Source organism: Methylocystis sp., assembly GCF_021731785.1.
Lineage (GTDB): Bacteria > Pseudomonadota > Alphaproteobacteria > Rhizobiales > Beijerinckiaceae > Methylocystis.
Window position 1 is genome coordinate 1 of record NZ_JAKFWS010000043.1, and the last position, 54,313, is coordinate 54,313.

The following is a 54,313-nucleotide window of genomic DNA, read 5'->3' on the forward strand; positions in this document are numbered from 1 at the left end:
GAACTCAACCCGGTCGAGAACCTCTGGCAGTTCATGCGCGACAACTGGCTCTCCAATCGCGTGTTCAAATCATACGACGACATCGTCGACCATTGCTGCGACGCCTGGAACAAACTCATCGAACAACCCTGGCGCATCATGTCCATCGGTTTGCGCGACTGGGCGCATCGGTTCTGATCAGCACAGGTTGGTATTACCTACTGTTCGGTCGCTCAGCGTTAGCCTCGGGCGCAAACGGCGCACACAGTGTAAACTCGGAGGCCCGATACCCGGGACACTCTTCAATTTCGGTTTTGGCGAAAACTGGCCATCCCGCCCGCCAGCTAAAACTTGCGCTTCCCGCCAAAGGCGGAATTCAAACAGGGAAGCCGCGCCGAAAAGTCGCCCCCTACCCCGCCCCTTCCAGCAGCCTGGCCGCGGCGGCGCGGGCTTCTTCGGTGATCGCGGCGCCCGACAGCATGCGGGCGATCTCTTCGCGCCGCTCGCCTTCCGCCAGCACGGCGACGCTGGTAGCGACGCGCTTCTCCTTGCCCGCCTTAGCCGGCGCGCCCTTGCTGATCCGTAGATGCTGGCCGGCGCGCGCGGCGACCTGCGGCGCATGGGTGACGGCGAGCACCTGAGCGCGTTTGGCGAGACGCCCCAATCTCTGGCCGATGGCGTCGGCGACGGCGCCGCCGACGCCGGTGTCGATTTCGTCGAAAACCAGCGTCGGGGCCGAGCCGCGATCGGCGAGCACGACCTTTAAGGCCAGCATGAAGCGCGCGAGTTCGCCGCCCGACGCAACCTTCGTCAGCGGCCCCGGACGCGAGCCCGGATTGGTTTGCACCCAGAATTCGACGCGGTCGATTCCTTCCGGCCCGGCGGATTCCGGATCGCTCGTCACCTGCGTCGAAAAATGCGCGCCCTCCAACCGCAGCGGTTTCAATTCGGCGTCGACGAGCGCGTCGAGCCCTTGCGCCGCCGCCTTGCGCGCGGCGGAGAGCGCCAAGGCTGCTTCGTCAAAAGACCGCTTCGCGTCGGAAAGCGCCCGCCCCAGCGCGACAAGTCGCGCTTCGGAGGCGTCAAGCGCCGCAAGAGCGTCGGCGAATTTCTCGGCGAGCTTTGCTAGGTCCGCCACCGCGACCTGATGCTTGCGGGCGACGCCGCGCAGCGCGAACAGCCGCTCCTCGACGCGCTCTAATTCCGCAGGATCGAATTTCGTCTCAGTGAGCGCGCGCTCTAGCGCCTCTTCGGCAAGGCCCAGCGCATCGACCGCTTGCGTCAGCGCGCGGGCAGGCGCGTCCAAGAGTTGCGGCGCCTGAGTCAGACGCCGCTCCAGCCGCCGCGCCGCCTGAGCGATTTCGCGCGCCGGCGACCCGTCGTTCGAAAATGCCGAGAGCGCGTCGGAAATATCCGCGGCGACCTTTTCGGCGCGCTGCATGAAGAGGCGCCGCTCGGCGAGCGCGTCTTCTTCGCCGTCCTGCGGCGCGAGTTCCGAAAGCTCGGCATGGGCGTGGCGCAGATAGTCGGCGTCGGCGCGCGCCTTGGCGATGCGCGCTTCTTCTTCGACAAGCGCGCGGCGCGCCGCCTGCCAGGCGCCGTAGCGCGCGCGAACGTCACTCGCTTGCGCGACAAGGCCGCCATGCGCGTCGACGAGCGCGCGATGCGCGCTTGGATCGACGAGCGCGCGCTCGTCATGCTGACAGTGAAATTCGACGAGTTCGCGCCCGATGGCGCGCAGCGCCTGCGCCGTCGCCGGCTGATCGTTCACAAAGGCGCGGGTGCGGCCGTCCGCCGACTGCACACGGCGCAGCACCAATTCGTCCTCGCTCGCCAGTCCAAATTCGCGGGCCGCAAGATGCGCGGGATGGTCTGAGGGCGTATCGAAGACCGCCGTCACCTGTCCCTGTTCGCAGCCGGCGCGCACGAGCGACGCGTCGCCGCGGCCGCCCAGCGCCAGAACGAAAGCGTCGAGCAGGATCGACTTTCCCGCGCCGGTCTCGCCGGTGAGCGTGGTCAGACCCTGCGCGAACTCGAGGTCGAGCGCGTCGATCAGCACGATGTCGCGGATGGAGAGACGAACCAGCATAAGGCCTTGCTCGAGCGTCCCCGGCGCGAGACGCGACGAATCCGCCGCCGCGACGCAGGAACGCGCCGGGATTATAGTCGCGAGCGACCTTTTCCAAACGGAGATTTTCGTGGCCGATCTCGGCATTGACGACATCCGCGCTTTATTGAGCGCAAAGCCGAGACCGGTCGGCTGGCCGGCGCGACGCGCCCGCATCGAGGAAGTCGGCGCGGCCTGGCCGGCGGCACCCGATATCGCGCTCGAATCGATTTCGATCGACGGCATGCCGGCCGAATGGTCCTGCGCGCCGACGAGCGACTCCTCGCGCGCGCTCCTCTTCTTTCACGGCGGCGGCTATTGCTCAGGTTCGATCGTCAGCCACCGCCGAATGGCGACCGAAGCCGGACGCGCCGCCCGCGCCCGCGCGCTCGCCGTCGCATTCAGATTGGCGCCAGAACATCCCTTTCCCGCCGCCTATGACGATGCGCTCAAGGCGTGGCGATTCCTTCGCGAAGAGGGCTTTTCCGCTGATCAGATTGCTATCGGCGGCGACAGCGCCGGCGGTGGGCTGACGCTCGCGCTCATCATGCGCCTGCGCGATCTTGGCGAGGCGCTTCCCGCCTGCGCCTGGCTCGCTTCGCCATGGACCGATCTGACGCTGTCGGGCGAAACGCTGGCGACCAAGGATGGCGTCGATCCGCTGCTGCACAAGCCCTATCTCGAAGAGCTTGCCCAAGCCTACGCGCCGGCTGGAGTCGATCGCCGCGACCCGCGCCTTTCCCCGCTGTTCGGCGATCTCGCCGGCCTGCCGCCGCTCCTGATCCAGGTTGGCTCCAGCGAAACGCTGCTCGCCGATTCGACGCGCCTCGCCGCGGCGGCCGGCGCCGCCGACGTCTCCGTCACATTGGAGATTTGGCCGCACATGATTCACGCGTGGCTCTTATGGAACGCGCGGCTTGAAGAGGGCCGGCGCGCCCTCACGCATGCCGGCGCCTTTATGCAGTCGTGTTTTGCAAAGGACAGCTAAATCGCGTGCAGCGTCTTGCCGATCTTGGAGAGCCAGGAATCAGTGTATTCGTGCGGCTCCAGACCGTCGCTCTTGAGCAAGGCGTGGGCGTCCTTATACCACTGCGAATCGGGGTAATTATGCCCCAGGATGGCGGCGGCCGTTTGCGCCTCATTCGTCACGCCCATGGCGAGATAGGCTTCGGTGAGGCGATAGAGCGCCTCTTCCGTGTGACGCGTCATTTGATATTTGCCGAGAACGTCGTGAAAGCGATTGATCGCCGCAGGGTAATTCTTGCGCAGAAGATAAAACCGCCCGACATTCATCTCCTTGGCGGCAAGCTGGTCTCGCGTCACTTGAATTTTGTATTTCGCGTCGTTCACATATTCGGACTTCGGGAATTTCTGTATGAGCTGCGTGAAAATTTCCAACGCCTTCTCAGCCGACTGCTGGTCGCGCATCACGTCGGGCACCTGGCTATAGAAGGACATGCCGGCGAGATAATAGACGTAGGGCGTGTCGGGCGAATTCGGATAAAGGCCGATATAGCGCTGCGCCGATTGCACGGCGTCGTCGTATTTGGGCTGCTCAAACTGAGCGAACGTCGTCATCAGAAGGCCCTTGCGCGCCCAATCCGATGACGGATGTTGCTTCTCCAGCTCGCCGAACTTTTTGGCTGCGCCCTCGAAATCCTTCAGCTTAAGCCGCGCCAAACCAGCGTTATAGAGATCTTCAGCCGGAACGTCCGGCACGATCTCCGTTTGATATTTTGTGCCGCCGCCGCCAAAAAGGCCGAAACCGCTGGTGATCGAGTCCATGAGGTCGGCGCGCGCCGGCGCAGCGCCTATCGACAAGGCCGACGCCAAAGCCAACACACTGAATGAACGTTCGAAAACCGACATTTTTTGCCCCGTTGCGGCGCCCCGAGACGCCCGCGCGTCCCAACGCCTTCCCAGCTCAATCAACCAAATCGGCCGCAGGACGCCCCTGCCCTGCGCCAAAAGGCGCGGCGGCGCGCGGCGCCTTTGCGGTCGGCTGAAAAAAGAACCTTCATCTGGCGAGATTATGGCGAAAGGCTTCGGCTGGCGTCCGTCGCGTCTTCGTTGGGCGCGTTCACGAACTCCGGCGCCAGGGCGCCGTCGCGCGCCGCAGCTTCGAGCAGGGCGATATTTAGGCCATGTCCGCCGCGATAGGAGCGGAAGGCGCCGATGATGGGCTCGCCCGCGAGCGCCAGATCGCCAACGACATCGAGCATTTTGTGACGCACGCATTCGTCCGCGAAGCGCAGACCCTGCGGATTGATCGCGCCGCGCTCATCGAAAACGAGCGTATTGTCGAGATTGGCGCCGAGCGCGAGGCCCTCGCGCCAAAGCCGCTCCGCGTCGCGCAAAAAGCCAAAACTGCGGGCGTCGGCCAATTCGCACCGGAACGTTTCCGGCGTGAGATCGAGCGACAGCCGCTGCCGGCCGACCGGGCTCAGGAAAGCGATTTCCACATCGAGATGAAGGCCGGTTTTCGCGGGACGCAACTCCGCCCAGCCGGCGCCGTCCGATATCCGCGTCGATTTCATGACGCGCCAACAGCGTCGCGGCGCAGATAGCGCGGCGACGCCGGCCTCGTCGATCGCCGAGACGAAGTCTCGGGACGAGCCGTCCATCGCCGGAACCTCATCGCCGTCGAGCAAAATCAGCGCATTGTCGATGCGCAGCGCCGCCAGCGCGGCCATCAGATGTTCCACCGTGGACGCGCTGACGCCCGACCCGGCGAGCCGCGTGCGCAATTTCGATGCGTCGACGCGTGACCAATGCGCCTCGATCTCTACGCCGCCGACATTGAAGACAATGCCGGCGTCAGCGCCGGCCGGGGCGAGCGTCAGGCTGGCGCGACGACCGCCATGCGCCCCTTTGCCGACGAGCGTCACGCTGCGGGCGATGGTCTGCTGGTTCGCTGGCGCCGCGGCGCTCACAGCAAGCGCGGCGCGGCGCGCGCGCGACGCAGGTCGGCGTAAATCCGAGCGAATGGCGCAACCCTCCCTAAAGCCCGGACAAAGGATAGCAAATCAGAGCGCCGACGCTCCAGTCACGGTTTCTTACAGTTTGTTACAAGGCGAGAAGTCCAAAAGAAAAGGCCCGCGCACGGCGGGCCTTTTTTTAGATCTGCTGCCTTTGGCGCAATCGCCCCAATGCCGATAAATTTATCGATTCCAAGGGCCTGGCGCGCGCAAGCGCGCCAGAAGTGTCGCAATGCTCAGTGGTTGGCCTGTCGGCGCAGGAAGGCCGGGATCTCGAGATGATCCTCCTCCGCCGGGCGCAGCTGCAGGGCGCGGCGACCGTGCGAATCGAGCGCCGCATGTCCGCCGGGACCCGCCGGAGCAGCCGGACGCTTGCCATATTCGGCATGAGTCGCGGAAGGCTGGCCGCCCGCCGGAGCCATGTGCGGGCGAGGCGCGGACGCCGCAGGGGCGCCATGGACGGCGTCTTCCTGACGGCTCGCGCCAAAGGAGGCGAGACGCTCAAAGAGCGATTTCCGGCGATGGTCGCCGCCGCCCATCTGCTGGCGCAGCTGATCCTGCATTGGCTGGGGAAAATCCTCGATTTGAGGCATGCGGGGCGCACGCGGCTGCTCCGGCGCGGGCGGCACATAGGCCCCCGCCGGCGCTTGGTGGCGCTCGGCGTCAAACTGCGGCTCGCCGTAGGCGAGGCGCGGCGGCGCCGACTCGAAGTAGACGCCATGCGCGGGCTGCTCAGCGTAATAGTTCGCTGCGGACTGCGACTCCTCCGTATGCCGTCCGCCCGTCGCGGCCTGAACCGCCGGCGCGGACTGATGAGCGCGCGCCTGATGCAATTGAGCGCGCAGCCGCTCGGCGGCCTCGGCGAGACGCAATTCGCTCGTCGGATCTTCTGCCGTGATCGCGGCGAGATCGATGCCGGTCGCGACGACGGAGACGCGCACCACGCCTTCGAGTGTCGAGTCAAATGTCGCGCCGAGAATGATGTTGGCGTCCTCGTCGACCTCCTGGCGAATGCGGCTTGCCGCCTCGTCGACTTCGTAAAGCGTCAGATCGTGGCCGCCGGTGATAGAGATCAGCAGGCCGCGCGCGCCCTTCATCGACACCTCGTCAAGCAACGGGTTCGCGATCGCCGCTTCCGCTGCAAGATTGGCGCGATTCTCGCCCGTGGCTTCGCCGGTGCCCATCATCGCCTTGCCCATGCCGCGCATGATCGAGCGGACATCGGCGAAATCGAGGTTGATGAGCCCTTCCTTGACCATCAGGTCGGTGACCGACGCGACTCCCGAATACAGAACCTGATCGGCCATAGCGAAAGCGTCGGCGAAAGTCGTCTTTTCGGTCGCGATACGGAACAGATTTTGATTAGGGATGACGATCAGCGTATCGACGCACTTTTGCAGTTCGGAGATGCCCGATTCGGCGATGCGCAGGCGACGCTGGCCTTCGAAGTGGAACGGCTTGGTGACGACGCCGACGGTGAGAATGCCCATTTCGCGCGCGATCTGCGCAATCACCGGCGCGGCGCCCGTGCCGGTGCCGCCGCCCATGCCGGCGGTGACGAAGCACATATGCGCGCCTGAAAGATACTCGCGAATCTCTTCGCGCGCTTCCTCCGCGGCTGCGCGGCCGACCTCGGGCTGAGCGCCGGCGCCCAGTCCTTCCGTCACCTGCAGTCCCATCTGAATGATTCGCTCGGCCTGCGACGACGCAAGCGCCTGGGCGTCGGTATTGGCGACAAGGAAATCGACGCCCGACAAACCAGAGGAGATCATGTTGTTGACGGCGTTGCAGCCGCCCCCACCGACGCCGCAGACCATGATGCGGGGCTTCAATTCCCGAAGTTCGGGAGCCTTAAGATTGATCGTCATTTGCCAGGCCTCTCACCATTGCCTTCACGACTCGGCGCCCGTTGTCCTTCGCCATTGGACGCCCGGTCGCCGAACGCGTCGTCCTCGGCAATCATTCTCGGCGATTCGCTGTCCAACGGCGCCGGGATGAAAGAATCAGTTCCACGCGATACTAGAAGCTTTCTCTTAACCATCTGCCTACGCGCGACATGTATCCGTCCGTTCCCGTCGCCGCGCGCTCGATCCGGCGCGGCTCGAAATATTCATGGCCTGCGACCTGCGGATAGACGAGCAATCCGGCGGCGGCCGCGAAGGCGGGACTGTTAGCGGACTCAGGCAAGCCTTCGACGCCGAGCGGGCGTCCGACCCTAACCTGTCCGCCGAGAATGCGGCGCGCCGCTTCGGCGACGCCCGTGAGCTGGCTGGCGCCGCCCGTCAGCACGATGCGGCGGCCAGGACCGCTCGGATGGCCGGCCTTGGCCAGCCGGTCGCGCAGAAACTCGAGCGTTTCCTCAACCCGCGGGCGGATGATGCGCACAAGATGCGATTTTGGCGCATGCGCCTTGTGATCCCTCTCGCCGACGTGATCGAAGGAGATGGTTTCGTGCTCGTCTGACGTCGAAGCGATCGCCGATCCGTGAAAGGTCTTGAGCCGTTCGGCGTCGGAGAGCCGCGCGTCGAGCCCGCGCGCGATGTCCATCGTGACGTGACTGCCGCCCAGCGTAACGGCGTCGAGATGAATCATCTCGCCCCTTGCGAAGACGGCGACGGACGTGGATCCGGCGCCCATGTCGATCACGACGACGCCCATCTCGGCCTCGTCCGGTTCGAGCGTGGAGAGACCGGCGACATAGGGCGCAGCCGCCATGGCCTCGACGTTGAGGTGAGCGCGCTCCACCGCGAGAATCAGATTGCGCGCCGCCGCCTGATCGCAGGTCGCGACATGGAGGTCGACCCCCAGTTCCTCGCCGATCATGCTTTTGGGTTCGCGGATTCCAGACATCCCGTCGAGCGAAAAGCCCATAGGCAGCGAGTGCACGGCGATGCGGCCGCGCTGGAGATGATGCGCTGCTGAAGCTTCGAGAACGCGATGGACGTCGTGTTCGGCGACCTCGCGCCCGCCGATCGCCCGCTTCGCCTGAAAATGCTGCGACGACAATCGTCCGCCCGACGCGGTGACGATAACCCGCTCCGCCTGCATGCCGGCCATGCGCTCAGCGGCGTCGACGGTCTGACGGATCGCCGCGTCGGCGGCGTCCATGTCCACGACGAGGCCGTTCTTGACGCCGAGAGAACGCTGGTGGCCGATGCCGACAACGCGAACGCGATGCGTGCGCCAGTCGCCGGGCGCAACCGCGCCAAGCGGCGTGAGTCGCGCGACGAGGCAGGCGATCTTCGAAGTGCCGACATCAAGCGCAACGAAAGTCGCCGAGCGACGCGGCGAGAGCGGCTTCATTCGCGGCGGGACGAGGGGCGAGATCATGCTGCTAACCACCACTCTTGGACGACTTGCGCGGGGCAAGCTGCGCTTCGCGGGCCGAAGCGGCCTCTTCCGTCAGCCGAACGGCGATCCGATCGGGAATGCGCAAGTCGATACACATCACGTCCTTGTCTAAAATTCGCGCCTCTCGCTGCAGGCGCGCAAGCGTCTCCAGGGCGCCGAATGAATCGATCTCCGGCAACTTCACGGTGACGCCATTTGTCATCTCGAAGTTCCAGCGGCGGCCGGCGACGAGCACGCCAGCCTTGATCCGATGCGCGAGATCGCCGGCCTTCGCCGTCAGCATGTGAAATTCGAGCAAGCGCTTCTGGGCGCCCTCGCCGACGACGAAAGGCAGGCCGAGATAACGCTGATCGCGCAATTCATCGATCGGCACGCCGTCTTCGGAGATGACGGCCACGCGTCCATCACGTTGCCATAGAGCGCTTGGCTGCCGCTCTTCGATCGCAATCACCAGACGATCGGGATAAAGCTTCATGACCCGCGCGGACTTGACGAGCGGGACCAGCGTCAGGCGCTCCCGCACCGCTGTCGCATCGAGAAAGGGCAAGGAGTTTCGCGGCCCGACGCGCGCCGCGTCGAGCAACTCGCGCTCGCTCAGACGCGACTGGCCGGTGATGGTGACGGCCGAAATCGGAAAGCCCGCGGCCCGCGCCGCGATGTCGTAGAGTTCTCCCTCGCTTGCGACGAGAGCGGCATAGCCCCCGTTCTCGACAAAGCCTGCCGCGCCGACAAGGCCAAAGAGCGCGAGAGCCGCCAGCGTGCCGACGCCGGGACGACCTAACAGCGCCACGCGCGAAAAGCGGCGTTCGCTCAGGCTTTTGCGCCGCGGCGTGCGCGGCGCGACTGGCGTGGCGGCTCCCGCCGCCGGGACGGACGCGATGGCGTCCGCCGTCGCGACGACGTAGCGGACGTCTCCGGGGATGATAGGGACGAGCGAATGCCGAGCCGCAAATGACTCCTTCAACGATCGCAGGATGCGTCTTCCACCATCCATTTGACCAGCTCGCCGAATGAAAAACCTGCGTATGCCGCCATTTCTGGCACGAGCGAGGTCTCCGTCATTCCCGGCTGCGTGTTCACCTCCAATACGACGAGCTCGCCCGTACCTCCGGGGCGGTCGTCGTATCGGAAGTCGGCGCGACTTACGCCGCGACAGCCGAGAGCTCGATGAGCCTCAAGCGCCAAATGTTGGACCTCTTGGTAAATATTCAGTTTAAGATTCGCCGGAAGTACGTGTTTCGAACCCCCCTTGGCGTATTTGGCGTGATAGTCGTACCATCCGCCGTCGGCGGCGAGAATTTCGATCACGTCCAGCGCCTTGTCGTTCATGACAGCGCAGGTGAGTTCGCGCCCTGCGATGAACTGCTCCGCCAGCATCATGTCGCCGTGCGTCCAGTCCGGTCGCCACAATTCCTGCGGTGGATGTTCTTGGCCCTCGTGGACGATGAAAACCCCGAAGGAAGAGCCTTCCGACACTGGCTTGAGCACATAGGGCGGGGTCAGCGCATGCGCCTTCGCGGCGTCGAGCCTGTGCAGTACGCGTCCTTTCGGCACGGGAACGCCAGCCGCCGACATCACCGTCTTGGCGACGTCCTTTTTCATCGCCACTGAAGAGGCCAGCACGCCGGAATGCGTGTAGGGGACGCCGAGAAGCTCCAGCACGCCCTGAATGCAGCCATCCTCGCCGAATTTGCCGTGCAGCGCGTTGAAGGCGACATCCGGTTTGAGCGCCGCGACGACATTCGCCACGTCATGGCCGGCGTCGACGCGCGTCACCTTAAATCCCTGCTCTTCGAGCGCCTTCGCGCAAGCCTCGCCCGATCGCAGGGAAATTTCGCGTTCGGCGGAGAGTCCGCCCATCAGAACGGCGACATGTTTGGTCATGCTCGGCCTTTGCTAAAAAAGCGTTAGCGCCCGATGAAGGATTTCACCATGTCGAAGACAATGTCGGCTTGTTCGGGCTTCAACTGGCCGGCGCGCCTTATAATGCGGGATGGTTCGATGTTGGTGATTTTGGCGGGTCTGACGATCGATGGCGACGACAAGCCGGCGCGAGCGAGGTCGTTAATCTCAAGATCATTCGAACGGCGCGAATGCAACGCGCTGGTGATCATCACGACCCAAACACAGTCTTGCGAATGAACCTTGGCGTTGGAGACCACGAGCGCAGGGCGTCGCTTCTCGGCGAATTGGTCGGCATAGGGAAAGGGGACGACAATCACCTCTCCCGGCGCATACCGAGCTTTGTCAGAGGTCGCCATAGGCCTCATCGTCAATCTCGCTCGACCACTCGCCGAATGTCGCGAAAGGATCGTCGCTCTCGGTGGGCGCGCCTCTCTCGATGCGCACGCCGGCTTCATCAAACACGTAACGAAGCCTGTCGCCCGGCTTTATCTGCAAGCGCTCGCGCACTTCTCGCGGCAGCACTGTCTGGCTCTTGACAGAGACTTTTGAGTAAACCGGTTTTTGCTTCGCTGACGCCAAGGACGAGTTCTCAGATTGTCTTACCAACTTACCGACTTACGCCAATCGGCGCAAGCGCTGCCGGGGCCCCTCACCCGCGCAGCCATTCAAGCGACGCCGATGCGCTTGATCTCCCAATGCAGCTCGACTCCGCTCGTCTCACGCACGCGCCGGCGCACCTCTTCGCCAAGCGACTCAATGTCGGCGGCGGTCGCGCGCCCGCGGTTGATCAGAAAATTGCAATGCATCTCGCTCACCTGGGCGTCGCCGACGACGAGGCCGCGACAGCCGGCCGCGTCGATCAATTGCCACGCCTTGCGGCCTTCCGGATTCTTGAAGGTCGAGCCGCCGGTTTTTTCCCTGATCGGCTGCGAGGCTTCGCGCGCCGCGGTGATGCGCTCCATCTCGGCGAGGATCGTCGCCGGATCGCCGGGACGGCCCTGAAAGAGCGCCTGGGTGAAGATCACATCGTCGGGCGCCGAACAATGGCGATAGGAATAGCCGAGATCGGCGTTGGAAAAGACGCGGATGTGGCCGGCGCTATCGACGCCACGGGCTTCGATCAGCGCGTCTTTCGTCTCGCCGCCATGGGCGCCGGCGTTCATCCGCAACGCGCCGCCGATGGCGCCGGGAATGCCGCGATAAAAGGCAAGACCGTCGATCCCGGCTTCGGCGGCGGCGCGCGCCGCTTTCACGTCGGGAACGGCGGCGCCGACGCGCAGCCTGCAACCGTCTTCGACGACCGTCTCGCCAAAGCCCTTCGCCGAAAGCCGAATGACCACGCCTTCGACGCCGCCGTCGCGCACGATGAGATTGGAGCCGAGCCCAACGACGGTCACCGGAATTTCGCGGGGCGCTTGCGCGAGGAAGTAGGAAAGGTCGGCTTCGTCGGCCGGCATGAAGAGAATCTGCGCCGGCCCGCCGACGCGAAACCAGGTCAAAGGCGCGAGCGGCTCATTCGCGGCAATGCGTCCGCGCAATTGCGGCATGGCCGCGGCGATGTCGGCGGAAATGTCAGGAAAGGTCATGCCGCGCCCAGAAACTTGGTTGAGGCCATGCGCGATCTCCGCCGCTTGGCGTCGCCTCGCGCGTGCTCATCTTCCCAAAAGCAGGTGAGAATGGAAACGTCGCTCGCGCGTTCTTTAGACCTGAAAGCCTTAAGAATTATGCCAAGTCCGTTGAACGCGTCGTGGAATCTCATGCATAAGCAGACAAAAGCGGCAAGGCGACGTCGTTTTCAATCCGGTCAGCGCGTGCGGGCGCGAACGCAGCTAGGATCGTCGCGCAAGCGGCCGGCGCTAGATGAACATTAACAGCAGAAGTTGGGAGACGCTTTATGCCCCAAGGCATTCGATTCACCGCCGTTTTTAATGTCTCTGCGCTGCCGGCGCTGATCCCGGGAGGCTGGTATATCGGGTTTGCATGCAAACAGTGCCGCCAGCACTTCGCCATTCTGCACGAACCGACCGGCACAGGAACTCTCGAGATATCCGGACCAGCCTCGTTCAGCGCCACTTGCCCGAACTGCGACGCACGCGGCGACTATTCAGCAACCGAACTTGTCCAGTTTCAGGCCGCCCAGGGAGGTCCTTCGTCAACTGCGTAGAAACCGCTCGCAACCATCGGCCGGTTCGTAGTGCGCGGTGAAATGTCTGAGAAACGGCGCTTGTTCGGTGATCCGGTAAGCCTTGATCGAGGCGCGCTGACGCCAAACGACATCCAGCGTTTCGATCAGATAGTCGAAGTGACTTTGCGTATAGACTCGGCGAGGGAAAGCCAATCGCACCAACTCATGCGGCGCGGCGATTTCCCCGCCGCCGTCTGGCGCAGGCTTGCCGAACATCACGCTGCCGAGTTCGACGGCGCGAATCCCGCCTTCAAGATAGAGCGCGTTGACCAGCCCGATGCCGGGATAGTCGCTGGCGTGGAGATGCGGGCAGAAGGCGGCCGCGTCGATAAAGATGGCGTGGCCGCCGGCCGGGCGGACGATCGGTATGCCGCGCGCGATCGCCGCCGACGCCAGATATTCGACGGTGGCATGACGATAGCGCTGATAGTCATATTCCAGCGCTTCCATCAGGCCGACCGAGATCGCTTCGAGATCGCGACCGGCGAGACCGCCGTAGGTGGGAAATCCTTCGGTCAGGATGAGCAGGTTGCGGAAGTCGTCGGCCCAATCATCATTGTTGCAGGCGAGAAAGCCGCCGATATTGGCCAGCCCGTCTTTCTTTGCGCTCATCGTCGCCCCATCGGCGAACGAAAACATCTCTCTTGCAATATCGAGCAGGCTTCGGTCCGCGAAGCCCTGCTCGCGCTCTTTTATGAAGAAGGCGTTTTCGGCAAAACGGCAAGCGTCGAGGATCAGCGGGATGTTATGCCTGTCCAGCAATTCCTTGACGCGCCGGATATTCTCCATGGAAACCGGCTGACCGCCTCCGCTGTTGTTGGTCACGGTGATCATGCAGAAGGGAATATTCGCGGCGCCCTCGGCCTCGATCGCTTGCGCGAGTCTGTCGAGGTCCATGTTCCCCTTGAACAGCTTCTCGGACTGGAGATCGCGCGCTGCGGCCGACGGCAAATCCGTCGCGATGGCGCCGACATATTCGATATTCGCCCGCGTCGTGTCGAAATGGCCGTTATTGGGAACGACGTTCCCGGCTTTCAGACGAGTCGCAGCGAGAATGCGCTCCGCGGCGCGCCCCTGATGCGTCGGAAAAATATGCCTGAAACCGGTAATTTCGCGCACGGTTTGCTCGAACCGCCGCCAGGAGCGGCTGCCCGCATAGCTTTCGTCGCCGAGCATCAGCGCCGACCACTGGCGGTCGGACATCGCGCCCGTGCCGCTATCGGTCAACAAGTCGATGGTGACGCACTCGGCGTCCAAGAGGAAGACATTGTTGAAGGCCTTGGCCAGAAGGCCTTCGCGCGCGCCACGCGTCGTGATCGGCAGCGCTTCGGTCATCTTGATGCGAAACGGCTCGATAATCGTTCTCACGGGATTGCTCGCGTCTCATTGAAAGCAGAGACCGACACGGCTCTTTCGACCTGGGTGTCGCGTGATATTCAAATGGGCATCGTCGCGGGCCAGGTCCAATGAACCTTTTGCGCGGCCCACGCCGCTGGCGCTGCGCCGCTCATGGGCGAAAACTACTGCGCTCCAAGCCGCCCGAAAAATCTGCGAACCGAATTTGCGGTGCGCTTTAGAAAGCCCGAAAAGCCGCCGGGCTTCCCTGTCGAATGACGGACGCCGTTTTTTTCGTTCGCCTGCTGTTTCGGTTTGGCGTCGACATTGGCGTTTGGCGCATGTCGCTTCGGCTCGGAAGCGTTTTGCCCTGGTCCTGGCCCGCCCCCCTCAGGCGATCTTTCAGACTCGACGGACGCCGGCTTGCCAGTTGAATCCTTTTCGGGCTTTGCCGGCGACACGGCTGCTTTGGGCCCCTCCGGAACGGGCGCAGGCGCAGATGCGGCAGGCGCAGCCGCATCGCCATGCCCAGCGGAGGAAGAAGGAGCCTCGGGTGCCGGCTGAGGACGCGGCGCAGCAGTCGGATTCTGCATTGAATTTGGCGGCGCTTCGGCTGGGGGCGCAGGAATTGCGGCGGCGTCGCCAGGCTTTGCGGGCGCGGCGTCGGCCGGACGAGCCGTCGAATCGCTTGGCGGCGTGCCGCGATTGGCGCCAGGGCGATCCGGCGGCGGCTTCGCAGTCTCCACGCCTTGCGACGGAGCTGCTTGGCTCGGATGAGCGTTTTCTTTTCCCGCAGGCCGCGCCGCCTTTTTGGTCGGCGCGGCGCTTGGCGCGCCGCGATCAAAGCCGCGCGGAGAGTCGACGGAACTCCAGAGCGCGGTTTTGAGGCCAATGACGGAAACCAAGCCAACGACGGCCACGCCGGCGATTGCGACTATTCGAGCGGCGCCGCGCGGGCCCCGCTTGCTGACAGTCGCCGCTTCGCCAAGGCTGACGAGAGGGCCAACGGCTCCAGGCGAAACATCGTCACTGGCGCCGGCCTGGCGGTCCGCAGATGCGCCTTGCATCGACAGGCTGATGTCGTCTGTGGCGACAAGAGCGCGCATGGACGCGGGTTTGGCCTCGGCGCTCGAAGGGTCGCCTCCAACAGCCAAAATTTCGGCTTCTTCCGATCTGGCGCCAATCTCTCGTCGCCGCTCTTCCTTCTGATGACGCTGAAAGCCCTCGACGAGCCAATTGTCGACGAGAACTTCCCTGCCTGCCGCATCCTTGCGATCGCCGGCGGGGGACTGATGACGCGCCGCTTTTGCGAGCTCTTCCGCTTGCCGGCGCCTGAATGCTTCGGCGACCCAATTATCGCCCGACATGTCCGACGCGGGACGCGCTTCGATCGTTTCGGCGTCGCCCTGACGCGAGGCGCGCTGGCTCAGTAGCCGCGCCTCTTCGCGACGTTTAACGGCGCCGAGAGTCCAATCACTTTCGAGAATTTCTTCCAAAACGCATCCCCACTTAGCGGCTCCTCTCCTGCGCCCATGGCTGCAGTGAATTCATCCGGGAGCGCATGAGGCTTACAGAATGGCGATGCTAGCCGACTGACGTCGTTCGTCAATGATGGTTGTCCTGCTGCGGCCGATCGCCGATCGTGTCGAGACGCGCGCGGCGCCAGCCGAACGCCGCGTCGCTCGGTGGATGGCTGGGACTCGGCCGGGACGTCGGACGCCAAGCTTACGATGGGTCAGGTATCTGTGGCGCGAAAATGTCCATTCAGGGTAAGCTCTCGCTGAAAGCGGGTGAATCAACAGAGAGAAACGGATAGGCTGCGGCGACCGGAGCGGACGCGACCGCTCGACATTGAAGCCAGAGAAAAGCTCGTTCAAAGGTTTTGGGACAAAGGGGAAAACAGCTATGCGGACTGTCCTCAAAATTGCGACTGCGTTCGCGTTTAGTGCGATTATTCATCCGGCGGCGGCGGCCCAATGCGGACATTCGGCGGCGGGCTTCGAAAATTGGAAGCAGGAATTCGCTCAGGAGGCGCGCGGCCAAGGCATCGGTCAGGCCGGCATCAGCGCTTTGATGGGGACCCATTACAACGCGGCGACGATTTCCGCCGATCGCGGCCAAAAGAGCTTCCGCCTGTCGCTCGACCAATTCTTAGCGAAACGCGGCGGCCCGGCGATTGTGGCGCGCGGGCGCGCGCTCAAGCACTCCTACGGCGGGCTCTTCTCCCAAATCGAGCAGCGCTATGGCGTGCCGCCGGGACCGCTTCTCGCCATTTGGGGGATGGAGACGGGGTTTGGCGCCGTGCATGGCAATCAGCATGCGCTTTCGGCGGTGGCGACGCTCGCCTATGACTGCCGCCGTTCCGACTATTTCACCGATCAGCTATACGCCGCGCTGACATTGGTCGATCGCGGCGCGTTGGCGCCCAACGCTCGAGGTTCGATGCATGGCGAGATCGGCCATACGCAGTTCCTCCCGAAAAATATTCTGAACTACGGCGGCGGGGGAAATCTGGACAACGCCGCCGCGGCGCTTAACGCCACCGCGAACTTCCTTCACGCCCATGGCTGGCGCGCCGGCGGCGGCTATCAGCCGGGCGAAAGCAATTTCGAGGCGATTCAGGCGTGGAACGCCGCCACTGTCTATCAGCGCGCGATTGCGCAGATCGGCCGACAGATCGATGGCGGAGGGGCCTCGCCGCAGTAGCGAAAGCCGACCGCGGCGCTATTCCAAAAAAAAGCCGGCGCATCTGCGCCGGCGGCATGATCCAGCGCCGAGGCGAATGCGCTTTTACTCCGCCGGAGTCGCTTCCGGACCGTGATCCTCATCCGGCGTCGTCGGCGGTGGCGCCGGCGGCGGTTTGTGCGCTTTGCTTGCGGTCGTTTCGCGACGGCGATGGACGAGATAGATCATGAAGGCAGCCAGCGTGCCAAGACCGAGGGTAAGATAGACGGGGAGGTCACGCATGAAGCTCTTCCCCACCGAGAAGGGAAAGCGCGACACCCATCGCTCGCCGTGATCGCCCGTGACCGTGACGATGCCGACGAAATAGCCCGGATCGTCGAATGTATGCTCGAAATTGATCGTGCCGGTCGGATAGCTCTTTGGTTCGCGATAAGCGACGGTGACGGCTTGGAGATCCTCGTTTTCCTTCGCCTCGCCGCCGACGTCCTTAACGATGCGCAATTCGATTTTCATATCGCGCAGTTCGTCCTGCTCCGCGTCCAACACCATGATCATTGGTCCGGTCGCGGGAATGTCCTCGCAGAACTCGTTCTTGGACGCTTCTGGCAGATAGCCCGTGAAATTCATGATGTCGGGGCCGATGAACAGACGGCACCGGCCCTCCGCGGCGCCTAGGCGCCCATGCGCCGAGGCCGGATCGGCCCACCCGGCGACGGCCGCGAGGACGACTGGCAGCAGAGCGAGGCGAACGCCTTGCGCAAAACGGCATACGCCCCGCGGGGCGAAGCGCGCTTCGCCCCTCTGCGGCGCTGGATGCGCGTCCGGATTTCCACCTTCACGCATGATGACCTCCTGGGTCTTCGTGTGACAAGAACACGCGACTCTCAGAAAATGCTGCTTTGCGCCGCACAAAGCAGTCCCGTCAAGCTTACGCTTGAAAAAACGTCCTAGTGACGCCTGATGTTTGATGTTAGCGGATTCCCGGCTATCAGCAAGGGTGCGACGATCGGCCGCCATCCCGCGCTGCGCCATGCGCGCGCCGATTGGGCGGGCGCATGTCTCGGGATCGCCCGGCCGCCAAGGGAACGTTTCGCGGAGGGCTGGCTTGTGCACCGCGCAAAAATTTGATCAAAATCAGAAAGCTTCGAGGACAAGGCGACGTTCGTGAAGCCGCCTTAATTCGCAGCCACCTTAACAAGAGTTCATTCGCCGCCAGCTTGCCTCCCAATTAAGGCGGAGCCATATTCACCGCGAGGCTGGGAGCGCTGTTGAAAAGCGCGGGCCGGCCAGCCAGACCAAGAGGATCACATGTCCAACTTCGACCGCAACACCAGCTTCGGCTACGGGCGCGGCGTCGCACGGCCGACAACGGCTGAAATCGACCAAGGCCTGCGCGCCTATATGCTTGGCGTCTATAATTATATGACGCTCGGCCTGGGCGTGACGGGGCTCGTCGCGCTCGGCACCTACATGCTGGCCGTGGCCAAGACGGCGCCGGGCGCGCTCGCGCTGACGCCCTTCGGCCAGATGCTTTACACGACGCCTTTGCGCTGGGTGGTGATTCTGTCGCCGCTCGCGTTCGTCTTCTTCATCGGCGCCCGCGCCAACAAGATTTCGGCGGCGACGGCCCGCAATCTCTTCCTCGCCTTTGCGGCGGTGATGGGATTGTCGATGTCGTCGCTTCTGCTGGTCTTTACCGGCGCGTCGGTCGCGCGCATCTTCTTTATCACCGCGGCGGCGTTCGGCGGGCTGAGCCTCTATGGCTACATGACTCAACGCGATCTGTCGGGTTTCGGCTCGTTCCTGGTGATGGGCGTCTGGGGTCTCGTGGTCGCCGGCCTGGTCAATCTGTTCCTTCAGTCGACCGGCCTGCAATTCGCCCTGTCGATCGTCGCGGTTCTGGTGTTCGCCGGGCTGACCGCCTGGGACACGCAGAACATCAAGGACATGTATTACGCCAGCGACAGCTATGAAGTCGCCCAGAAGAAAAGCGTATTTGGCGCGCTCTCGCTCTATCTGGACTTCATCAACATGTTCCAGTCGCTGCTATTCCTGTTCGGGCAGCGCAACGACTGACGGTTTGGTCACGCCAGACGGTGAGCGTGTCCGATAAAGGCCCCGCTTCGGCGGGGCTTTTTCTTGCCCGCGAACCTTTGCGCGCCGGCGCGCCTGTGGCAGAACGCTTAAGGCGATCGAGCTGAGGACACTGAATGACGAATGTCACATTCCCGGCGGCAGCGGCGGCGGGACTACTGTCTTTCCTTTCTCCCTGCGTGTTGCCTCTGGTGCCGCCCTACCTGACCTATCTCGCCGGCGTCAGCATGGAAGATCTCGAAATCGAAACGCGCTCCGCCGCGCGGCGCGACATTCTATTGTCCTCGATCCTGTTCGTTCTCGGTTTCACGACGGTTTTTGTCGCGCTCGGCGCAACGGCCAGCGCCTTCGGCGGCGTGCTGCGCGCCAATCTGCATATCCTATCCTGGGTCGCCGGCGCGATTATCATTCTGATGGGCCTGCACTTTCTAGGCCTGTTGAAAGTCGGCCTGCTTTATCGCGAGAAGCGCGCCGAGATCACAAAGCCGATGGGACTATTCGGCTCCTATGTGATGGGCCTCGCATTCGCCTTCGGCTGGACGCCCTGCATCGGGCCGATCCTCGCCGCCATCCTCGCAGTCGCCGGAACGCAGGAGACGGTGGCGCTCGGCGCCGCCTTGCTTGCGACCTATTCGCTGGGACTAGGCCTGCCCTTCATCGGCGCCGGGCTGGCGCTCGGCCGGTTCCTCGCCTTCGTTGCGCGTTTCCGGCGCCATTTCGGCAAGGTCGAAAAAATCGTCGGCGCCATGCTTGTCTTCACCGGCATCGCCTTCCTGACGGGCGGCGTGCAGGAGATGTCCTATTGGTTACTGGAGCTGTTTCCGAGCCTCGCCAGCCTCGGATAAGCGAAGCGCAAAATCAGCTTTATGACGAGCATCGTCTGCCGGAGATCGACCGGCTGCGCGGCTTCGTCATGGTGCTCATGGCGCTCGATCATATGCGCGACTTCTTCGACGCAGACGCGATGCGCTTCTCGCCGACGGATCTGGATCACACCTATCCTTTTCTGTTCTTCACCCGCTTCATCACGCATTTCTGCGCGCCGACCTTCACCGTGCTCGCCGGCGTCAGCGCATTTCTCTATGGCGTCAAGGTCAAAGACCCCACGGCGCTTTCGAGATTTCTCGCGGCGCGCGGCCTGTGGCTCATTTTTCTTGACGGCGCCGTCATCAGTCCGATCTGGAGCATGGGCTCAGGGCGCATCGAACTCGGGACGCTCTGGGCGATCGGTTGCGGCCTGCTGGCGCTCGCCGCGCTCTCGCGACTCTCGCCGCGCATCGTGCTTCTCCTGGGGTTCTCAATCATCTTCGGCCATAACCTCCTCGACGGCATTCACGCCGCCGACCTCGGCGCGTTCGGACCGTGGTGGAGTCTGCTGCATGAGCAGGGCAAGCTGCCGCTCGACGCCCCCGGCGGCGTCATCTATCCCGCGCTTCCCTGGATCGGCGTCGCCGCGCTCGGTTACGGACTGGGCCCGCTGTTTCTTAAGCCCGCAAAACAGCGCGACCGCGCGTTATATGTCATCGGCGGCATGGCGCTGGCGCTTTTCGTCGCGCTGCGCTTCTCAAATCTCTATGGCGATCCACGTCCCTGGAGCGTGCAGCGCGACTCTGTTTTCACCCTGCTCTCCTTTCTCAACGTCACGAAATATCCGCCCTCGCTTCTCTATCTTCTGGCGACGCTCGGCGGCGCCGCGTTGGCGCTGCCCGCGCTGGCGCGCGCAGGTGGACGCATCGGCGCGGCGCTGACCGTCTTTGGCCGCACGCCGCTCTTTTTTTACGTCCTGCATCTTTACGTTGGGGTCGCTGCGGCGCTGGCCTTCGTCCTTGCGCAAGGCTATTCGCTGACAGAAATCGCCGGCTGGGCGAAAGCCAGAGGCCCTCCGCCGGAATTGGGCGCGGGCCTCGCGGGCGCTTACCTCGCATGGATGCTGGTTGTTTTGGCGCTTTACCCACTCTGCCGATGGTTTGCGCAAGTGAAGCGCCGACGCCGCGATCTATGGTGGCTAACCTATTTGTGACCTGGTCGCGTCATATTGCCGCATGGCGCCGCAATTAATCTTTTGGCGCAAGTCGCCTTGGTGGTCGCGCTGCGCGCTTGTATAGAGGGGCGCGACCGAAGAGCGCCGACTCCCGCGCCTATGAGGTCTTGTCGCCAAAAGGCGGGAAAAAACGGAATGCTCGAAAAGCTGGTCGCCTTTTGCCTCCGCTGGCCGTGGACAGTGGTTCTGCTCACTCTCGGTCTGACGGCGGGCGGCGTATATGTCACCGTCGAGCGATTTGCGATCGACACCGAGACCGCCAATCTTTTTTCGCCGGACATCGCCTGGCGCAAGAACGAAGCGGCGCTTTACAAAGCCTTTCCCGATCTTCTCGACGTCATCGTCGTCGTTATCGACGCCAAGACGGGCGAAGAGGCTGACGACGCGGCGAAGCGCCTCAACGACACCCTGCAGGGGCAGCCGCTCTTCTCGCGGGTATGGCGTCCTGACGAGCACGAATACTTTCACAAGAATGGCCTGCTGTTCCTGCCTGTCGCCGACATCGAAAAAACTGTCGGCGTCATGATCGGCCAGCGCGAGGTTCTGCAGCCGCTTGCCGAGGACCCGAGTCTACGCGGTCTGTCGAACGTGCTGGTCGGCAATTTCAAATCCGCTTCCGGCAGCGAACGCGCCTTGAAACTGTATGTCGGCGGCGTCGAGGAGTTTTCCGCCGCCCTGGAATCGGCGCTCGCAGGAAAACAGGCGGAGGTCGACTGGGGCAAGCTGTTGTCGTCTGGCGCAAGCGCGCCAGCCCTGCCGGAACTGGACAAGCGACGGATCGTCATCGCCAAGCCGATCGTCGACTATACCGACCTGGAGCCGGGAGGCGACGCGATCAAGCTCGTGCGAAAGACGGCCGCTGATCTGCATCTCGACGAAGCGCATGGAATCAAGCTTCGTCTGACAGGTCAAATCCCGCTCGCCGCCGATGAATTCGCCACCATCTCGGAGAACATGGCCTTAAACACCGCCGGCACGCTCGCCGTGGTGACGCTGATTCTCTTCGCGGCGCTGCGCTCGCCAAAGCTCATCCTAGCGGTGCTCATCACCCTGCTCGCCGGTCTCGCCATGACGTCGGGGCTTGGCATTTTGATGATCGGCCGATTCAATCTCATCTCGGTGGCCTTCGCTGCGCTGTTCATCGGATTGGGCGTGGACTTCGGCATCCAGTTCGCGACCCGCTATCGCGAAGAACGGCACAATGACGACGATCTCGAACGCTCGCTGCTGTCGGCGACCCGCGGCATCGGAAGCTCGCTCACCCTTGCCGCCGTGTCGCTGCTTGCCGGTTTCTTCTGCTTTCTGCCGACCTCGTTCAGCGGAGTGTCTGAACTCGGACTCATCGCCGGCGTCGGCATGATCGTCGCCTATGTCGCGACTCTCACGTTCCTGCCGGCGGCGATCAAATTGCTGCACCCGCGCGCGGAACATGTGCCGATCGCGACAACGTCGCTCGCCGCCGTCGACCATTGGATCGCACATCACCGCCCCGTCGTGCTCATCGGCACGGCGATTGTCGTGCTCGCCGGCATGCCTGCCCTGATGCATCTGACCTTCGACTCCAATCCGATGAATCTGCGCGATCAAAAGGTCGAATCGGTCGCAACTTTCCTCGATCTTTCCAAAGACCCGAAAACCGCGCCGAATAAGATCGAGGTGCTGGCGCCGTCTCTTGAAGCGGCGCGCGAAGTGGCAAAGAAGATCGCCGCGCTGCCGGAAGTCGATCACGTCGACTCGATCGAGTCCCTGATCCCCAAGGAACAGGACGACAAGCTCGCCCTCGTCGACATGGCGGCGTCGCAATTGCGCGGCGTGCTGAACTCCAAAATGAAATCGCCGCCAAGCGACGCCGAGACCGTCAAGGCGCTGGTCAACGCCGCCAAGGCGCTGCGCCGGGCGACCGCAAAGAAACCCTTGCCGGCGGTGACGCGCTTCGCCGACGACCTCGACGCTCTCGCGAAAGCGAGCCCCGAGACGCGCGCAAAGGCGCGCCAGGCGGTGTTTGGCGGCTTTGACAAGATGCTTGGCGAAATTCGACAGGCGCTGCAAGCGCAACGCGTTACGATTGACACGCTGCCCGCGGATTTGCGTCGCGACTGGATTTCCGACGCGGGCGTCGTGCGGGTCGAGGCGACGCCGAAAGGCGACAGCAACGACCGCGTCGTCATGACCACATTCGCCCAGGCGATCCAAGCGATCGTGCCGGACGCGAGCGGGCCGCCGGTAATCGTGTCGGAAGCGCAAAAAACCATTACCCGCGCTTTTCTTGAAGCTGGTCTTTACGCCTTCATCGCCATCTTCATCATCTTAGCGGTCGCGCTGCGCAATCCGATCGACGTCGCCTTGACGTTGGGCCCGCTGGTGCTCGCAGGCATCATGAGTCTCCAGGCCGCAGATCTGCTCGGAATGTCGCTGAATTTCGCCAATATCATCGCGCTGCCGCTGATGTTCGGCGTCGGCGTCGCATTTCATATTTATTATGTCATCGCCTGGCGAAAGGGCGTCGTCGACATGTTGGCGTCAAGCCTCACACGCGCGATTTTCTTCAGTTCGTTGACGACGGGCACCGCCTTTGGCAGCCTGATTTTATCAAGCCATCCCGGGACGGCGAGCATGGGCCAACTTCTCGCCATATCGCTGTTCTTCACATTGCTCGCCGCGTTTATTATCGTGCCGGCGTTTCTTGGTCCGCCGCGCGAGCCGATAAAGGACGCAGCCGACGCGGCTTGACCGAGTCGGCGTTCCAGCGTTCGCTAGCCTGAGCGAATCGCATTCATCGCAACAAACAGAGGTCCGGCGTCATGAGAAAAGCTTTGCTACGCGTCGCGATGGCGACAGCCCTCTGCGCCCCGACGGCCGCGCATGCAGTCGACGCCATCTACGGGGTATGGGTTCGCGAAGGCCATCCGGACGACAAGCTGGAATTCTACGATTGCGCGGGCAAGCTTTGCGCCAAGGGGATCGAGCCGATGCCCGACGGTTCGCCGCCGCCGCAAGTCTTGAAGAACGCCGCCAAAACGACCCCCAATCATTGGGAGGGCCAATTAGATGATCCCGAAAGCGGCAAGACCTATATCGGCAAGATCGCACTCGATTCGCCGACCGCGCTGACGATGACGGGCTGCCTCGTCGCCTTCCTATGCCAAAGCGAGACCTGGACGAAGGTTTCCGGCCCCACCAAGCCGGCGGCCGAGGCCAAGCCCTCCGGACAGGAGCCTGCCTCAAAAACGGCCGCGCCCGCGCCGGAGGCTAAGGAGCCCGTCGCGCATGAACCGGCGGCCAAAGAGACGCCAAAGCCGGCGGCAAAGGCGGCGAAGCCGGCCAAGGGCAAGACCGCCGCCCCGCCCGCCGAAGCACAGTAGCGACGCAGTTTGGCGCGCCGCCGCGGCGGGCCTTACCGATACGTAACTTGACCCTCGCACCGCCGCGCGCGAGCTTGGAATTCACAGTTTTTCGCGCGTTGACGGCCAGCGCGCGCCTCCTCGCCGCCGCTCGAGAAGGCTTGCGATCCGGCGCTTGCCAGACTTTTGGCGAGCGAAAAGGGCCCGCAGGACCGAGGGCGCGGGCCTTCCCCACGCCTCCACTGGCGCTTAAGGAAGGGACGCTCAGGCCGTTCCCGCCGTCCCTTCCGGAGACGTCAGCTACTTGACCGCGCCCGCTCTGACTCGCTCAACTCACCCGGCGCTGGCGGCCGCGCTGCTCGCTGCGGCGCTTGCCGGCTGCGATCTGGAGTGGAACAAGCCTGATCTGTCGGCGCCGCCGCCGGCGCGTTTCCTCGAAGCGAAGCCGCATCCGGCGCCGCCGATCTCCGGAGCGCGGGATTTCGCCGGCAAATTTGGCTCCAAGGAGCTGACCGGGCTTGTCGAGCGCGCGCTCGACGATAACCTCGACCTCGCGGCGGCGATCGCCCGCATCACCCAAGCCGACGCTCAGGCGCGCGTTTCAAGCGCCGCGCAATGGCCGTCGGTCTCCATGACGGATATCGTCCGCACGACGCGGACTCCCGGCACGACGATCAATGTCGGCTCCGCCGGCTCTGGATTTAACCCCGCGACATCCACCACCACCACCAGCACTCAGTCGACGTCGCGCGCGCGCAATTTCGGCTTTTTCCAGCTTGGCCTGACCGCGAGCTATGAATTGGACTTCTGGGGCAAGAACGAGGACGCCTCGATGGCCGCGCGCATCCTCGCCAACGCCTCGCGCTTCGATCGCGACGTGGTTGAAATCTCGACGGTCGCCGCGGTGCTGAACGCTTATTTCCAGGTGCTCACCGCTCAGGACCGTCTGCGCATCGCCCGGCAGAACGTCGTGATCGCGCAGCAGGTCATGGACGCGATCAACGCGCGGCTAGAGGTGGGAACGGCGACCGTGCTCGACACCTCGCAGCAGGAAACGATCCTTGCTCAACAGCAAGCGTCCATTCCGCCGCTCGAACAGACCCTGCGCCAGACGCGCAACAACCTTGCGGTGCTGCTGGGACAGACGCCGGAAAGCATGACCATCAAGGGCGGCTCGCTGACTCGCCTGAACTTTCCGCGCATTGCGCCGGGTCTGCCGTCGGAGGTGCTCCTGCGGCGTCCGGACGTTGCCGAGGCGGAAGCGCGGCTCGCATCGCAGGAATTTTCGGTACTACAGGCGCGGGCAGCCTTTTTCCCGTCGGTAACCTTGACCAGCCTCTATGGCTTTCAGAGCGCGCTGCTGAGGACGCTGCTGTTGCGGCCGGACGCCATCGCCTTGCAGCTCGCCGGCACGCTTACCCAGCCGATATTCGACGGGTGGAGCCTGCAGGGCCAATATGATCTGCAGAAAGGCCGCTATTCGGAACTGGCGGCGCTTTATCGCAAGCAGATCCTAACCGCTCTGGCCGATACTGAGAACGCGTTGATTGCAATACGCGAGACGGACCGCCAGATGAAGTTCCTGGGCGTCGCGGTCTCTGCGGCTCGGCGCGCCTTGGACGCCGCAGAGATGATCCTGCGGGAGGGGACGATCGACATCGTGACGCTGGCGCAAACGCAAAACAATTATTTTCTGACGCAAGACCAGCTCGCCGTCGCGCGACTCTCCTATTACCAGGCGGCGACGAGCCTTTATCAGGCGCTCGGCGGCGGCTGGTCGCCCACCACTCGGGAAATCGAGCTCGCCCGCTCCAACGCGGCTTACGAAGCCGATAGAGGACCTTGGCCATGATCCGCGTCAGCCGAAGGGCGCTGCTTGCGGTCGGCGCGCTGGCGCTCGTCGGCGCCTTGGCCTGGGCCTATCAGGAGGGAAAGCTCCCTGGTTTCGCCGCCAAGGACCAAGGCAGCGCGACGCGTTCCGGCGGCTCGCGCGGCGACCGTATCGTTACGGTGACGGCTGCGAAGGCGCGTCTCGAGGACGTGCCCGTGACCATCGATGCGGTCGGCACGGTGCAGGCGCTCAACACGGTGACGATCCGCACGCAGGTCGACGGGCGGCTGCTGCGCCTCACCTTCACCGAGGGACAGGACGTCCGCAAGGGCGACATATTGGCCGAAATCGATCCGGCGCTCTATCAGGCGCAATATGATCAGGCGCTCGCCAAAAAAGCGCAGGACGAGGCAAATCTCGCCAACGCCCGCGTCGATCTCGCACGTTATGAAAGACTCGTCGTCGGCAACTACGCCTCGAAGCAGCAGCACGCCACCCAGCGGGCGACCGTCGCGCAGCTTGAGGCGCTGGTGCGCGCCGACAAGGCGGCGATCGACAACACCAAAACGACGCTCGATTACGCAACGATACGCTCGCCGCTCGACGGCCGGGCGGGCATCCGCCTGGTCGACGTCGGCAATATTCTGCATGCCTCCGATCCGACCGGCATTGTCGTCATCACGCAACTGAAGCCGATCTATGTAGTGTTCACCCTGCCTCAGCAGGCGCTGCCCGCGGTGCAGAAGGCGCAGGCTCAGGGAAGAGCCAGGGTCTCGGCGCTCGGTCCGGACAACGCGACGCCGATCGAAATCGGAGAGCTAAGCGTCATCGATAACCAGATCGACCAGCAGACGGGAACGGTGCGTATCAAAGCGACCTTTGCGAACCAAACGCTGTCGCTCTGGCCTGGCCAATTCGTCAATGTGCGTCTGATGCTCGACACGCTGAAGAATGTGATCGTGGCCCCCAGTCCGGCGGTGCAGCGTGGGCCGAACGGGGCTTTCGTCTATGTGGTGGGCCCTAACGATATCGCGACAATGCGCGAGGTGACGACGGGCCGACAAGATGAGAAAGTGGCAGTGATCACTTCGGGGCTTCAGCCCGGCGAGGTCATCATTACAAGCGGCTTCTCTCGGCTGTCGGACGGCGCAAAAATTCAGATCATGAATGCGCCTTCGGCTGCAAACGCCGACGATGTCGGCGCCAGCGGCGAAGACGAGCGCTCAAACGCGGCGCGCGAAGCGCCAACCCGACGCGCGCGAGGCAATCGAACGCAAGAATGAACGTATCTGCGCTATTCATCCGCCGGCCGGTCGCGACGTCGCTCTTGGCGTTCGCCGTGCTGCTGTTCGGCATGATGGGGTATCTGCGGCTTCCCGTCTCGCCGCTTCCGCAAGTCGATTTTCCGACCATTCAAGTGACGACGCAGCTCCCCGGCGGCAATCCCGATACGATCGCATCGCTGGTCACGGCGTCGCTCGAACGGCAGTTCGGCCAAATCCCGTCGCTGACCAGCATGTCGTCGCAAAGCTCTTTCGGGCTTTCGCAGATCACGCTGCAATTCGATCTCGACCGCAACATCGACGCGGCTGCGCAAGACGTTCAGGCGGCGATCAACGCCGCCGCCTCGACGCTGCCGCGCAATCTCCCCTATCCGCCTGTTTACGCCAAGGTTAATCCCGCCGACACGCCAATCCTGACGCTGACGCTACGCTCAAAGACCGCCAACCTGCGCGATTTGAGCGATCGCGCCGATACGCTGATCGCGCCGCAGCTCTCGCAGGTCTCCGGCGTCGGCCGCGTGTCGGTGCAGGGCGGCGTCCGGCCGGCGGTGCGCATTCAGGCCGATCTTGCGCGCCTGGCGGCCAATCGCATCGGCATGGAGGATTTGCGCCTCGCCATCGCCTCGGCAAACATCGCCGGCGCCAAGGGCTCGCTTGACGGCAGCCGGCAGTCATACATGCTGGACGCCAACGACCAGATTCTGCACGCGCGTCAATACAACGACATCATCGTCGCCTGGCGCAACGGCGCGCCGGTGATGCTTCGCGACGTGGCGCAGGTCGTCGACGGACTGGAGAACGCGCGCGTCGGCGGCTGGCACAATGGCGAGCAAACGGTCGTTCTCGACGTGTTGCGCCAGCCCGGCGCCAACATCATCAACACGGTCGATCTGGTGAAGAGCGAACTGCCGCAGATTCAGCGGGCGCTTCCCGCCGGCATGTCGCTAGAGATCGTCAACGACCGCACCGTAACGATCCGCGCCTCAATTTTCGAGGTGCAGCTAACGCTTGTCATCGCCTCGGCGCTCGTCGTGCTTGTCGTGCTGATGTTCCTACGGAGTTGGCGGGCGACGATCATCGCTGGCGTCAGCCTGCCGCTCTCGATCATCGCCACATTCGCGATCATGTGGGCTGCGGGGTTCTCGCTCGACAATCTGTCGTTAATGGCGCTGACCATCGGCACCGGCTTCATCGTCGACGATGCGATCGTGATGATCGAAAACATCGTGCGCAACATCGAAGAGGGAAAAGCGCCACATCAAGCTGCGCTCGACGGCGCGCGCCAAATCGGCTTCACCGTCGTATCTCTCACCGTCTCGCTTATCGCGGTGTTCATACCGCTGCTGTTCATGACCGGCATCGTCGGACGGATGTTCCGCGAGTTCGCACTGACGCTGACAATCGCCGTCGTGATCTCGGCGGCGATTTCGCTAACGCTGACGCCAATGCTTTGCGCGACGTTGCTGAGGATGGCGCCGCCGCAAGGACAATCGCGATGGGAGACGCTTTCGCTGGCGCTTGATCGCGCTTATCACGTATCGCTCGATTGGGCGCTTAAGCGCGAGACATTCATGCTGGCACTCACCGTCGCGACGCTGGCGCTCACCATCGCGCTCTACGCCGTCATTCCCAAAGGCTTCCTGCCGCGGCAGGACACCGGCGTGCTGACGGCGGTCATGGAAGCTTCGTCGGACGCGTCGTTCGAAAAGATGACGGCGCTGCAAGCGAAGATCGCAGAAGAGTTTCGCCGCGACCCGGACGTGACCGCCGTGACGTCGGTGCTGGGCGTCGGTCCCCTCAACGCGACGTCCAATGTGGCGCGGCTTACCGTGATGCTGCGTCCGCATGGCGAGCGCCGGGAGAATGCCGAAAAGATCGCCGACCGTCTGAAGGCGGCAGGCGAAAAAACGCCGGGCGTCACGCTTTACGTCCAGCCGGTTCAAGACATCCAGATTACGACGCGGCCGAGCCGGTCCCAATTTCAATATACGCTGACCTCCGTTGATGGCGGCGAATTGCTGACATGGTCCGACCGATTGCTCGACCGGCTGCGCATGACTCCAGGCTTGCGTAACGTCGCCGCCGAAACGCAGGAGGGCGGGTTGCGCACGCTCATGCGAATCGACCGCGAGAAAATGGGGCGGCTCGGCATCACGGCGCAAAATGTCGACGACGCGCTGAACGACGCCTTTGGGCAGCGGCAGATTTCGATGATTTACACGCAGTCGAATCAATATCGCGTCATTCTTGAAGCCGCGCCGCAATATCTGCGCGACCCGTCGGCTTTGGAGAAACTTTATGTCGCGCCGCCTGGCGGCGGACCGCAGACGCCGCTTGCGACTTTTGTGCGCTTGGAAAATCTCTCGGCGCCGCTTTCCGTCGCGCATCAGGATCAGTTTCCAGCCTCGACGATTAGTTTCGATCTTGCCGAGGGCTATTCGCTTGGCGACGCGGTGAAAATGATCGCCGAAGCAGAAGCCGCAGTCGGCATGCCGTCGTCAATCGTCGGCGTATTCAGCGCCGACGCCGCCGAATTCAACAAGTCGCTGGCGAGCGAACCCTGGCTCATTCTTGCGGCGATCGTGTCAATCTATATCGTACTCGGCGTTCTTTACGAAAGCTTCGCCCATCCCTTCACCGTGCTGACGACTCTGCCGTCGGCAGGCGTTGGGGCGCTGCTCGCGCTGCTCGCCTTCCACATCGAAATGTCCATTGTCGCGCTGATCGGCGTCGTTCTGCTGATGGGCATCGTCAAGAAGAATGCGATCATGATGATCGACTTCGCTTTGGACGCCGAGCGCGATGACGGACTCTCGGCGCATGATGCGATCGTGCGCGCCTGCCATCTGCGCTTCCGTCCCATCATGATGACGACGCTAGCGGCGCTTTTCGGCGCTCTGCCGCTTGCGCTCTCGCATGGGCCGGGCAGCGAACTGCGCATTCCGCTCGGCGTTGCGATCATCGGCGGCCTGCTCCTCTCGCAGGCGCTGACGCTCTACACGACGCCCGTCATCTATCTCGCCGTGGAGCGTCTGCGCGTTCGGCTGTCGCCGCCGGCCAAGCCGCGGCTCACCGAGCAACACGCGGTCGTCGATCTGCCGAAGCCGCCAACGCGCGAGGCCGCCGAGTGAACGTCTCCGCGCCCTTCATCAAGCGGCCAGTCGCGACGACGCTGCTTGCGGGCGCGTTGTTTCTGCTGGGCGCCGTCGCTTATTTTTTCCTACCCGTCGCAAGCCTGCCGGAGGTGGATTTTCCGATCATCGGCATCTCCGCCCAACGCCCGGGCGCCGATCCGCAGACGATGGCGGCGTCGGTCGCGGCGCCGCTCGAACGTCGCCTGTCCAGCATCTCCGGTCTGAATGAGCTGACTTCAACCAATTCGCTCGACTCGACTCAGATCATCGCCCAGTTCGACATCTCGCGGCCGATCGACGCCGCGGCGCGCGACGTACAGGCGGCGCTTAACGCCGCGCTCACCGACCTGCCGACCGATCTGCCGACGATGCCGACCTATCGAAAGGCGAGCCAATCCGGCATGCCGGTGCTCGTGCTGGCGATGACCTCCGATACCCTGCCGACGAGCGCCATATTCGATGCGGCCGACTCCGTGATGCTGCAGCGCGTTTCGCAGATTCCAGGCGTCGGCGAGGTGCGCCTCGCCGGCGCCGAGCAGCCAGCGATCCGCGTCCAGGTCGATAGCGCGCGACTCGCCGCCATGGGACTCGGCGTCGACGCCGTCGCCAATGCGATCAACGCCGCCAACGCCCGTTCCGCGGTTGGCGCGCTCGGCGGAGACGCGAAGGAAATTACGCTCGCCACGACCGATCAGCTTTCGACGCCTGAGGATTATCGCAACATCGTCATCGCATCGCGCAACGGGGCAGTGGTCAAGCTCGGCGATGTCGCCACGGTCGAGCGCGGGGTAAAAAACCGCAACGCCGCCGGCTGGTTCAACGGCAAGCCCGCCGTGCTGCTTATCGTCACCAAACAACCCAACGCCAATGTGATCGAAACGGTCGATCACATTAAGGCGCTGCTGCCGCGGCTTCAGGAATGGATACCGAGCGGCATCAAGATTGACGTGCTCTCCGACCGCACGCAAACGATTCGCGCCAGCATTCATGACATTCAGCGCACATTGGCGATCTCCGTCCTGCTGGTGATGATGGTCGTCTACATATTTCTGCGCCGTGCGACGCCGGTCATAGCTGCCGGCGTCACTGTGCCCCTTTCTCTGGTCGGCACTTGCGCGGCGATGTGGGCCGCTGGTTTCTCGCTCGACAATCTATCGTTGATGGCCTTGACGGTCTCGGTCGGCTTCGTCGTCGACGACGCTATCGTCATGATCGAAAACATCCAAAGCAACGCCGAGCGCGGTCTGAACCGCATGGAAGCGGCGCTGGTGGGCGCGAAGCAGATCGGCTTTACCGTCCTTTCGATCAGCCTGTCGCTCGTCGCCGTTTTTATACCGCTGCTCTTCATGGAAGGCGTGATGGGCCGGCTACTGCGGGAATTCTCCTGGACGCTGACGTTCGCTATTGCGATTTCAACCGTCATCTCCCTGACAGTGACGCCGATGATCTGCGCACGCTTGCCAGCGCCTCGCGAGAAGCCGCCATCGCGCTTCGATCGGATCGTCGAGGGCGCTCTCGACAAGGTCGTCGATTCCTACGCGCGCAGCCTGCGGGCGGTGATCGATCATCCGTGGGCTACCCTTATTGTGGTGGTCGTCTCGATCGCCTGGACGGTGCGTCTCTACGAGACGATCCCCAAGGGCACGCTGCCCCAAGACGATATCGGCCTGATCAATGGAACCACCGAGGCATCTGGCGACGTGTCTTTCACCGAGATGAAGCGGTTGCAAAGGCTCGCGTCTGAAACGCTGCTCGCTGATCCGGATGTGGTCAATGTCGGCTCGTTCATCGGCGCGAAAAGCTTGACCGCCTCGATGAATCAGGGCCGGCTGTTCGTCGCCTTGAAGCCGGCGAACGAACGGCGTGCGTCGAGCAAGGAGGTGATCGCGCGCCTGCGCGGCCAATTCGCGAAAATTCCCGGCCTTAGCGTGTATATGGTGCCTTCCCAGGATTTACGGGCGGGCGGACGGCTCAGCAAGGCGCAATATCAGTTCACGCTGTCGAGCCCGTCGTTGGAAATCCTCGAGGCGTGGCGCGACAAGGTGCTGGCGCGCCTAAAGCAGGCGCCTGAGCTTGTCGACGTGACGACCGATCAGGAGCGCGGCGGCCTGCGCGCCAAAATCGTCATCGATCGCAACGCAGCCTCGCGTATGAATGTGCAGATCGCCGCCATCGACGCGGCGCTGAACAGCGCGTTCGGCCAGCGGCAGGACGCTATTATCTATACTCAGCGCAACCAATATCGCGTGATCTACGAAACGCCGCCCGAACGGCAACGGGATATTCGCGACCTCGCCGGAATCTACGTGTCGTCAACGACCGGCGAGCAGATTCCGCTGACCGCGCTCGCCCATATCGAGCGCAGCTCGACGCCGCTCGTCGTCAATCATCAGGGCGTGGTGCCGGCGACGACCATTTCCTACAATGTCGCGCCCGGCTACAGTCTTGACGCGACCGTCGTGGCGATCGAAAAGGCGATTGCGGAACTCAATCCGCCTGGCGGCCTTCGCGCGGAATTTGCCGGCGACGTGGCGGATTTCCGGAAAGTCGCGGCCGGAATGGCAGGGCTGATCCTCGCCGCTCTGCTCTCGGTCTACATCATTCTCGGCATTCTTTACGAAAGCCTCATCCATCCGATCACGATCATCTCGACGCTGCCGTCTGCCGGTCTCGGCGCGCTACTGTCGCTCGAAGCGTTCGGCGTCGAATTCACCATCATCGCCTTTATCGGCATTTTGCTGCTGATCGGCATCGTCAAGAAGAACGGCATCATGCTGGTCGATTTCGCCTTACAGGCCGAGAGAGACGGCGGCATGTCCGTGCATGACGCCGCGCTCGCAGCGGCGCGGGAACGATTCCGCCCGATTCTGATGACGACGCTTGCCGCGATTTTCGGCGCGCTGCCGCTCGCCTTCGCAACCGGGATCGGCGCCGAGCTCCGGCGTCCGCTCGGCATCACCATCGTCGGCGGATTGCTGCTCAGCCAAGCGCTGACGCTCTACACGACGCCGGTGATCTATCTGCTGATGAGCAGGCTTAGGCGCAAGAAACCGGCGCCAGCGCGCCAGCGCATCACGCCGCTAAAAGCCCACGGCGCTTGAAGTCAGTGCGCCGGCGTTTGCGGCGTCTCGAAGAAGAAGCGCAGCACCTGGGCGGCGCCGCAATCCTCGATCGGCACGTGCCAGAATTTCGAATCGAGATCGGGGAAGCGCTCCATCGGCAACTGAATCTGCGTCAGCCGCGCGTGATTGTCGAAGCCGCGCAGCATGGCGCGTTCGAACAATTTCAGCAGCTGCTCCTCGGAGTCTGGCACTTCCGTGACGGTCAGGATCGTGTTGTTGGCGAGGGGAAAGGCTTTTTCGAACAGCTGTTCCACATTAACCGGCGCCATGTTCGCGTCTCCGACGCCCCCGAATTGGAGCTTCGACCATCCGGCAGTTCCTAATGTTCCAACCTTTCACCCGTGGCGCCAAAAAACCAGCTCCGCGAAAAGGTCTTCTCCAGTAGTCCACAGGAAAGCTGGGCTCAGCCTTTCAGCTATTTAAGGCGGGTTTGTGGAAGCGGCCAGCCCTCCCCAGCTCTCTTCAAAAATCAGATTCTCCAGCGGAAGCCGCGACGCCCATCGCTTGACCTCAAGTTCTGGCGATGTGTAGGCCTTGCCGACATAGCCGACGCAGAGATAAGCGACGATAGCTATCTCACTGGGAATATTAAAGATCTGATGCAGGTCGGCTTCTCTGAGGATACTCACCCACCCTACGCCGACGCCTTCGGCGCGCGCCGCGAGCCACAGATTCTGAACGGCGCAGGCGGTGCTGAGGATGTCGGTGTTGGGTTGCTGAGAGCGACCGAGACCTGTCGCGCCAAAGCGGGCGCGATCGCAAGTGACGCAAATATTGAGCGGCGCCTTCATAATGCCTTGCAGCTTGAGGCTCCGATAAAGCGAACGCCGCTCGGGCTCTAACGCCTGCTCTTCGGCTTCACAGGCGCGCCGAAAGGCCTCGCTGGCGGCGCGCCGCTTCTCGACGTCTCTGATAATGATGAAGTTCCAAGGCTGCATAAAGCCGACGGAAGGCGCATGATGAGCTGCATCGAGGATGCGCAGCAGGACCTCCCGCGGCACATCGTCGGGAAGGAACTCATCCCGAACGTCGCGGCGCGCATGGATGACGCGGTAAATCGCCGCCCGCTCGGCGTCGCTAAAGGCGGCAGCGGGCGCCAGATCCTCCTGCGGCTTTTTCGGCGCCTCAATCGCCACCAAAATTCTCCAGCGCTTCGGCGAGCCGCGACCAGGCCGCGTCGCTTCCCGGCAGACCAAACCGCAGCCAGTCAGGCTTTTCGGCAAACGAGCGCGTCAACACCCCGCGCGACGCGAGATGCGCGAACCAGCGAGAGGCCTGCGGATGCGCCGCCAGCCGAAACAGCGTCGTTCCGCCCACGATTTGAAAGCCTGACTGGATCAGAAGCCTGTCGAGGCGCGCCGCGTCTCGCGCGCCGTCTTGCGCGGCGCTGGCGCGCCATGCGTCATCAGCCAGGGCGCGGGCGCCAATGACCAGCGCCGGTCCGGATACGGCCCACGGCCCGAGCGCGGCGCGAAGCTTCGCCGCGCGCGCACGCGCGCACAGCGCGAAACCAAGCCGCACGCCGGGGAGGCCATAGGCCTTTCCGAAGGACCGCAACACGACGAGCGCCTTATCGTTCGCGAAACGCGCCACGCTGCGTTCCGGCGTGAAGTCCACAAATGATTCATCAACGATCAGCAGGCGGTCGCGTTGCGCCATCAGACCGGCCGTCAACAATATCTCCTCGGGCGCGAGGAGGCGTCCGTCCGGATTGTTGGGATTGACGATCACGCCGACATCGGCGTCCGCAAGCACATCCAATGTGTGCGCCGTGTCGACCTGCGCACTCGAAGCCGCCCAACAGGCACCGTGCTCTGCATAGGTGAACCCGAGGATCGCGACTCGTTTGGCTGGGAAAACGCGTGGCAGCAACTGGATGAACGCTTGCGCCCCGCCGCCTGCGACGATGTCGACTCCGGCCGGAACGCCATAGTTCCGGCGCGCGGCGCTCTCGAGCGCGGCGAAAGCGTCATCGTCGGGAAGTCGCGTAAAGACTTCGTCGGCAAGCGGCGGCGGCGGATAGGCGCGCGGATTGACGCCCGTCGACAAATCGATCCAGGGCTGCGGCGCGGCGGGATAGAGACGGCGTGCGGCGTCGAGTCGCCCCCCATGCACGACGACCGGCGGCGCGTCGATTGCGGAATGCGCCGTCACCGCGCCATCTCCCACAGCGCATCGAGATCAATATGGCGCGCGCAATGCGCCGCGAGCGCGTCGAGCGTTGTTTCGATCGACTCCTCATAGCGCAGCGGCGACGGCGGCGCGCCGAGCATACGCAGCAGGGACGCGCGCAAGGCATCATCGGCGAAGAGCCCATGCGCATAGACGCCCGCGACCCGGCCGTTGCGCGAGGTCGCGCCATCGATGCGTCCGTCTGCAAGTCGCAACACAGGCCGCTCGCAATCGGGACCGGACGTTTCGCCGACATGCATCTCGTAGCCGCAAAACGGCGCGTCGAACATCGGCGCGTGGCCGCTGACGGGCGTGAGCATCTTTTCTCCGGTCAACGCCGTCTCGACGTCGAGGAGGCCCAATCCGGCCGCCTCGCCGGCCGCCCCCTCGACGCCGAGCGGATCGCGAATGACGCGGCCGAGCATCTGATAGCCGCCGCAAACGCCGAAGACGCGGCCGCCGCGACGCGCATGCGCGAGAATGTCGATATCCCAGCCACTGGCGCGCAGCGCCGTGAGATCGGCGATCGTCGCTTTCGATCCCGGCAGGATGACGAGTTGCGTCTCCGGCGGCAGCGGCTCCCCGTCCTTCAGGAAGATCACACGCACGCCGGGTTCGGCCTTCAGCGGATCGAGATCGTCGAAATTGGCGATGTGCGGCAGGAGCGGAACGGCGATCACGACGCCGTCGCCATGAACATCGCGTCGTCTGCGCAACCCAAAGGCGTCTTCCGCCGGCAGCCGCGCGGCGGCCTCGAAAAACGGCACGAGGCCGAGCGGGCGCCAGCCCGTGCGTTCAGCGATGAAGCGCAGGCCGTCGTCAAAAAGCGAAGCGTCGCCGCGAAACTTGTTGACGATAAACCCCTCGACCATCGCCGCATCTTCATCATCGAGCGCCGCTTTACAACCGACGAGTTGCGCAATGACGCCGCCGCGGTCGATATCGCCGACGAGCGCGACGGGCGCATCGACTTCGCGCGCAAAGCCCATGTTGGCGATGTCGTTCTTGCGCAGATTGATCTCGGCGGCGCTGCCGGCGCCTTCGACAATGACCATGTCCGCTTCCGCCTTCAGCCGCGCATAGCTTTCGAGCACAGGCCGCATCAGGCGAGGCTTCAAATCCTGATAGTCGCGCGCCTTCGCCTGGCCGATGACTCCGCCCTGCACGACGATTTGCGCGCCGCACGCGCCTTGCGGCTTGAGCAACACAGGATTCATGTCGATGCGCGGCATAAGCCGCGCAGCCCGCGCCTGCAAGGCCTGGGCGCGGCCGATCTCGCCGCCGTCGACGGTGACCGCGGCGTTGTTCGACATGTTTTGCGGCTTGAACGGCGCAACCCTCACGCCGCGATTGGCGAAGGCGCGCGCGAGTCCGGCGACAAGAAGTGATTTGCCGACGTCGGAGCCCGTGCCCTGGATCATCAGCGTGCGGCTCATGAAGCGAGAAAGGCCATCGCCGCGTCGATGCTGTGCGTCGTCGTGGCGCCGCCGCTTGCCGGACGCGCGATCATGATGACATCGAGCCCAAGCGCCCGCGCCGCCTCGATCTTGGCGTAGGCGAGCGCGCCGCCGCTGTTCTTGGTGACGACGGCCTCGATGCGCCTGTCGCGCATCAGCGCGATCTCATCCTCGAGCGCGAAGGGACCCCGGCCGAAAATCACCTCGCAGATGGGCGGGAGGTCGCCGGTTCGCGGCGGTTCGATCACCCGAAGGAGATAGTCATGCTGCGCGGCGGCGCGAAAATCGGCGACGCCCTGCCGGCCGATGGCGAGAAAGACCCGGCGCGGCGCGGCGCCGAGCGCGCGCGCAGCGGCGTCGTTGTCCACGACCTCGATCCAACGGTCGCTCTGGCCAGGCGACCACGGCGGGCGCGTCAGGACAAGCAACGGCGCGCCGGCGGCGGCGCAGGCGGCGCCGGCGTTCGCCGAAATACGCCCCGCAAAGGGATGCGTCGCGTCGACGACATGTGAGATCCGCTCTTCGACGAGATAGCGCGTCAGACCTTCGACGCCGCCGAATCCGCCGACGCGAATTGGCAGATCATGCGCGAGCGGCGCGCTGGTGCGTCCGGCGAGCGAGATGACGCCTTGCAGACGCGAGTCGGCGGCGATGCGCGTCGCAAGAATGCGCGCTTCGCTGGAGCCGCCGAGCACGAGCGCGCGGCGGCAGGGCGTGGCGCTCGAAAAAACCGAGGCCGAACGCTCGACCCTCACGCCAATTTCCGTTGATTCATTCACGCCACAACAACCAATCAAAGTTTTCACGCATGTCATTCCCGACGCGCGCAACGCGCGCGATCGGGAATCCAGGGCCAGCTTCAAAGATTCGCGTAGCTGCTCTGGATTCCCGGTCGGACCTTCGATCCGCCGGGAATGACAACCCTGAAGCGAAAGCCCCTTTGGTTTATATCACCACATCGTCCAGAGCGGACTCACTCTGCGGCGAGTTTCACCGCATCCGGCTGGCGATATTCGGCGATCAAGCGCTCGCGCTCGGCGTCGACGGCGGCGATATGGCGTGCCTTGACATGGCCGAAGCCGCGAATGTGCTCCGGCAGGCGCGCAAGCGCGACCGCGCTCGCATGATTTTCTCGCGCGAGCGAAACGGAAAACTCATCGAGCAGCGCTTCATAATCCGCGAGCAGCCCTCGCTCGACCACGCGATCGTGATCAAAGCGGAAGACATCGATCCATGTGTTGCGCAAGCCTTTCATCTTCGCCAGCACGCGCAGCACCTTGAACATCCACGGACCGAAGGTGAACTTGCGCGAACCGCCGAAGTCGGTCTTGCGCTGCAGCGACGGGACACTGGGCGCAAGATGCAACTCGAGGCGCAGCTCGCCTTCAAAGGTTTCGTCGAGCTGGCGCCGAAAGGCGCCGTCGGTGTAAAGCCGTGCGACCTCGTAATAGTCTTTCGCCGCCATCAGCTTGAACAGATAGCGCGCGACCGCCTCCGTCAACTCGCGCGAACCCGGCGCGCGACGGGCTTCGAGCTCGGCGATCTTCTCGACGCGACGACGATAGCGGGCAGCGTAGGCTTCATTCTGATAATCGACCAGAAACGCCGCCCGACGGCTGATGACCTCATCGAGCGACTTCGATTTTTCGCGATTGCGACTAGGCTGGCGCAGCGACTCGACGACAGCCAGCACGCTGTTCAGATCATGCGCCGCGCGCCGACCCCAGTGGAAGGCGGAATGATTCATCGCCACGGATTCGCCGTTCAACTCGATGGCGCGCAGGATCGCGGCGTCCGACAGCGGCAGATAGCCCTTCTGCCAGGCGTAGCCGAGGATGAAAATATTGGCGGCGATCGAGTCGCCGAGCAGCGCCTGGGCGAGCGCCGTCGTATCGATGAAGGTCGACTCAGGTCCGCCTGCGCGGCGGATCGCCTGCTTGATTTCCTCCGACGGCAGGACGAAGTCGGGATTGCGTTCGATGTCGCCGGGAAACACCTCGGCGCAATTGACGAGCACCGCCGTCTTGCCGTGCTCGACGGCGGCGAGCACCTGCTTGGCGCCGGCGACGACGAGGTCGCAGCCCAGCATCAGATCGGCTTCGCCCGCGGCGATGCGGATGGCGTGAACCTCCGCCGGCGTGCGGCCGATCTTCACGTGGCAGTAGACCGCCCCACCCTTCTGCGCGAGGCCGGCCATGTCAATAACGCCGACGCCTTTACCCTCGAGATGCGCTGCCATGCCGAGAATGGCTGAAACGGTGACGACGCCGGTCCCGCCCAGCCCCGCAATGAGGACGCCATAGGGCAAGGCGCCGATCTCGGCGATGCGAGGCGCCGGCAGCGCAGGCTGTCCATTGGCGTCGGGCTTTGAGGGCAACGGCGCCTTTTTCATCCGCCCGCCATGTACGGTGACAAAGCTTGGACAGAATCCTTCGAGGCAGGAAAAATCCTTGTTGCAGGCGGATTGATCGATTCGCCGCTTGCGGCCGAATTCGGTCTCGACCGGCTGCACCGCGACACAGTTCGACGCCGTGCCGCAGTCGCCGCAGCCTTCGCACACGAGCTGGTTGATGATGACGCGCGAGTCCGGATCGGTCATCAGCCCGCGCTTGCGCAGGCGACGCTTTTCTGTGGCGCAGGTCTGATCATAGATCAGTATGGTGACGCCTTCCGTCTGCGCCAGTTCGCGCTGCACCTCATTGAGCACGTTGCGGTGATGGATCGTCAGACCCGGCGGCCAGTCGATCGTCGGCGCATATTTGCCGGGTTCGTCGGTCACCAGCGCGATTTTCTTCACGCCTTCGGCCGCGACCTGTCGCGCGATCGTTTCGACGGTCAATTCGCCTTCGTGCTGTTGGCCGCCCGTCATCGCGACGACGCCATTGAAGAGAATTTTGAAGGTGATGTTGGTGTTGGTCGCGACAGCGAAGCGGATGGCGAGCGATCCCGAATGATTATAGGTGCCGTCGCCGAGATTCTGAAACATATGCTTGCGCGTCGAGAACGGCGCCTCGCCGATCCAGTTCGCGCCTTCGCCGCCCATATGAGTGTAGCCTTCAGTCGAGCGGTCCATCCACTGCGCCATGTAATGGCAGCCGATGCCGGTATAGGCGCGTGAGCCCTCGGGCACATGGGTCGATGTCGAATGCGGACAGCCGGCGCAGAAATGCGGCACGCGGACGGTGACGTCGGTCATCGTCCGGCGGCGGTCCTGCAGTCTCTCGAGCCGGCGCACGCGCGCCTCCAACTCCTCCAACGGGTGGTATTTCAGCAGGCGGCGGCCGATGGCGATGGCGACGTCATTGGCGTCGAGCGCGCCCTTGACCGGGAATAGCCATTCGCCGCGCTCATCCTTCTTGCCGATGCAGAGCGGCTGATGCGCAGCGCCGTAAAGCTCCTCGCGCAACTGCACTTCGATCAGCGAGCGTTTTTCTTCGACGACGATGATGAGGTCGAGGCCGCGCGCGAATTCTCGCAGGCCCTGCGGCTCAATCGGCCATGGCGCCGCGATCTTGTAAAGGCGCAGACCCAGATCGTTCGCCTTGACTTCGTCGAGGCCGAGATCGTCCATTGCCTGACGCACGTCGAGATAGGACTTGCCGACGGTGATGACGCCGATCTTCGGATTAGCGCCGCCGGACGTGATGATTCGATTCAATCGATTGGCGCGGATGAAGGCGAGCATCGCATCGCGCTTGCTTTCCTGCAGTCGCTCTTCCTGAGCGAGAACCGGATCGCCGGGGCGGATGTTGAGCCCGCCGGGCGGCATGAAGAAGCCCGGGGGGACGATCGGGCGGATACGGTCGAGCGAACTGTCGATCGAGGCCGTCGATTCGACCGTATCCTTGAGGAGCTTCAGCCCGACCCAGACGCCGGCGAAGCGCGACAGTGCGAAACCGTAAATCCCGTAGTCGAGAATCTCCTGCACGCCGGCCGGCGACAGGATCGGGATCATTACGTCGACGAAATGATAGTCGGACTGGTGCGCGGTGGTCGAGGATTCGGCAGTGTGATCATCGCCCATGAGCGCCAGCGCGCCGCCGTAGCGCGCCGTGCCGGCGAGGTTGACATGTCTGAATGCGTCGCCGCTCCGGTCAACGCCGGGACCTTTGCCGTACCAGAGCGAGAAGACGCCGTCATATTTGCCTTCGCCGCGCATCTCGGCCTGCTGCGCGCCCCAGATCGCGGTCGCCGCCAGATCTTCGTTGAGTCCCGGCATGTATAGAATATCATTGGCCTCGAACAGCGCCTTGGCCTTGTGCATTTGCGCGTCGACGCCGCCCAGAGGCGAGCCGCGGTATCCGGTGACGAAGCCCGCGGTGTTCAGGCCGGCGCGGCGGTCAGCCTCCTTCTGCATAAGGAGCAGACGCACAAGCGCCTGCGTGCCGGTGATCAGCACGCGCGATTTGTGGAGGTCAAATCGGTCTGAGAGCGACGCCTCGGCGAAGGCGGAGCCGGTCATTGCGTCGCCGGCGGCGATTTCCGCCATTAGTGTGCTCTCCTGCGCGAATTCGGCGAAGCGCGCTTGGGACTCTTGCGCTCACACGCTAAAAGAAAAGGATCAACCCGTGAACGAATCCGGTTTAACGACCCAGCCGTCGAGGCCTTCCCTCGCACAGCGCCCCGCCGGCGCCGACTCTGCACCAGCCACCTTATGCCACAGGCAAGCGCCTTTTCAAGGACGGATCTCCTAGCATGCACAGGCTCGAAGCGGGAGTCTGCGCCGCGTTTCTGCCGCCTTCGCCGCCTAAGCGCGAGACCAGTATGAAGCTGAAAATCAACTCGATTCTTATCCTTTTCACGACGGTGATGGGTATTGGGACGGCGTCCGCCCACCCTCACGTATGGGTCGCGGTGCGCAGCGAAGTCGTATTCGCGCCAGATGGCAAGATCGCCGGCGTTCGGCACGCCTGGGAGTTCGACGAAATGTATTCGGCCTATGCGGTGCAGGGCCTCGGAAAGGATGGCAAGCCGCCCACCAAGGAAGAACTTGCGCCGCTCGCCAAAACGAACGTCGAGTCGCTGGCCGAATTCGAATTTTTCACCTTCGCTAAGCAGGACAACGCCAAGCTCGCGTTCAAACAGCCGGAGAATGTGGCGCTCGAAGCCAATGACAAGAAGATCGTCACCCTGCGCTTCTTCCTGCCGCTGGAGACGCCGATCGCGGCCAAGAAGCCGTTCTCCTTTCAGGTCTATGACCCGACATATTTCGTCTCCTTCGGACTCGAGAAGAAAGATCCCGTCGCGCTCGCGGGAGCGCCGGCCGGGTGCTCGCTCAGCCTTGTCGAACCTGCGCCGCTCATGGCGACCGACAACCAGAAACTGAGCGAAGCTTTCTTCCAAAACATGTCGCCGGGCGCCGATTTCGGCGTGAGGCTGGCGACGCGCGCGATCGTGGTCTGTCCGTGAGGACTAGGGAAAGGGTCTTTTGGATCGCCTTAACGGCTGCGGCGATCGCCACCATCGCGGCTTCATCGGCATGGTGCGCGCCCCGTCATCCCTTCGCGGTGGGGGCGCAAGAATCGATTGGGACGGCGACAGGCTTCGCGGGGCTGGTTCTGGCCTGGCAAAGCAAGTTCCAGGCTGAGCTGCAGGCCGCGGTGCGGGCGCTTAAGACCGATCCTTCCGCATTTTTCGCCCTCGCCGCGGCGAGCTTCGCCTATGGCGCTTTTCACGCCGCCGGTCCCGGCCACGGCAAGGCGGTGCTTGCGTCTTACATGCTCGCCAATGAAACCGCGCTAAGACGCGGTCTGCTGCTCGCGGGGCTCGCTGCGCTGCTGCAAGGGCTGGTCGCGATCGCCATCGTCGGAGCCGCCGCGGCGATATTCCGCGCGACCGCTAACCAGATGAGCGACGCGACGCGCTTGATCGAGCTTGCGAGCTATACGGCGGTCGCGGCGCTCGGCGCACGCCTTGCCTGGGTGAAAGGGCGCGCATTGTCGGTGGCTCTCCGCATGCCCGCAATCGCGCCGACGGCGCGCGGCTTCGTCTGCGAAGCGATTGACGACCCGACGCATGTGCATGACGAGACCTGCCGCCATGCGCCGGACCCCTCGACGTTGGCAGGGCCAAAGTTCCGCCTCGCCGACGCGGCGGCGACTGTCGTCGCCGCCGGCCTGCGCCCCTGCTCGGGAGCGATTCTCGTCCTGGCGTTCACCCTGTCGCAGGGGCTTTTCGCCGCGGGCGCCGGAGCGGTCATCGCCATGTCGGCCGGGACCGCGATGACGACGGGCGCGCTCGCTGCGACGGCGGTTTACGCCAAGGGCGCAGCGGTACGGCTTGGGGCGAAGGATTCGCGCCGCGCGATCATCATCGCGCGCGGGGGCGAGTTCATCGCCGCAATGCTGGTTCTGGCGCTCGGCGTTACGCTGCTCTTCGGCCTCGCGCCGATTTCGGCAGGATCGACGTGACGCCGCTCGCGATGCAACATAATGATTGCGGCGGGAGTGGCATCATACGACGCTGGATGCGCTATCTTGAACAGAAGCAAATAGGCGAAGCGGACGATTCGCGATCCGCGATCATGCCGACTCGCGGAGGTCCAAGACGACAATGACGAGCGTGGAACAACGAGAGGACCCCTACGCGAAGCGGCCATGGCTGTCGTCGTACCCCGACGGCGTTCCAGCGGAGATCGATGAATCGAGCTATTCGACGCTGGTCAATATATTCAACGCGAGCGTTGTGGACTTCGCCGACCGAACCGCGATGGAGAGCTTTGGCGCGACGCTCACCTTCGAGGAACTCGGTCACGCCGCCGTCGCGGTCGCCGCCTGGCTGCAGACACGAGGGTTGAGGAAGGGCGATCGGGTCGCGATCATGTCGCCGAACGTGCTCGCTTACCCTGCAATCCTGTTCGGCGTCTTGATCGCGGGCGGGGTCGTGGTGAACGTCAATCCGCTGTATACGTCACACGAGCTCGAACACCAGATGAACGACTCGGGCGCGCGATTCTTGTTCGTCTTCGAAAACTTCGCGCATACCGCAGCGGCCGCGTGGCCGCAAATGAAACTCGAGCGCGCGATCATCGTAAAGCCCGGCGATCTCATGGGTCTGCGCGGCGCGCTCGTCAATTTCGTTTTGCGCTGGGTCAAACGCATGGTCCCCGCTTATCGCCTGCCGGGATGCGTCGGATTCGCGCAAGTGTTGCAAGCAGGGGCGGAGGAGCCGTTCAAACCGGCCCCGGTGAAGCCGGACGACATCGCCTTTCTGCAATATACCGGCGGCACGACCGGCGTCGCCAAGGGCGCCATGCTGCTACATCGCAATGTCGCCGCCAATGTCGAGCAGTCGTGGGCCTGGCTCAAACCCTATCTGGCCGACAAGCCGCTGATCATGGTGACGGCGCTGCCGCTCTACCACATATTCGGTCTGACCGCCTGCCTGCTTCTGGTGGTGAAGGCCGGCGGTTGCTGCCTGCTCATCGCCAATCCGCGGGACATCAAGGGCCTCATCGCGACGCTGCGCAAATCGACGTTCACGCTCTTCTCGGGCGTCAACACGCTCTATGCGGCGATCGCCGATCATTCTGCGGCCAAGTCGGTGGACTATTCCAGTCTTCTCCTCACCATCTCGGGCGGCATGTCGACCCAGGAAGTCGTGGCGCAGAAATGGAAGGCTTTGACTGGCAAGCCGATCGTCGAAGGCTACGGACTGACCGAGACGTCGCCGATCGTCACGATCAACAAGCCGACGATCGCCGAATTCACCGGCGGGATCGGCTATCCCGTGCCATCGACGGAAATCTCGGTGCGTTCGCCCGAGGGCGAGCCCGTTGCCCTTGGCGAGCGCGGCGAACTCTGCATCAAGGGGCCGCAATTGATGGGGGGCTATTGGCGCAGGCCGGACGAAACCGCAAATGCGCTGACGGCCGACGGATTTCTCAAGACCGGCGATATTGCCGTGATGGCGCCCGACGGGCTCATCAAGATCGTCGATCGATTGAAGGACATGATCCTTGTCTCGGGTTTCAACGTCTATCCCAATGAAGTCGAATCCGTGCTGATCGAACACCCGAAAGTCAAGGAGGTGGCGGTCATCGGCGTGCCGCACGAACATTCCGGCGAAGCGCCGATGGCGTTTGTCGTGGCGCGCGATCCAAGCCTCACGCGCGAGGAGTTGCGCGCGTTCGCGCATGAGCAGCTGACGAGCTACAAGATTCCGCGCTATTTCGAATTTCGCGAGAGCCTGCCCAAGAGCAACGTCGGAAAAATCCTGCGGCGCGCGCTGAAGGAAGAATTTCTCGCGCGCAAGAAAACCGTCCCCGACGAGGGACGCGGCAAGAGCGTGAGAACCGAACTTGGGCGCTAGCGCCCGCCAAAACGGTCCGCCGCCTCGCTGATCGCGTCATAGGCGAGATCGAGTTCGGCTTCCTCGACGCAGTATGGCGGAAAGACATAGATCGTCGGGCCGAGCGGGCGCAGCACAAGGCCCCGCTCGTTGAAGAAGCGCATGAGATCGAGCGCGATCGTCGCCAGATAACCGCCTTGCGCGACATTGAGATCGACCGCAGTGATAATTCCAAGCCGGCGGGCGTTCGAAAAGCGCGCGTCATCGGCAAAGCGCGCTAAGCGCGTCGCCTGCATGTCGCAAAGCGCCGCGACGCGGGTGGCGGGTTCGCCCGTCGCCCACACGTCGAGATTGGCGAGCGCGGCGGCGCAGGCGATCGGATTGGCGGTATAGGAGCTCGAGTGAAAAAAAGCGCGCGCCCGATCCTGCGACAGATGCGCCTCGAAAATTTCGCTCCTGCACATTGTGACGGCGAGCGGCAGCGCGCCGCCGGTAAGACCCTTGGCGTAGCAGGCGATGTCCGGAATGACGTCCGCCTGCTCGCAGGCGAACAGCGTTCCGGTGCGTCCGAAGCCCGTCATCACTTCGTCGGCAATGAACAGCACGCCGTAATGAGCGCAGATGCGCCTCATCTCCGCGAGCGTATCGGCGCCGTACATCAGCATGCCGCCGGCGCCCAAGATGAGCGGCTCGACAAGCAAGGCGGCCGGCTTGTCGCGACAGGCGCGCTCCAACGCGTCGAGCGTTTCCTGCTCGCGTCCACGCATCGGAAAAGGTATGCGCGTCACCTCGTAGAGCAATGGCTCATAAGGCGCGTTGAAAGGCGAGCGCGCGCCGGCCGACATCGTTCCAATCGTATCGCCATGATAGCCATGTTCGAGCGCAACGACGCGCGTGCGCGAGTCTCCACGATTGCGCCAGAAGCCGAGCGCCATCTTGATCGCTACTTCGACGCAGGTGGAGCCGCTGTCGGAATAAAACACATAGTCGAGCCCCGGCGGCGTCAGCGTAACGAGGCGCCGCGCTAGGGCCTCCGCCGGCTCATGGGTGAAGCCGGCGAAAATGATCTGATCGAGCCGTTCGGTTTCCTCGCGGATCGCCTGCATGATCGCCGGATGGCGATGGCCGTGGGTGATCACCCACCAGGACGAGATGGCGTCGAGAAAGCGCGTGCCGTCCTCGGCTTCAAGCCAGGCGCCTTCGGCGCGCGCGATCTTGAAGGCGGCGGGCTGCAACGCATGCTGGGTGAACGGCCGCCAGACCGGAGAGTCGGCGACGAGGCTCATGCGCCGCTCCCAAAGGCGTCGCGCGCGATTGCGGCGTTGAACGCGGCTCCGAGCGTTTTCTGGTTCAAGGGATTGAGCTTCGGCAAACGGCCGAGAATGCGCACGCCGCCGATCGTCTCGATCGAGCGTTGCGCGTCGGCGTCGGCGTCGCCGACGAAAATCATTCCCGTTATCGAAACGCCGCGTCTGCGCAACGCTTCGAGCGTGAGCAGGCTGTGATTGATCGTGCCGAGGCTCGTGCGCGCGACGACAACGACGGGCAGCCGCCAGCGCTCCAGCACATCGATGGTCAGTGCGCGGTCGCTGAGCGGCGTCATCACGCCGCCCGCCGTCTCGATCACCAGCGGACCAGAGCACTGCGGCGGGTTCAGCGCCGCGGCGTCGATGTCGACGCCTTCGTCGCGGGCGGCAAGATGCGGCGAAGCGGCGCGACGCAGCCGCCACGCCTCAGTGAAAATATGATCTGCGGGCGCGCCGGAAAGCCGCGCAACGGTCTGCGAGTCCGTCTCGTCGCTGAGGCCCGCCTGCACCGGCTTCCAATAATAGGCGTCGATCGCCCCGACGATCGCGGCGGAGACGATCGTCTTGCCGACGCCGGTGTCCGTTCCGACGATGACGAAGCGGCGGTTCATGGTTCGAGCCTAGCTAACTCTTCGCCAAGATGCGCGATCATCTGCGCGACGTCTTGCTTGCGCGTATTGAGCGTCAGGGCGATGCGCAGCCGCGCGGAGCCCTCCGGCACAGTCGGCGGACGAATGGCGCGAATATCGTAACCGAGCGCCTGCAGGCGTGACGCAAGAGTCGTCGCTCGGACATCGTCGCCGACAATGATGGGTTGAATCTGGCTTCCCGACGGCTCGATCGCACAGAGGCGCCGCAGCTCGGCACCGGCGAAGTCGATGCGCGACATCAGCTCAGCGCGCCGGTCGTCGGCCGCTTCGATGATCTTGAGCGCCGCGCGCACGCAAGCGGCGATCATGGGCGATGGCGCGGTCGCGAAGATGAACGGCCGGCAGCGGTTGATCATGAAGTCGCGCAAGACGCGCGGCAGACAGAGCAGTCCGCCCGCGACTCCCAGCGCTTTGCCGCAGGTATGCAGGGTAATGACATTGTCCTTGCCTTCAAAACGCGCCGCGAGTCCGCGGCCGCCCGGACCATAGACTCCCGTCGCGTGCGCCTCGTCGATTAGCAGGAAGGCTTCGTTTTGCTCGGCGAGTGCGCACAGATCGTCAAGCCGCGCCCTATCGCCATCCATGCTGTAGAGGCTCTCGACCACGATCCAGACGCGCCCGCGCCCGCCCTTTTCGCGCCAGGCGCGGATCGCATCCTCGGCGGCGCCGACGTCATTATGCGCAAATCGCGCATTCGGCGCGCGCGCCAATCGCATGCCCTCATGAGCGCTGGCGTGCGCGAGCGCATCATAGAGAATAAGATCCTCGCGCTGAGGCGCGGTGGAAAGCAGCGCCTCATTGGCCGTAAAGCCGGCGCTGAAAAAAAGCGCGCTTTCAGCGCCAAAAAAACCCGCCGCCTCTTCTTCCAGCGCTTCATGCTCCGAATGATTGCCGCGCAAGAGCCGTGACCCGCCGGCGCCGACAGGAACGCCGCGCGCAAGCGCCGCGCTCACCGCCTCGGCGAGTTCCGGCGATTCGGCGAGCGCCAGATAGTCGTTCGACGCGAAATCCATCCCGACGCGCGGCGGCAGCGCGCGCAATCTGCCGCGCGCGGCGAGATCGGCGAGATCCTGCGCGTAGCGATCGAGCATGTCGGATCGATCCTTTATCAGGAGAACCGCTCCCAAGCCGCTTGGCGGGAGACGCCGAGCGCCTTGCCGATCGCCGTCCAGCTGACTTCGCGTTTGCGAAGCGCCTCGATTTGCGTGTGGATGAGCGAATGCAGCGCCGTGATGCTGGCTTCGCTCGCCTTGATCGACGACAATAATTGCTCCTCGGTGAGATCGTCCCAGCTCTTGAACGGCGAAGGCGCAGCGTCAAGGATCTTGTTGCACACGCTGACGCAGTCTTCGCAAATATAGCCGCCAGCGGCGCCACCGATGAGCCGGGCGACCTGAGTTTCCGACTTCTTGCAGAACGAGCAGCGAAGTTTACGTTTAGGCAGGGTGAGCATCGAGACCCCTCTGTCAAGGGACTCTTGACAGCCTGCGAGAAGATCGTCAAGCGCGCCTTGACGGACTCACTTGAAAACGGCGCGCCGAGACGCGATTTTATGACTCAAAGCTCTCCCGGAGCAGCCGCAATGAACGCGCCGATACGCGCCGATGCTTCGCCTTCCAGCATTCCCTGGCCGCCGATCCTGATGGCGATGACCCTCGCCGCCGGGCTTGCGCTCGACGCCGCAACCCGGGCTTCGCTCATCGATCGCGCCTCCTCGTCCCTCATACAGGTCGCCGGCGCAGCGATCGTCATGCTTGCGCTGGCCAATGATGTCTGGTGCTTTCGCATTCTGTCGCGCCATCAAACGACGATCCTGCCGCATCGCGCGGCGTCTTTTCTCGTCACAGAGGGACCGTTTCGCTTTTCGCGCAATCCAATCTATGTGTCGCATGTCGCCCTGATTTTCGGCCTGGGTCTCTTCCTCGGCTCGCCATTTACGCTGTTGTTGACGCCCGCTCTGGCGTTTGGCCTGACAAAGCTCGCCATAGAGCCGGAAGAGCGGCATCTTCTTGAGAAATTTGGCGACGACTATCGGTCCTATATGGCGCGCACGCGTCGGTGGCTTTAGACTGATGCGCGAGGGCGTTGTGAACGAGGCGGCAAGTATGAACGCTCAAACACCGTTACCGGGCGGCGAACGCCTCGACTTCACGGTCCGCGGCATGACTTGCGCCTCCTGCGTGTCGCATGTCGAAAAGGCGCTTGCGCATACGCCGGGCGTGAACGCCGCCAGCGTCAATCTCGCCACTGAACGGGCGGAGGTTTCGCTCGCGCCCGGGGCCAGCCTTACGCAAATCGTGAAATCAGTCTCGGACGCAGGCTACGAGGCGGTCGTCGAGACGATCGAGATCGGCGTCGGCGGGATGACCTGCGCCTCCTGCGTGTCGCATGTTGAAAAAGCGCTGAGCGCCGTTCCGGGCGTGCTTGAGGCGAAGGTCAATCTCGCGACAGAACGCGCATCCGTGCGCGCCCTCTCTGGCCCCGGCCTTACCGACCGTCTGCGCCGCGCCATCTCGCAGGCCGGCTATGAGCCGCGACAGATCGAGACCGATTCAGGCGGCGCCGATCGCGAACGAGCGCGACGCGAGGAGGAAATGCGCGTGCTGCGCTTCCGCCTCATCGTCGCCGCCATTCTGACGGCTCCGATCTTCTTGGTCGAAATGGGCGGACATCTCATTCCCGCCGTTCATCACTGGACGATGGGCGTGATCGGTGAAGAGAGAATCCGCGAGATTTCCTTCCTGCTTGCCAGCGTCGTACTGTTCGGTCCCGGCCTCATTTTCTTCCTCAAGGGAATTTCGTCGCTGCTGCGGCGCCAGCCCGACATGAACGCGCTCGTCGCCACGGGCACGCTCAGCGCCTATCTGTATTCGGTCGTCGCGACCTTCGCGCCCGATGTGCTGCCGGCGGGCTCAGTGCATGTCTATTACGAGGCGGCGGTCGTCATCGTTACCCTCATCCTGTTCGGCCGCTATCTCGAAGCGCGCGCCAAAGGCCGCACGTCGGAAGCGATCCGCGCGCTGGCGCGGCTTCAGCCGAAAACCGCCCGCGTCGAGCATGACGGCGCGACCGTCGACGTCGATATCGATGACGTGCGCGTCGGCGACATCGTTCTGGTGCGGCCTGGCGAACGCATTCCGACCGACGGCGTGGTGACGCAAGGCGCGTCCCATGTCGACGAGTCGATGGTGACCGGCGAACCGGCGCCCGTCGCCAAAAGGCCGGGCGCCGCGGTCACCGGGGCGACCGTCAACGGCTCCGGCGCCTTCTCGTTTCGCGCGACCCGCGTCGGCGGGGATACGACGCTCGCCGGCATCATCCGCATGGTCGAGCAGGCGCAGGGCGCCAAGCTGCCGATTCAGGCGATGGTCGATCGCGTCACCGCCGTCTTCGTGCCGGCTGTCTTTGCGGTCGCCACGCTGACCTTCGTCATCTGGATGCTGGTTGGACCGGAGCCGCGTCTGACGTATGCGCTGGTCAACGCCGTCGCCGTACTCATCATCGCCTGCCCCTGCGCCATGGGACTGGCGACGCCGGCCGCGATCATGACCGGAACGGGCCGCGCGGCGGAGCTCGGCGTCCTGTTCCGCAAGGGCGAGGCCCTGCAAACGCTGCGCGACGTGACGCTGATTGCCTTCGACAAAACCGGCACGCTCACTTATGGCAAGCCGCGCCTGACCGATCTCGTCGCGACCCCCGGCAAGAAGGAGAACGAGCTTCTGCGGCTTGCCGCAAGCGTCGAGGCACAGTCGGAACATCCCGTGGGCGCCGCGCTGGTCGCCGCCGCCAAGGCCGCAGATCTGACGCTTTCGCCCTGCGCCGACTTCAAATCCGTCGCCGGCATGGGGGTCACGGGTATCGTCGACCGCAAGACCGTCGCCATCGGCGCCGAGCGCTACATGACGACGCTCGGCGTCGACGCGACGTCCTTCGCGCAGGACGCGCAGAGGCTCGCCGAGGAAGGAAAGACGCCGCTTTACGTCGCGGTCGAGGGGAAGCTTGGCGCGATACTCTGCGTCGCCGACGATCTTAAGCCGACGAGCCGCGCGGCGATCGACGCGATTCATTCGATCGGCGTGAAGACGGCGATGATCACCGGCGACGACGAGCGCACGGCGAAAGCCATCGCCGCGAGACTCGGAATCGACGAGGTCGTCGCCGGAGTTCTTCCTGACGGAAAAGTCGCGACGCTCGAACGTCTGCGAGAGGCCAACAAAATCGCTTTCGTCGGCGACGGCGTGAATGACGCGCCGGCGCTTGCGGCCGCCGACGCCGGGATCGCGATCGGCACAGGAACCGACATTGCGATCGAAGCGGCCGACGTGGTGCTGATGTCGGGCGATCTCGCCAAGGTTCCGGCGGCGCTCGCGATTTCGCATGCGACGATGCGCAACATCCAACAGAATCTGTTCTGGGCGTTCGGCTACAATGTCGTGCTGATACCGGTTGCGGCGGGCGCGCTCTATCCGGTGAACGGCATGCTGCTCTCGCCGATGTTCGGCGCAGCGGCCATGGCGTTGTCCAGCGTTTTTGTGCTCACCAATGCGCTGCGCCTGCGCCGATTCGAGCCCCCGGTCGTTTCGGGCGCCGACGCCGCCGAGCAACCGTCGCCGATCGAACCAGAAGCGGCGGAAAACGAAATCAAGGAGGAAGCGATGACGACATTCAATGTGAAGGACATGACCTGCAATATGTGCGTGAAGCATGTCACCAAGGCGGTGCAATCGGTTGAGCCGAACGCCGACGTCAAAGTCGATCTCAGCACGGGCAGGGTCGATGTGACGCCGTCGCCGAAGGACGCTGAGGCGCTCGCCAAGGCGATCACCGAAGCCGGCTACCCGGCGCAGGTCGCCGCGTGAGTTTCGCGACGAACCACGGCGCGCGCGCGCCATGACAGGCTCCGCGACGCGCTCGCTTGCCGGCAGGACGCTCTTCATTACCGGCGCCAGCCGCGGCATCGGCCTCGCCATTGCGATGCGCGCCGCGCGCGACGGCGCCAATGTCGTGGTCGCAGCCAAGAGCGTGACGGAAAACCCGAGAATTCCGGGCACGATCTACACCGCCGCAGCCGAGATCGAAGCGGCGGGTGGACAGGCGCTCGCCGTCCCCTGCGACATTCGCTTCGAGGATCAGGTGGAAGCGGCGGTCAATCAAGCCGTGTCATGCTTTGGCGGCATCGATATCCTGGTCAACAACGCCAGCGCCATCGATCTGCGCGGTATCGACGCGCTCGACATGAAACGCTTCGATCTGATGCATCAGATCAATGCGCGCGGAACCTATCTTTGCTGCAAGGCGGCGCTGCCGCATCTGCGCAAATCCGACAATCCGCACATTTTGACGCTTTCACCGCCGGTGGATTTGAATCCCAAATGGTTTTCTCCCAACCTCGCCTACACAATGTCGAAATATGGGATGAGCCTCGTGACGCTCGGCCTCGCAACGGACCTCGCGGCCGACGGCGTCGCCGTGAATTCGCTGTGGCCGGAGACCGCGATCGCGACGGCCGCGGTCGGCAATCTGCTCGGCGGCGAGGAACTGCTGCGCCGGTCGCGCAAGCCCGAGATCGTCGCCGACGCCGCGCACGCCATTCTCGTTCGTCCGGCAAAGGACTGCAGCGGCAATTTCTTCATCGATGTGCAGGTCTTGAAGAAAGAAGGCATGACCGACTTCTCGACCTACGCCGTCGATTCCAGGGTCGACGCCGCGCTGGACTTCTTTCTCGACGCGCCGATCACCGCCAGGGTGGCGAAATTGGCGTTTCACCCCGATAAATAATTACGCCAAGGCGGCTGCGCCCGCAGCGATCGTATAGGCGCCGACCGCGGCGACGATCGCGCCGGAGAGATAGGGCGCGCGCGCCGCGAGGGCTTCAATGTCCGGCCAGCGCGAAGCGGCGTGACGCAGGCCAAGCGCCGCCGCCACCCCGACCAGCACGAGGGTCAGCGCCAGACCGACGCTGAAGCACAGCACCAGCAGCGCCCCCAGTCCGATGCGCCCGACCTGCAGGCAAAGGAGAAGCACAGTGATCGACGCCGGACAGGGAATGAGCCCCCCGGTCAGGCCGAACAGAATGATCTGTCCGGTGGTCACCCGGCGATTGGCGAAACGCCGCTCAATATCCAACGCATGTTGGCGCTCATGCGCGTCAGCGTAGACGGTCGGATCGACGTCAAGGAGCTCGCTTTCGAATTCCTCTTCCTCGTGACTGTGAGGGAGGCCCTCGTCATGGGCATGAACATGCGCGCCGCCATGCGCATGCCCATGCGCTGCTGCGGCGGCGGGAAGCGGGCCGCTCTCATGCGCCGGCGTCGTCACGGGTCTGCTGGCCGCAATATCGCGCCAGCTTCGCCAGATCATCCAGAGAGCGACGGCGATGATCAGCGCGCCTGAAACGATCTGCAGATAGGGTTCGTTCGCTTCGACGTTGAGTTGAGCGCCGAAATAGAGTCCCGTCAGCGCGATCGCCCAAACAATCGCCGTGTGCGAGATCGTCGCCGCGAGTCCAAGCAGCACCGCCTGCGCCACCGTGCCACGAATCGCAACGATGAACGCCGCCATCATCGTTTTCGAATGACCGGGTTCGAGCCCGTGCAGGGCGCCCAACGCCACAGCGCTCGGCGCGAAAATCCAGGCGTTCTCCGTGCCGGCGCGGAAGACTTCGGCAAGATCGGACATTGGGGCGGCGCGGGCTCCTCGGGCGCGGTGTCAAAGGCGATAAGCGAGCGGAGACCGGCTTTACGGCGTCGACGGCTCCGCCGATCTCCAGGGAGCCCCGCCATTTTATAATGAGCGCAGCCCGACGAAACAAGCGCAGTAGAAGAATGCGCAACGTCGAGTCGTTGCGCCGAAAGCAACGACGAACGCGACTGACGCCCGTTACTGCCCGCGGCAAAATTCGTCGGGCCGAGATCACGCTGGACGGCCTCCGCAGCGACGTGCGGCGCATTGGAGGCTATGTCGGTCTGCGCGGGTTGTCATAGAAAAACCCCCGGCTTTGTGGGCCGGGGGCTCTTTATTTCAATTCGTCAGTATCGCTTAGGGCATGTCGCCGGCGACGAACTTCG

The 54,313-nt window shown here is 63.8% G+C and carries 41 protein-coding genes and 1 pseudogene; 19 read left to right on the forward strand and 23 right to left on the reverse strand.

Translation table 11 applies throughout. From position 1 onward, the window contains the following. A pseudogene (locus QZ964_RS08710) lies at window positions 1–177 on the forward strand (IS630 family transposase); the annotation flags it as partial. Between the two features lie 211 nt (window positions 178–388). Here QZ964_RS08710 and recN read toward each other — a convergent pair. Beyond that, a complete protein-coding gene (gene recN, locus QZ964_RS08715; protein ID WP_292531031.1) occupies window positions 389–2,068 on the reverse strand; it encodes a DNA repair protein RecN in 1,680 nt (559 codons plus the stop codon). A 109-nt stretch (window positions 2,069–2,177) separates the two neighbouring features. On the opposite strand from recN, the gene QZ964_RS08720 reads away from it, so the two are divergent. Further along, complete coding sequence (locus QZ964_RS08720) at window positions 2,178–3,074, forward strand: alpha/beta hydrolase (RefSeq protein ID WP_292531033.1); 897 nt, start codon at window positions 2,178–2,180, stop codon at window positions 3,072–3,074. Here the strand turns inward: QZ964_RS08720 and QZ964_RS08725 are convergent. The 10 genes from QZ964_RS08725 to QZ964_RS08770 form a co-directional block, all read right to left on the reverse strand. Next, the gene (locus tag QZ964_RS08725) at window positions 3,071–3,955 is read right to left on the reverse strand and encodes an outer membrane protein assembly factor BamD (protein ID WP_292531035.1); all 885 of its coding nucleotides are present in this window, start codon (window positions 3,953–3,955) and stop codon (window positions 3,071–3,073) included. The two genes, QZ964_RS08720 and QZ964_RS08725, sit on opposite strands and share 4 nt — an antisense overlap. Window positions 3,956–4,116: 161 nt before the next feature. Continuing rightward, window positions 4,117–5,019, reverse strand: a complete 903-nt coding sequence (gene lpxC, locus QZ964_RS08730) for a UDP-3-O-acyl-N-acetylglucosamine deacetylase (protein ID WP_292531037.1) — start codon at window positions 5,017–5,019, stop codon at window positions 4,117–4,119. Between the two features lie 281 nt (window positions 5,020–5,300). Next, the gene (gene ftsZ, locus QZ964_RS08735) at window positions 5,301–6,932 is read right to left on the reverse strand and encodes a cell division protein FtsZ (protein WP_292531038.1); all 1,632 of its coding nucleotides are present in this window, start codon (window positions 6,930–6,932) and stop codon (window positions 5,301–5,303) included. 151 nt (window positions 6,933–7,083) lie between these two features. Next, window positions 7,084–8,394 (reverse strand): cell division protein FtsA, encoded by a 1,311-nt coding sequence (gene ftsA / locus QZ964_RS08740; protein WP_292531039.1) that lies wholly within the window; start codon window positions 8,392–8,394, stop codon window positions 7,084–7,086. Window positions 8,395–8,398: 4 nt separating this feature from the next. After that, window positions 8,399–9,409: an FtsQ-type POTRA domain-containing protein gene (locus tag QZ964_RS08745; protein ID WP_292531040.1), complete on the reverse strand. Its 1,011-nt coding sequence runs from the start codon at window positions 9,407–9,409 to the stop codon at window positions 8,399–8,401. Further along, window positions 9,376–10,299, reverse strand: a complete 924-nt coding sequence (locus QZ964_RS08750; RefSeq protein ID WP_292531041.1) for a D-alanine--D-alanine ligase — start codon at window positions 10,297–10,299, stop codon at window positions 9,376–9,378. Before QZ964_RS08750 ends, QZ964_RS08745 begins: the two co-directional genes overlap by 34 nt. 23 nt (window positions 10,300–10,322) lie before the next feature. Beyond that, on the reverse strand, window positions 10,323–10,676 hold the full coding sequence (locus QZ964_RS08755) for a type II toxin-antitoxin system PemK/MazF family toxin (protein WP_292531042.1): 354 nt from the start codon (window positions 10,674–10,676) through the stop codon (window positions 10,323–10,325). Next, entirely contained in the window at window positions 10,663–10,842 is a 180-nt protein-coding gene (locus tag QZ964_RS08760) for an AbrB/MazE/SpoVT family DNA-binding domain-containing protein (RefSeq protein ID WP_292531043.1), read from the reverse strand. Before QZ964_RS08760 ends, QZ964_RS08755 begins: the two co-directional genes overlap by 14 nt. Window positions 10,843–10,985: 143 nt before the next feature. Beyond that, on the reverse strand, window positions 10,986–11,906 hold the full coding sequence (gene murB, locus QZ964_RS08765) for a UDP-N-acetylmuramate dehydrogenase (RefSeq protein WP_292531044.1): 921 nt from the start codon (window positions 11,904–11,906) through the stop codon (window positions 10,986–10,988). Between the two features lie 566 nt (window positions 11,907–12,472). Further along, on the reverse strand, window positions 12,473–13,873 hold the full coding sequence (locus QZ964_RS08770) for a tryptophanase (protein ID WP_292531046.1): 1,401 nt from the start codon (window positions 13,871–13,873) through the stop codon (window positions 12,473–12,475). A 740-nt stretch (window positions 13,874–14,613) separates the two neighbouring features. On the opposite strand from QZ964_RS08770, the gene QZ964_RS08775 reads away from it, so the two are divergent. Together QZ964_RS08775 and QZ964_RS08780 are read left to right on the forward strand one after the other, a co-directional pair. Further along, a complete protein-coding gene (locus QZ964_RS08775) occupies window positions 14,614–15,273 on the forward strand; it encodes a hypothetical protein (RefSeq protein WP_292531047.1) in 660 nt (219 codons plus the stop codon). A 472-nt stretch (window positions 15,274–15,745) separates the two neighbouring features. Then, window positions 15,746–16,546, forward strand: a complete 801-nt coding sequence (locus QZ964_RS08780; protein ID WP_292531048.1) for a lytic transglycosylase domain-containing protein — start codon at window positions 15,746–15,748, stop codon at window positions 16,544–16,546. Window positions 16,547–16,630: 84 nt separating this feature from the next. Here QZ964_RS08780 and QZ964_RS08785 read toward each other — a convergent pair whose 3' ends face one another. After that, entirely contained in the window at window positions 16,631–17,368 is a 738-nt protein-coding gene (locus QZ964_RS08785) for a hypothetical protein (RefSeq protein WP_292531049.1), read from the reverse strand. A gap of 465 nt (window positions 17,369–17,833) precedes the next feature. On the opposite strand from QZ964_RS08785, the gene QZ964_RS08790 reads away from it, so the two are divergent. The 9 genes from QZ964_RS08790 to QZ964_RS08830 all read left to right on the forward strand — a co-directional run bounded on the left by QZ964_RS08790 (window position 17,834) and on the right by QZ964_RS08830 (window position 33,350). Next, window positions 17,834–18,601 carry a Bax inhibitor-1/YccA family protein gene (locus QZ964_RS08790; RefSeq protein WP_292531050.1) on the forward strand — a complete coding sequence of 256 codons (768 nt, stop codon included), beginning with the start codon at window positions 17,834–17,836 and terminating at the stop codon, window positions 18,599–18,601. 134 nt (window positions 18,602–18,735) lie between these two features. Next, on the forward strand, window positions 18,736–19,464 hold the full coding sequence (locus QZ964_RS08795; RefSeq protein ID WP_292531051.1) for a cytochrome c biogenesis protein CcdA: 729 nt from the start codon (window positions 18,736–18,738) through the stop codon (window positions 19,462–19,464). Next, window positions 19,422–20,639, forward strand: a complete 1,218-nt coding sequence (locus QZ964_RS08800; protein ID WP_292531052.1) for a heparan-alpha-glucosaminide N-acetyltransferase domain-containing protein — start codon at window positions 19,422–19,424, stop codon at window positions 20,637–20,639. Before QZ964_RS08795 ends, QZ964_RS08800 begins: the two co-directional genes overlap by 43 nt. Window positions 20,640–20,795: 156 nt before the next feature. After that, window positions 20,796–23,390, forward strand: a complete 2,595-nt coding sequence (locus tag QZ964_RS08805; RefSeq protein WP_292531054.1) for an MMPL family transporter — start codon at window positions 20,796–20,798, stop codon at window positions 23,388–23,390. A gap of 71 nt (window positions 23,391–23,461) precedes the next feature. After that, on the forward strand, window positions 23,462–24,022 hold the full coding sequence (locus tag QZ964_RS08810; RefSeq protein ID WP_292531055.1) for a DUF2147 domain-containing protein: 561 nt from the start codon (window positions 23,462–23,464) through the stop codon (window positions 24,020–24,022). A 283-nt stretch (window positions 24,023–24,305) separates the two neighbouring features. Next, the gene (locus QZ964_RS08815) at window positions 24,306–25,853 is read left to right on the forward strand and encodes an efflux transporter outer membrane subunit (protein WP_292531056.1); all 1,548 of its coding nucleotides are present in this window, start codon (window positions 24,306–24,308) and stop codon (window positions 25,851–25,853) included. Beyond that, complete coding sequence (locus QZ964_RS08820) at window positions 25,850–27,115, forward strand: efflux RND transporter periplasmic adaptor subunit (protein WP_292531057.1); 1,266 nt, start codon at window positions 25,850–25,852, stop codon at window positions 27,113–27,115. Before QZ964_RS08815 ends, QZ964_RS08820 begins: the two co-directional genes overlap by 4 nt. Further along, window positions 27,112–30,246, forward strand: a complete 3,135-nt coding sequence (locus QZ964_RS08825) for an efflux RND transporter permease subunit (RefSeq protein WP_292531058.1) — start codon at window positions 27,112–27,114, stop codon at window positions 30,244–30,246. Before QZ964_RS08820 ends, QZ964_RS08825 begins: the two co-directional genes overlap by 4 nt. After that, entirely contained in the window at window positions 30,243–33,350 is a 3,108-nt protein-coding gene (locus QZ964_RS08830; protein ID WP_292531059.1) for an efflux RND transporter permease subunit, read from the forward strand. The genes QZ964_RS08825 and QZ964_RS08830 overlap by 4 nt, the downstream gene beginning before the upstream one ends. Window positions 33,351–33,352: 2 nt before the next feature. Here QZ964_RS08830 and QZ964_RS08835 read toward each other — a convergent pair whose 3' ends face one another. The 6 genes from QZ964_RS08835 to QZ964_RS08860 form a co-directional block, all read right to left on the reverse strand. Beyond that, window positions 33,353–33,640, reverse strand: coding sequence for a hypothetical protein (locus tag QZ964_RS08835; protein WP_292531060.1), 288 nt, complete (start codon window positions 33,638–33,640; stop codon window positions 33,353–33,355). Window positions 33,641–33,790: 150 nt separating this feature from the next. Continuing rightward, window positions 33,791–34,507 carry a 5,6-dimethylbenzimidazole synthase gene (gene bluB, locus QZ964_RS08840; RefSeq protein WP_292531061.1) on the reverse strand — a complete coding sequence of 239 codons (717 nt, stop codon included), beginning with the start codon at window positions 34,505–34,507 and terminating at the stop codon, window positions 33,791–33,793. After that, on the reverse strand, window positions 34,497–35,525 hold the full coding sequence (cobD, locus tag QZ964_RS08845) for a threonine-phosphate decarboxylase CobD (protein ID WP_292531062.1): 1,029 nt from the start codon (window positions 35,523–35,525) through the stop codon (window positions 34,497–34,499). The genes bluB and cobD overlap by 11 nt, the downstream gene beginning before the upstream one ends. After that, a complete protein-coding gene (locus tag QZ964_RS08850) occupies window positions 35,522–36,979 on the reverse strand; it encodes a cobyric acid synthase (RefSeq protein WP_292531063.1) in 1,458 nt (485 codons plus the stop codon). Before QZ964_RS08850 ends, cobD begins: the two co-directional genes overlap by 4 nt. Continuing rightward, complete coding sequence (locus QZ964_RS08855; protein WP_292531064.1) at window positions 36,976–37,755, reverse strand: cobalt-precorrin-6A reductase; 780 nt, start codon at window positions 37,753–37,755, stop codon at window positions 36,976–36,978. Before QZ964_RS08855 ends, QZ964_RS08850 begins: the two co-directional genes overlap by 4 nt. Window positions 37,756–37,973: 218 nt before the next feature. Then, on the reverse strand, window positions 37,974–41,489 hold the full coding sequence (locus QZ964_RS08860) for an indolepyruvate ferredoxin oxidoreductase family protein (protein WP_292531066.1): 3,516 nt from the start codon (window positions 41,487–41,489) through the stop codon (window positions 37,974–37,976). A gap of 206 nt (window positions 41,490–41,695) precedes the next feature. On the opposite strand from QZ964_RS08860, the gene QZ964_RS08865 reads away from it, so the two are divergent. The 3 genes from QZ964_RS08865 (at window position 41,696) to QZ964_RS08875 (ending at window position 45,310) form a co-directional block, all read left to right on the forward strand. Then, window positions 41,696–42,409, forward strand: a complete 714-nt coding sequence (locus QZ964_RS08865; RefSeq protein WP_292531067.1) for a DUF1007 family protein — start codon at window positions 41,696–41,698, stop codon at window positions 42,407–42,409. Then, the gene (locus tag QZ964_RS08870) at window positions 42,406–43,410 is read left to right on the forward strand and encodes a high frequency lysogenization protein HflD (protein ID WP_292531068.1); all 1,005 of its coding nucleotides are present in this window, start codon (window positions 42,406–42,408) and stop codon (window positions 43,408–43,410) included. The genes QZ964_RS08865 and QZ964_RS08870 overlap by 4 nt, the downstream gene beginning before the upstream one ends. Before the next feature lie 142 nt (window positions 43,411–43,552). Beyond that, the gene (locus tag QZ964_RS08875; RefSeq protein WP_292531069.1) at window positions 43,553–45,310 is read left to right on the forward strand and encodes an AMP-binding protein; all 1,758 of its coding nucleotides are present in this window, start codon (window positions 43,553–43,555) and stop codon (window positions 45,308–45,310) included. Here QZ964_RS08875 and QZ964_RS08880 read toward each other — a convergent pair. From QZ964_RS08880 to QZ964_RS08895, 4 genes are read right to left on the reverse strand one after another with little or no spacing between them, the layout of a single operon-like run. Continuing rightward, the gene (locus QZ964_RS08880; protein ID WP_292531070.1) at window positions 45,307–46,575 is read right to left on the reverse strand and encodes an adenosylmethionine--8-amino-7-oxononanoate transaminase; all 1,269 of its coding nucleotides are present in this window, start codon (window positions 46,573–46,575) and stop codon (window positions 45,307–45,309) included. The genes QZ964_RS08875 and QZ964_RS08880 overlap by 4 nt on opposite strands. After that, window positions 46,572–47,207, reverse strand: a complete 636-nt coding sequence (gene bioD / locus QZ964_RS08885; protein WP_292531071.1) for a dethiobiotin synthase — start codon at window positions 47,205–47,207, stop codon at window positions 46,572–46,574. The genes QZ964_RS08880 and bioD overlap by 4 nt, the downstream gene beginning before the upstream one ends. Next, window positions 47,204–48,337, reverse strand: a complete 1,134-nt coding sequence (locus QZ964_RS08890; RefSeq protein WP_292531072.1) for an 8-amino-7-oxononanoate synthase — start codon at window positions 48,335–48,337, stop codon at window positions 47,204–47,206. Before QZ964_RS08890 ends, bioD begins: the two co-directional genes overlap by 4 nt. A gap of 17 nt (window positions 48,338–48,354) precedes the next feature. Beyond that, window positions 48,355–48,699 (reverse strand): ClpX C4-type zinc finger protein, encoded by a 345-nt coding sequence (locus tag QZ964_RS08895; RefSeq protein WP_292531074.1) that lies wholly within the window; start codon window positions 48,697–48,699, stop codon window positions 48,355–48,357. A 129-nt stretch (window positions 48,700–48,828) separates the two neighbouring features. On the opposite strand from QZ964_RS08895, the gene QZ964_RS08900 reads away from it, so the two are divergent. From QZ964_RS08900 to QZ964_RS08910, 3 genes are read left to right on the forward strand one after another with little or no spacing between them, the layout of a single operon-like run. Next, a complete protein-coding gene (locus QZ964_RS08900; protein ID WP_292531076.1) occupies window positions 48,829–49,314 on the forward strand; it encodes an isoprenylcysteine carboxylmethyltransferase family protein in 486 nt (161 codons plus the stop codon). Between the two features lie 37 nt (window positions 49,315–49,351). Beyond that, window positions 49,352–52,105, forward strand: coding sequence for a heavy metal translocating P-type ATPase (locus tag QZ964_RS08905; protein ID WP_292531077.1), 2,754 nt, complete (start codon window positions 49,352–49,354; stop codon window positions 52,103–52,105). 31 nt (window positions 52,106–52,136) lie between these two features. Continuing rightward, window positions 52,137–53,024, forward strand: a complete 888-nt coding sequence (locus QZ964_RS08910) for an NAD(P)-dependent oxidoreductase (RefSeq protein ID WP_292531078.1) — start codon at window positions 52,137–52,139, stop codon at window positions 53,022–53,024. Here the strand turns inward: QZ964_RS08910 and QZ964_RS08915 are convergent, their stop codons facing one another. Further along, window positions 53,025–53,924: a nickel/cobalt efflux transporter gene (locus tag QZ964_RS08915; protein WP_292531079.1), complete on the reverse strand. Its 900-nt coding sequence runs from the start codon at window positions 53,922–53,924 to the stop codon at window positions 53,025–53,027. Window positions 53,925–54,313 lie beyond the last annotated feature (389 nt).

Bases quoted from the DNA above. Each gene is read 5' to 3' on its own strand.
- QZ964_RS08820 (WP_292531057.1), top strand. From the start codon at position 25,850: ATGATCCGCGTCAGCCGAAGGGCGCTGCTTGCGGTCGGCGCGCTGGCG.
- QZ964_RS08850 (WP_292531063.1), bottom strand. From the start codon at position 36,979: ATGAGCCGCACGCTGATGATCCAGGGCACGGGCTCCGACGTCGGCAAA.
- QZ964_RS08745 (WP_292531040.1), bottom strand. From the start codon at position 9,409: ATGGATGGTGGAAGACGCATCCTGCGATCGTTGAAGGAGTCATTTGCG.
- QZ964_RS08785 (WP_292531049.1), bottom strand. From the start codon at position 17,368: ATGCGTGAAGGTGGAAATCCGGACGCGCATCCAGCGCCGCAGAGGGGC.
- QZ964_RS08900 (WP_292531076.1), top strand. From the start codon at position 48,829: ATGAACGCGCCGATACGCGCCGATGCTTCGCCTTCCAGCATTCCCTGG.
- QZ964_RS08910 (WP_292531078.1), top strand. From the start codon at position 52,137: ATGACAGGCTCCGCGACGCGCTCGCTTGCCGGCAGGACGCTCTTCATT.
- QZ964_RS08895 (WP_292531074.1), bottom strand. From the start codon at position 48,699: ATGCTCACCCTGCCTAAACGTAAACTTCGCTGCTCGTTCTGCAAGAAG.
- QZ964_RS08865 (WP_292531067.1), top strand. From the start codon at position 41,696: ATGCACAGGCTCGAAGCGGGAGTCTGCGCCGCGTTTCTGCCGCCTTCG.
- QZ964_RS08790 (WP_292531050.1), top strand. From the start codon at position 17,834: ATGTCCAACTTCGACCGCAACACCAGCTTCGGCTACGGGCGCGGCGTC.
- bioD (WP_292531071.1), bottom strand. From the start codon at position 47,207: ATGAACCGCCGCTTCGTCATCGTCGGAACGGACACCGGCGTCGGCAAG.
- ftsZ (WP_292531038.1), bottom strand. From the start codon at position 6,932: ATGACGATCAATCTTAAGGCTCCCGAACTTCGGGAATTGAAGCCCCGC.
- murB (WP_292531044.1), bottom strand. From the start codon at position 11,906: ATGACCTTTCCTGACATTTCCGCCGACATCGCCGCGGCCATGCCGCAA.
- QZ964_RS08825 (WP_292531058.1), top strand. From the start codon at position 27,112: ATGAACGTATCTGCGCTATTCATCCGCCGGCCGGTCGCGACGTCGCTC.
- QZ964_RS08810 (WP_292531055.1), top strand. From the start codon at position 23,462: ATGAGAAAAGCTTTGCTACGCGTCGCGATGGCGACAGCCCTCTGCGCC.
- QZ964_RS08875 (WP_292531069.1), top strand. From the start codon at position 43,553: ATGACGAGCGTGGAACAACGAGAGGACCCCTACGCGAAGCGGCCATGG.
- QZ964_RS08755 (WP_292531042.1), bottom strand. From the start codon at position 10,676: ATGGCGACCTCTGACAAAGCTCGGTATGCGCCGGGAGAGGTGATTGTC.
- QZ964_RS08905 (WP_292531077.1), top strand. From the start codon at position 49,352: ATGAACGCTCAAACACCGTTACCGGGCGGCGAACGCCTCGACTTCACG.
- ftsA (WP_292531039.1), bottom strand. From the start codon at position 8,394: ATGATCTCGCCCCTCGTCCCGCCGCGAATGAAGCCGCTCTCGCCGCGT.
- QZ964_RS08860 (WP_292531066.1), bottom strand. From the start codon at position 41,489: ATGGCGGAAATCGCCGCCGGCGACGCAATGACCGGCTCCGCCTTCGCC.
- QZ964_RS08780 (WP_292531048.1), top strand. From the start codon at position 15,746: ATGCGGACTGTCCTCAAAATTGCGACTGCGTTCGCGTTTAGTGCGATT.
- QZ964_RS08750 (WP_292531041.1), bottom strand. From the start codon at position 10,299: ATGACCAAACATGTCGCCGTTCTGATGGGCGGACTCTCCGCCGAACGC.
- QZ964_RS08795 (WP_292531051.1), top strand. From the start codon at position 18,736: ATGACGAATGTCACATTCCCGGCGGCAGCGGCGGCGGGACTACTGTCT.
- QZ964_RS08890 (WP_292531072.1), bottom strand. From the start codon at position 48,337: ATGCTCGATCGCTACGCGCAGGATCTCGCCGATCTCGCCGCGCGCGGC.
- QZ964_RS08775 (WP_292531047.1), top strand. From the start codon at position 14,614: ATGAGCGTTTTCTTTTCCCGCAGGCCGCGCCGCCTTTTTGGTCGGCGC.
- QZ964_RS08725 (WP_292531035.1), bottom strand. From the start codon at position 3,955: ATGTCGGTTTTCGAACGTTCATTCAGTGTGTTGGCTTTGGCGTCGGCC.
- recN (WP_292531031.1), bottom strand. From the start codon at position 2,068: ATGCTGGTTCGTCTCTCCATCCGCGACATCGTGCTGATCGACGCGCTC.
- QZ964_RS08915 (WP_292531079.1), bottom strand. From the start codon at position 53,924: ATGTCCGATCTTGCCGAAGTCTTCCGCGCCGGCACGGAGAACGCCTGG.
- QZ964_RS08835 (WP_292531060.1), bottom strand. From the start codon at position 33,640: ATGGCGCCGGTTAATGTGGAACAGCTGTTCGAAAAAGCCTTTCCCCTC.
- QZ964_RS08805 (WP_292531054.1), top strand. From the start codon at position 20,796: ATGCTCGAAAAGCTGGTCGCCTTTTGCCTCCGCTGGCCGTGGACAGTG.
- QZ964_RS08880 (WP_292531070.1), bottom strand. From the start codon at position 46,575: ATGAGCCTCGTCGCCGACTCTCCGGTCTGGCGGCCGTTCACCCAGCAT.